At 39.7% G+C, this 57,671-nt stretch carries 32 protein-coding genes and 1 pseudogene (1 of these 33 running past the window's edge); 20 read left to right on the forward strand and 13 right to left on the reverse strand.

The annotated features are described in order from the left end of the window. The 3 genes from BV372_RS33415 to BV372_RS33425 all read left to right on the forward strand — a co-directional run. The coding region (locus BV372_RS33415; RefSeq protein ID WP_256973606.1) for a CHAT domain-containing tetratricopeptide repeat protein at positions 1-1,903 on the forward strand (1,903 nt) is incomplete at its 5' end. A 44-nt stretch (positions 1,904-1,947) separates the two neighbouring features. After that, complete coding sequence (locus BV372_RS35715) at positions 1,948-2,256, forward strand: hypothetical protein (RefSeq protein ID WP_143845472.1); 309 nt, start codon at positions 1,948-1,950, stop codon at positions 2,254-2,256. Between the two features lie 666 nt (positions 2,257-2,922). Next, on the forward strand, positions 2,923-3,477 hold the full coding sequence (locus tag BV372_RS33425; protein ID WP_218776808.1) for a hypothetical protein: 555 nt from the start codon (positions 2,923-2,925) through the stop codon (positions 3,475-3,477). A 39-nt stretch (positions 3,478-3,516) separates the two neighbouring features. Here the strand turns inward: BV372_RS33425 and BV372_RS33430 are convergent, their stop codons facing one another. The 6 genes from BV372_RS33430 to BV372_RS33450 all read right to left on the reverse strand — a co-directional run bounded on the left by BV372_RS33430 (position 3,517) and on the right by BV372_RS33450 (position 12,992). Beyond that, positions 3,517-4,035 carry a hypothetical protein gene (locus BV372_RS33430; protein ID WP_256973608.1) on the reverse strand — a complete coding sequence of 173 codons (519 nt, stop codon included), beginning with the start codon at positions 4,033-4,035 and terminating at the stop codon, positions 3,517-3,519. Positions 4,036-4,171: 136 nt separating this feature from the next. After that, entirely contained in the window at positions 4,172-4,327 is a 156-nt protein-coding gene (locus BV372_RS36945) for a hypothetical protein (RefSeq protein WP_179198326.1), read from the reverse strand. Between the two features lie 522 nt (positions 4,328-4,849). After that, entirely contained in the window at positions 4,850-6,961 is a 2,112-nt protein-coding gene (locus BV372_RS33435; RefSeq protein ID WP_086691609.1) for an acylase, read from the reverse strand. Between the two features lie 132 nt (positions 6,962-7,093). Next, the gene (locus tag BV372_RS33440) at positions 7,094-8,377 is read right to left on the reverse strand and encodes an MFS transporter (protein ID WP_256973610.1); all 1,284 of its coding nucleotides are present in this window, start codon (positions 8,375-8,377) and stop codon (positions 7,094-7,096) included. A 159-nt stretch (positions 8,378-8,536) separates the two neighbouring features. After that, a complete protein-coding gene (locus tag BV372_RS33445; protein ID WP_306299030.1) occupies positions 8,537-9,673 on the reverse strand; it encodes a PepSY domain-containing protein in 1,137 nt (378 codons plus the stop codon). 301 nt (positions 9,674-9,974) lie between these two features. Next, complete coding sequence (locus BV372_RS33450; protein WP_143845476.1) at positions 9,975-12,992, reverse strand: TonB-dependent siderophore receptor; 3,018 nt, start codon at positions 12,990-12,992, stop codon at positions 9,975-9,977. 561 nt (positions 12,993-13,553) lie between these two features. Here BV372_RS33450 and BV372_RS33460 point away from each other — a divergent pair. The 12 genes and pseudogenes from BV372_RS33460 to BV372_RS38100 form a co-directional block, all read left to right on the forward strand. Continuing rightward, positions 13,554-17,027 (forward strand): condensation domain-containing protein, encoded by a 3,474-nt coding sequence (locus tag BV372_RS33460; RefSeq protein WP_086691617.1) that lies wholly within the window; start codon positions 13,554-13,556, stop codon positions 17,025-17,027. A 59-nt stretch (positions 17,028-17,086) separates the two neighbouring features. Continuing rightward, positions 17,087-17,668 (forward strand): GNAT family N-acetyltransferase, encoded by a 582-nt coding sequence (locus BV372_RS33465; RefSeq protein ID WP_086691619.1) that lies wholly within the window; start codon positions 17,087-17,089, stop codon positions 17,666-17,668. A 127-nt stretch (positions 17,669-17,795) separates the two neighbouring features. Then, complete coding sequence (locus tag BV372_RS33470) at positions 17,796-18,842, forward strand: TauD/TfdA family dioxygenase (protein ID WP_086691621.1); 1,047 nt, start codon at positions 17,796-17,798, stop codon at positions 18,840-18,842. A gap of 21 nt (positions 18,843-18,863) precedes the next feature. Continuing rightward, positions 18,864-26,714, forward strand: coding sequence for an amino acid adenylation domain-containing protein (locus tag BV372_RS33475; RefSeq protein ID WP_086691624.1), 7,851 nt, complete (start codon positions 18,864-18,866; stop codon positions 26,712-26,714). Between the two features lie 31 nt (positions 26,715-26,745). Continuing rightward, the gene (locus tag BV372_RS33480; protein ID WP_086691626.1) at positions 26,746-27,771 is read left to right on the forward strand and encodes a TauD/TfdA family dioxygenase; all 1,026 of its coding nucleotides are present in this window, start codon (positions 26,746-26,748) and stop codon (positions 27,769-27,771) included. Between the two features lie 17 nt (positions 27,772-27,788). Beyond that, a complete protein-coding gene (locus BV372_RS33485) occupies positions 27,789-34,157 on the forward strand; it encodes a non-ribosomal peptide synthetase (RefSeq protein ID WP_086691628.1) in 6,369 nt (2,122 codons plus the stop codon). Beyond that, the gene (locus tag BV372_RS33490) at positions 34,154-38,944 is read left to right on the forward strand and encodes a non-ribosomal peptide synthetase (RefSeq protein WP_086691630.1); all 4,791 of its coding nucleotides are present in this window, start codon (positions 34,154-34,156) and stop codon (positions 38,942-38,944) included. Before BV372_RS33485 ends, BV372_RS33490 begins: the two co-directional genes overlap by 4 nt. A gap of 75 nt (positions 38,945-39,019) precedes the next feature. Further along, positions 39,020-43,357: a non-ribosomal peptide synthetase gene (locus BV372_RS33495; protein WP_179198327.1), complete on the forward strand. Its 4,338-nt coding sequence runs from the start codon at positions 39,020-39,022 to the stop codon at positions 43,355-43,357. Between the two features lie 473 nt (positions 43,358-43,830). Further along, a complete protein-coding gene (locus BV372_RS33500; RefSeq protein ID WP_086691634.1) occupies positions 43,831-45,288 on the forward strand; it encodes an aspartate aminotransferase family protein in 1,458 nt (485 codons plus the stop codon). A gap of 28 nt (positions 45,289-45,316) precedes the next feature. Continuing rightward, on the forward strand, positions 45,317-45,541 hold the full coding sequence (locus BV372_RS33505; protein WP_086691636.1) for an MbtH family protein: 225 nt from the start codon (positions 45,317-45,319) through the stop codon (positions 45,539-45,541). Between the two features lie 93 nt (positions 45,542-45,634). After that, positions 45,635-46,402 carry a thioesterase II family protein gene (locus BV372_RS33510; protein ID WP_086691638.1) on the forward strand — a complete coding sequence of 256 codons (768 nt, stop codon included), beginning with the start codon at positions 45,635-45,637 and terminating at the stop codon, positions 46,400-46,402. Positions 46,403-46,604: 202 nt separating this feature from the next. Further along, positions 46,605-46,784: pseudogene (locus tag BV372_RS38100) on the forward strand (hypothetical protein); the annotation flags it as partial. Positions 46,785-47,949: 1,165 nt separating this feature from the next. Here BV372_RS38100 and BV372_RS33520 read toward each other — a convergent pair. Continuing rightward, a complete protein-coding gene (locus BV372_RS33520; protein WP_086691640.1) occupies positions 47,950-48,678 on the reverse strand; it encodes a peptidylprolyl isomerase in 729 nt (242 codons plus the stop codon). 324 nt (positions 48,679-49,002) lie between these two features. On the opposite strand from BV372_RS33520, the gene BV372_RS38105 reads away from it, so the two are divergent. After that, complete coding sequence (locus tag BV372_RS38105) at positions 49,003-49,980, forward strand: aromatic ring-hydroxylating dioxygenase subunit alpha (RefSeq protein ID WP_086691642.1); 978 nt, start codon at positions 49,003-49,005, stop codon at positions 49,978-49,980. 251 nt (positions 49,981-50,231) lie between these two features. Here the strand turns inward: BV372_RS38105 and BV372_RS33530 are convergent, their stop codons facing one another. After that, complete coding sequence (locus BV372_RS33530; RefSeq protein ID WP_086691644.1) at positions 50,232-50,606, reverse strand: cytochrome c; 375 nt, start codon at positions 50,604-50,606, stop codon at positions 50,232-50,234. A 208-nt stretch (positions 50,607-50,814) separates the two neighbouring features. On the opposite strand from BV372_RS33530, the gene petG reads away from it, so the two are divergent. Continuing rightward, complete coding sequence (gene petG, locus BV372_RS33535; RefSeq protein ID WP_086691646.1) at positions 50,815-50,928, forward strand: cytochrome b6-f complex subunit V; 114 nt, start codon at positions 50,815-50,817, stop codon at positions 50,926-50,928. 86 nt (positions 50,929-51,014) lie between these two features. On the opposite strand, the gene rsmD is transcribed toward petG, so the two are convergent. Both rsmD and hisH read right to left on the reverse strand, forming a co-directional pair. Next, a complete protein-coding gene (gene rsmD, locus BV372_RS33540) occupies positions 51,015-51,560 on the reverse strand; it encodes a 16S rRNA (guanine(966)-N(2))-methyltransferase RsmD (protein WP_086691648.1) in 546 nt (181 codons plus the stop codon). Positions 51,561-51,697: 137 nt separating this feature from the next. Then, the gene (hisH, locus tag BV372_RS33545) at positions 51,698-52,333 is read right to left on the reverse strand and encodes an imidazole glycerol phosphate synthase subunit HisH (RefSeq protein ID WP_086691650.1); all 636 of its coding nucleotides are present in this window, start codon (positions 52,331-52,333) and stop codon (positions 51,698-51,700) included. A gap of 58 nt (positions 52,334-52,391) precedes the next feature. Here hisH and BV372_RS33550 point away from each other — a divergent pair, with 58 nt between their 5' ends. Beyond that, complete coding sequence (locus BV372_RS33550; protein ID WP_086691653.1) at positions 52,392-52,904, forward strand: peptidase C15; 513 nt, start codon at positions 52,392-52,394, stop codon at positions 52,902-52,904. A gap of 40 nt (positions 52,905-52,944) precedes the next feature. Continuing rightward, a complete protein-coding gene (locus BV372_RS33555) occupies positions 52,945-54,306 on the forward strand; it encodes a DUF3370 domain-containing protein (protein ID WP_086691655.1) in 1,362 nt (453 codons plus the stop codon). A gap of 167 nt (positions 54,307-54,473) precedes the next feature. On the opposite strand, the gene BV372_RS33560 is transcribed toward BV372_RS33555, so the two are convergent. Further along, entirely contained in the window at positions 54,474-55,067 is a 594-nt protein-coding gene (locus BV372_RS33560; RefSeq protein WP_086691657.1) for an SH3 domain-containing protein, read from the reverse strand. Between the two features lie 170 nt (positions 55,068-55,237). Beyond that, on the reverse strand, positions 55,238-56,563 hold the full coding sequence (locus tag BV372_RS33565) for a hypothetical protein (RefSeq protein ID WP_086691659.1): 1,326 nt from the start codon (positions 56,561-56,563) through the stop codon (positions 55,238-55,240). Positions 56,564-56,716: 153 nt separating this feature from the next. On the opposite strand from BV372_RS33565, the gene BV372_RS33570 reads away from it, so the two are divergent. Next, entirely contained in the window at positions 56,717-57,295 is a 579-nt protein-coding gene (locus BV372_RS33570; RefSeq protein WP_086691660.1) for a Uma2 family endonuclease, read from the forward strand. A 72-nt stretch (positions 57,296-57,367) separates the two neighbouring features. Here BV372_RS33570 and BV372_RS33575 read toward each other — a convergent pair whose 3' ends face one another. Further along, on the reverse strand, positions 57,368-57,671 hold the 3' portion of the coding sequence (locus BV372_RS33575; RefSeq protein ID WP_306299031.1) for a bifunctional 2-polyprenyl-6-hydroxyphenol methylase/3-demethylubiquinol 3-O-methyltransferase UbiG. Its footprint extends 215 nt past the window's final position; 304 of the gene's 519 nt are visible here — the last part of the coding sequence; its start codon lies off the right edge, out of view; the stop codon is at positions 57,368-57,370.

The following is a 57,671-nucleotide window of genomic DNA, read 5'->3' on the forward strand; positions in this document are numbered from 1 at the left end:
CTTGGAATATTACAATACTGCACTACCGCTGTATCGTGCAATAGGTAACAGGAGTGGGGAAGCTACTACTCTGGTTAGTTTTGGCGCAGTTTACTCTGCTTTAGGGGAAAAGCCCAAAGCCTTGGAATATTATAATACTGCACTACCACTGTATCGCGCGGTGGGCAACAGGAGTGGGGAAGCTACTACCCTTGGTCATATCGCCAGCCTAGAACGGAGTCGCGGTAACTTGCAAGCAGCCCGCACCAATATAGAAGCAGCTATTAAAATTATCGAAGAATTACGCACCAAAATTGACAGCCAAGAACTTCGCACTTCTTACTTTGCCACAGTTCAAGGTTATTACAAATTCTATATTGACTTGCTGATGGAACTGCACAAAAAAGACCCATCAAAAGCATATGATGCATTAGCCCTGCACATCAGCGAACGCTCCCGCGCCAGAACTCTCATAGAGTTATTAAACGAAGCAAATGCCAAAATTCTCAAAGGCGCAAACCCAGAACTCATAAAACAGGAACGCAGCTTACTACAGCAAATTGATGCTAGAGATACGCTACGACGAGATTTACAAACTTCATCAAATAAAAACGACCCCACCACCAAAGCAACCATCCAAAAACTAACAACTGAAATCAGCAATCTTCTTAGCCAATACCAGGAAGTACAAGCAAAAATCCGTACTACTAACCCGCAATATGCGACATTGACAAATCCCGATCCCGAAAACGACATTCTCAAATTACCGCAAATCCAACAACAACTCGATAAAGACACTCTGTTATTGCAATATTCTTTGGGTAAAGAACGCAGCTATTTGTGGGCTGTAACTCCCACATCCATGCAAACTTACACACTTGCAGGAGGCGAGGAGATAAAAAAAGCTGCTGAGAAATTCCATACAAGTTTACAGCAAGAAACAATCAGTGATTTAAGCATTAAAAACGCCAAACAACTTAGTAAACTTATCCTCGCACCCGTCGCTGACAAACTAGCTCTAAAGCGTTTGGTAATTGTTGCTGATGGTGGGCTGCAAACCATTCCTTTTGCGGCTTTGGCTGACTTAACCGCAAATAAATACCAACCACTGTTAATAAACCATGAAATTGTCAATTTACCCTCAGCTTCAACCATCGCTTTCCAACGCCAACAACTCACTAAGCGCCAACCCGCACCCAAAGCTTTGGCTATTCTCGCTGACCCGGTATACAGTGCTACCGACTCACGAGTGACAGGTAGACCAGCAAATTCCCAAATCGCCCCCAACCTCGAACTTGAGCGCTCTGCTCTCAATCGTTCCGCTAGAAGCCTCAAACGCGATGGTTGGGACAGGCTAAAAAACACAGCAATAGAAGCAAAAGAAATTTTAAAGCTAATACCTTCAACAAAAAGCCTGGAAGCCTTAAATTTTGATGCTAACTACAACTGGGCAACCAGCCGCGCCCTAACTCAATTCCGTATTCTGCATTTTGCCACTCACGGCTTTGTCAATCAAGACCAACCGGAGTTATCCGGGATTGTACTGTCATTAGTTGATAAAAAAGGCAACCCCATCAGTGGCTACTTGCGCTTGGGAGATTTGTTTAACCAAGATTACCCAGCAGAGTTAATCGTCTTGAGTGCCTGCGAAACTGGACTTGGTAAAAACATCAACGGTGAGGGTTTAGTTGGCTTAACACGCGGGTTGATGTATGCAGGTGCCGCGCGGGTTGCAGTTTCCCTGTGGCAAGTTAACGATGAAGGCACATCGGTACTGATGCAGGAATTTTACAAACAGATGTTGCAGCAAGGTAAAACCCCTGCTGAGGCATTGCGTGCAGCCCAAAGGAAGTTATGGGAAAGCTCAGATTGGCATAGTCCTTATTACTGGGCAGGTTTCACTGTGCAGGGGGAATGGCGGTAAAGAAGGCGGAGGGCAGAAGCGATCAGAGGGAGAAGTTTTTAGCGATGTCAACGACAAGCCGCTCCGCGTCTACGCATCGGCTTGTGATATTAATGCATCGGTCTGTTATGCCATTGCATCGGCTTGTGATATTAATGCATCGGTCTGCAATTGAATTGCATTGGTCTGTTATGCCATTGCGTCGGCTTGTTATATTAACGCATCGCCCTGCAATTGAATTGCATTGGTCTGTTATGCCATTGCATCGGCTTGTGATATTAATGCATCGGTTGCCTCATTTTGGCAGCGTAGCCACAAAATACGACATGGAGCCAGAGGAGATGGTTCGATCTGTGCGAGCGCGCCTGGCTTAGTTAATACATACATTGTGTGGAGCGATCGCCCTTTATTTTTGTGGCCAGCCTCCTTCGGAGAAGCTTTGCTAACGCTGATGACTTCACTCCCCAAATTGCACCAACCAAGCAAAATCCAAAATGGGATAGCAAAGTGTAAGCCCTATGAGGAAGAAGCTTGAATAAAGAAATTCTAGAGAGGACGTAAAGGACTTTTGTATTTTTTGAATATGTTTTGGTGCTAACTGGGTACTTTAAGACAAGCAGAGGTGTAGATGGTGATATCTGCATTTACTGATTACTCTTGCTATTTACAATTCAACATGAATAAAGATGAATGTTATTGAATACACAGCAAGTAGACTCGTCCTCTATGATCGCTCGGTACTTAAATATTGGCGTGTAGGTTGCCTTTACACATTAGGCGTCACAGCTTTTTTTGCTATTATTGCATCACCTTTGACTATGGTAATTCCATCACTTGCATGGAATTTCTTGACAGAAGAACTCATGGCAACTCTAACATGCACTCGTACTCAATCATCACAAAATATGTGTCAGCTTGTGTGATCGCGGCACATAGGACAACAGGTAATTAATATTCCCGTTAATGATTTGCAGAGTGCTACTGTTATCAGTAGAACATTTTTTGGTAGAAAAAAATTTCAACCTAAGGAAAGATCCTATTTGTATTATTATGTTTCACTTAATAATAAATGGGGTTCTATTCGTTTAACTCAACATGAGTTTAATAATGAAAAAGAGCAAAAAAATCACGCTGCTAAAATCAATCACTTCATTCACAATTCAAATGAGCAATATTTAAATCTACAGCAAAAATTCAAGCAAGAAAAATTGACATTTATGTCGATTTTCTTTTTGGTTATTGTTTCTATTTGCGGGTTGATAATCATCGCAGTTCCATTGACAATTATGTCTTTTGCTATGCTTTATGCACTACGGGGAACAACCTGTACTTTTGATAAAGTGGCAGGAATGATGATACTCAAACATGAGGCACTTAGAAACACTTTTGAGCCTATTGTAATTCAGTGCCCTATTGAGGAAATTACAGATATTCAAATTAAAGCATTCTACGGCAGAGGTAATACCTGGAAAATTGAGTTAATCTTGGAAAAGAGTCCACCCATTTCGTTGAATTGGATGGAAACTCCAGATAAGCAAGAAAAAATAGCTGCTGCTGATTGCATTCGGAAATTTCTCAACCTACAAAATTTCTAATTTTAGCGATCGCTCTTCTAAGGTTAATTGCTAGAAACTTCATTCAAGCTTGAGTTTGTCTGTTGTGAAATATACCTCTGTTTGAGTACCGAGAGTATCCCGATAATTACTACCCGTATTGACAATGACACTATATGGATTAATTGTTGGTAGTGGGGATGAATGTAAAACATAAATTTTATCATTGATGATTATCTTTCCTGAAGAAATTTGTTTCAGCTTTTTGATAGACTCAACATCAACATCGCCATTGCGATAACAGAGTCTTCCAAAAGCTAAACCTGTTGCTTGTGGAGGAACTGTGAGCAAATAAAAATAGTCGGGATGTAACCATTCCTGCCAACTATCATCGCCACCTTTGCCAATATATTGAATCGATGACTGAGGCACTTTTGACCAAGTTTGGGAAGAAAGTGCTTTTGGAAAAATAATTACTTTTAGTTCTTTTTTGCCACTAAGAGAAACTTTGATGATATACGTTCCATCACGGAACTTAACTCCAGAATTATCGTAATTTTTAACTGCGATTTGTGTAAGAGTTTTACTACTGTGACACAATTTAGTCCGCTTATTGCCTGGGAATTGAAAAGCTGCATAAACTATAATGCATATCAATATTAAACAAATAGGGATAAAACTAAACCGAAGTCGATGAATTTTCATGACTCTCAGGATAATAGCTTCTCAATCAGTCTTAACACCAGGAATTGTAATTGCCACTAACGTTACCGTCAAGGGTTTTTACTTGTCTTACTGGTTCTGTGAAACGGATTTGAGAGATGACTTGTCTTGCCACCTCTGGTAACTTTAAGCGGCAACACCACTCTTCAAACTCAAGGGTGTTAAGCATATTAATCTCGCCTACTAGAATGGACTTTTGGTAAGCTTTTATTTGAGTTTTGAATTTTCGGCAATATTACCATTTAATTACTTCGCTACTGAAACGATCGCACTCTTATAACTATTGGCAATTCCAAGCATCGGCGATAGCAAACTGCTGTGCAGACATCCGTGTGTAGCTCTATTTAAACTATGCTTTTGAACTAAAGGCAAAATTATGGTGAAAGCTTGCCGTTTGTCCTGAACACTTTGTAAATAAATATGCTTAAAATAACGGCACTGTATACGACCTGTTGTCGTTTTTATCTTTTAAAGTCCCAGTCTGCTGTTTCAAATATAAAGTTGCCGAAGCCAAATTAAAGGAAAAGCTTGCCATTACGGCAAACTTTTCCTTTAAGTCACATGTTCTACGGCCACTTTATCCTTTAAGTTACACTACTGCGCACAACTTATGGTTACAGTCACAGAACTTCAGTCTAATATCCGAGCAGGTTTTTCTTGCTGTTCCCTGTTCACTGCCCTTTGGGCATGGTCAAAAAGTTTTGCGTTCCTCCAAATGTGCTAATATCTCTGGACGAGTTCGCCAAACAGGACGCAGTTGCTTGCGACTAAACAATGGCAGTTGGTCGGTAATGTGGGGCGAACCAGGTTGAGAAGCGTTACCGTAGCTGAGCAAAGCCATTGCTCTGACTGGCTGAGAAAACTCAATGGCCGCAACATAACTATCCCCAGCAACAGCTTGAAAGCGTTCATTGCTAGAAGGAGCAAAATTCAAGACGCGGAATATTCCTTTATCCCCTTCACCACCATTGGCAAGTAAATCTAAGTTTCCGCTACGCACTCGAAAAACTTCACCCCAAGGAACATCTAGCTTTCCATAAGCTTTTTCGACTTTTGCCGCCGCTATTTGCAGCGCTTTTGCTGCACTTGCTGGATCTTTTAAACCATCGGGTGTAGTGCGTGGGGAGTTCTCATTCCAAGGAATACTAAAAATTTGGCTGTCATCGATTTCTTGACACCAAAAGGCAAACAAGACCGCACCGCGACTATCAGCATCAGCATTGCGATCCCAAGCAGCCAAAATATCAGCAGCACGACGAGTTAATTCATCCCCATATTTTTGAGCAGCGGGAATTAAGTCATCAAGGATGCGTTCTGCAAGTTCCATTTTCGTGGAATGTTTGTACTGAATCATTTCCGCAAAAGAAATTTTGGCATCTTCAGCTAGCATCCTTGCAGAACTTTGGGATCGGAAAGACATTTCTCCTCGTGGAGCCATATAAGCAGGGTAATCATCAGCTTTGATGACAGATGGAAAAGTAGTTGTCCAAGGTGGGTCATTGGCATTTTGCAACCAACCGCTAGGCGGGTCAATCACACGCGGTAAATCCTGGTATGGGTGCATTTTTGTCCACAAAGTTTTGGATGTGTCACCAGGAATTAAGCTTTGCCAATATTGAAAGTCTCCTTGTTGACGAATCGGCACTAGACCGTTGAATAGGTGCATGATGTGCCCTTCTCGGTCTGCATACATGACGGTAAACATTGGCAGTTGCAAGCGTTGCAACACCTTTTGAAATTGGCTGAAGTTTTGCGAACGAGCCATATCCCACCATTGTTGCAACACACCAGGACGGTCTGCACCAACAACCCGCAGCGCCACAGCGACTCCATTTTTTTCTTGAACTACTGCACCGTGTACGGAACTTTTGATTACTAATGGTTGTTCAACTAACGAGCCATTTTTTTGTTTGACGTTTAACAACAACTTTTCTGTTGTAAAAGGAAGGACTTTACCATCCAAAACATAACCACCATCAGCTAACTTCAACTGATAAATATCCCAACCATCATGAGTATTGACGGTATGAGTCCAACCCAAATGATCGTTAAAGGCGATCGCTAAAACTGGAATTCCTACTAAGGTTGCTCCATAAGCATTTATCCTTGGAGCCGTAACTTGTGCTTCGTACCAGGTAAATAAATCCGACCATAACAAGTGGGGGTTTGCTAGCAACATCGCTTTACCACTAGCAGAATGTTTGGGTGCGATCGCCCAACCATTAGAACCTGCTTTCGGTTGACTTTGAGTAGCATCTGCTACCTGTCCTGGATTGACGATAAACGTAAAATACAACACTCTTTGCAAGTGCGCCAACACATCCTCAGGCTTGACAGGTAATACTATTTTTACTTCATCATCAATCAAATCAGGATGTGCTTTGGCATAAGTATTTATCCCAGTAGCAAAGGCATCTATATAACTACGAAAATCTGGATTTTGTGCCTGATACCAAGAATTAGCCCGATTGGGCACTCCCATCGTCAGTACCCATTTATCAGATTCTAAATACTCTTCTCCCCAATATTCGGCGGCTTTTCCCCTAGCTTGACCATAAAGACGCAACAGCAAGTTAGCGTGACTTTGCATCTGTGCCCAACCAAAGGACTGGAAAGCGCCTTGAGGATCTTTACCGTATATATGCGGTATGCCGTAGGTATCCCATAATATTTCTGTAGTTATAGGTGCAGCCGCAAAACTGTTATTTGCCAAAACTACAACCAAAATGGCACTGAGGATAAAAGCTAAAAATCTCGATGATTTTCTTTTTAGTGTTTGCAGGTCAATTGGCCACAAATACATCCTAATATTTAACATGATCAATTGGGGATTGGGAGACAGAGGGGCATTAAGCTTAGTAACCTTGAAAAACTCCGGAAAGTGACAGAAGAGGGGTATTATATTACTGCACAAATCAACCATTATTTTTATGATTCAAGTAACATTATCATGGTCAGGTAAGATAGTTTCTATTTCACGTAGTATACGAATTGCATAGCCGCTTATACCTACTAGCAACAAGCTTAGTGAAGATATTACATACATGAGTGCCATACCTGCACCCTTTTCAGTGCCAAATATACTGCCAAACAAGGGTGCAAAATGACCCCCTGGCATCATAGCAGGCTCGAAAACATAATCTGCGAGCGCTCCCCCAACTAAGTTAGCTACTGCCGACGTAAGTAAAAGCATCATTGCCTGGGTAGCAAAAACACGTCCTTGCAATTGCGGTTGCACTTTAGCTAACCAGATAGCATCACTGTAACTACCAAGCAAGGGATAATTAAAGGATGAGCATAATTGGGCAGGAATCCAAATAACAGGTGTACGCCCCAGACCAAGTATGATTCTGCCCAATGCGGTACCTACCATACCGAATAGTACCCCCTTAATCCGACTTTTGTAGCTACCCCATATATTAATTAGCAAAACACCCAACACACCTCCAACTCCAACTGCTGCAAATAAACTACCTAAAACACTAACATCATTACCAGAGCGTTCTAGAATCATAGGTTTGTAAATAGAATCGCCGATATCATGGATAAACCAAAATATTGCAGTCAATATTAGTAAAGCCAGCAAACTAGGACGCGAGATGATATATTTAAAACCAAAACTAATATCCTGGATAATATGTGTAGGCTCTTTTTCATTTGATTGTGCGATCGCTGGTTGTGGAATATGTATTCTTAAAACTGTGGCGATCGCAAATAAAAAAGAAGCAATATCAATACTCAAAATACCACCAAGTCCAACTACTCCGTAAAGGACACCAGCTAGTGCAGGGGCAATAATCATTGCACCATTACCAGCCAAGAAACTTAAGCTACTAGCCCTGGTGTATTGATGTTTGGGTAGCATTGTAGATATTGATGCAGAGTAGGCAAGTTCTTGGAATTGTTCAAAAGTGCGTTTGACAGCAAAAGCTATATACAGATGCCATAATTGCAGATTATTAGATAAATAAAGTAATAAAACAGTAAAAGTCACTATACCGCCTACTGTATCCCCGGCTATCATCAGAAACTTGCGGTTAATTCTATCTACAGCTACACCAGCGATAGGACTAATCAAAATTTGTGGTATTTGTGCAAAGAAATGAAACAAAGCTAATGCTGTCGCTTGATGTGTTAGTTCCCACACCCATATAGAAAAAGCAAAGGCAGTCATACTACTGCCAATTAGAGAAATCATCTGACCAACGCAGATGATCATAAATTTATACATACTGTTGTAACCAATTTATACTGTTTGGTTCACTTAACTGCATATGGATAGTAAGTTGTAGAAATATCGAATTTTAAATCAAAAGTAAAGTTAAGAGACTGGTGATTTTTCCAAATTTTACAATGTCTTTGTATTAATTAGATAGCTCTAGTTTAAATCTGAATCAGGCATCATATCTTTTTGTCTAATTTTACGATAACGATACCAATACATAACAAAACCAGTAATACAAAGGATAGTAGGAGCAAGACCAACAAAAATGTAGAGAATACGACTTGAAATGCCCCAAAATATTCCATAGTGTAAATGCTCAAAAGCACCAAGTACACTTTCTCCCAATGGTAGCTTCCGACTATCAACTACACGCAATACTTCGCTGCTATATTGATCCAAATAAACTCCACTTTCGCCAGCACTTAGAGCTTCTTGAGGTAGACGTTTATGGACATAAACTGCGTCTTCAGGTTTGTCGGGAATTGTTATCGAGATTGATGTTGCATCAGGAATAACTTTCTGAGAAATTTCCATTAGCTGAGATAGCTTTAAAGGTGCTTGATTAGGAATAGGCTTGGAAGCCACTGCTGGTGGTTGGGGAGTAAAAGTAAGCGTGTAAATAATAGGATATGACCAATCAGAAAAATTCCAGCAGAAACCCGTAAAAGCAGTGAAGGCAAGAAAGATTGCGGTCACCATTCCTGCCACTTTATGAATATCAAAGTTGATTCGTTTGGGATGGGCATTCCACTTAATTTTAAATCCAGCGATTAGCTTACGCCAACCAGGCCATAATATTAATCCTGTGACGCACAGAATGAACAACAATAGCCCTGTGATGCCAACAATAATTTCGCCATTTCTACCTAGTAAAAGACCATAGTGGATTCTGAGAGCAACCCTTTCAAAACTATAATCAGCTTCATTCCAACCCATTACTGCACCAGTGTAGGGATGAATTAATATCTGAATTAATAAATTGTTTGCATCAAAAAGTTCAACTTCGTAAGGTAAAGAAGGAGTAGCAGGCAAGTTGATACCGTATAATTTGAGATCGGGACGATTAGCGATCGCAGATTTGCCTGTTTCTAGAACTGCATCAATAGAAACCATTTGTTCTTGGGGAACTATAGTCCCAATCTGCTGAATAATTAGAGACTGTCCGATCTCAGTCTTAAAAACCAAAAGGCTACCTGTTAAACAGACAAGAGCTATTAATAGTCCTACTCCTAAACCAATATAGCGATGCAGTATGAAGGCTGTATCACGTAATTTGTGCGATTTCATCATAGGTTGCCTCTTGGTTAATTAAGAACTATAGTTTTAAACTGCCCTCTTACTCTTTATTCATCTCTTTTTCATTACAAAAAGCTTTGATTATTTATTAACTCCATCCCTTGAGAATATGGCTTTTTTAGAATTACATATTTGCGGTATGATTTTGATAGTTTTGTGGGATGTGCATCTTGCTCCTTGTAAATTTTTGTAGGTAAGATGCCTACCCTACAAATATCATCCCTTAATTCATCAATGTGGCTTTTTAAATGTAGGCAATATCCTCTTAAAAAGAGAATATAGTCTATTGCCTATATCAAAATTCAAAAGAAACAGTCCCTAGGATAGTAAGCGGCGCACCTGGAGTGACAAAAAAACTTTGAGACTCAAAATATTTAGTATCGAAGAGATTCTTGATATTCACAGCAGCTCGCCAATTATTTTGCCGATAAAAAATACTGGCATCGGTTCTTACATAAGAAGGGATTTTGATAGTATTTGGGAGAGTCGCTTCTCTTTCATCAACATAGACAAGTCCGAGTCCCAATCCTAAACCTTGCAAATTCCCCTGCTGAAACTCATAGGTTGTCCATAAACTAGCGCTGTTGTATGGCACAGATTGTAACCTGTTATTAACTAATGCTTCATTATTGTCTTCGCTAACAAAAGCATCGGTATAAGCATAAGTAGCAATAATTTTCCATCCTGGTAAAATTTCACCTGTGATATCTAATTCCACACCACGGCTTTTTTGTTCACCAGTCTGAACACTGAAGTTAAAATCTTCTGGGTCAGTAGTTAGCACATTATTTTTGCTGATGTCGAAATATGCTAAAGTCGCTGAGAGCCGATTGTTAAAGAATTCCTGTTTGATGCCAACCTCAAATTGTTCTCCAGTTTCTGGCTTAAACGCCTCACCTGTACGGCTGCGTCCAAAAATTTGAGGGTTAAAATAATTTGTCCAACTTGCATAGAGTGAAGTTGAGCTAGTGGGTTGATAAACAATACCGACTCGTGGCGAAAAGTTTGAATCTGAGACGTCATTAAGCGACGTATTAGTTACTGGGTCTCTGTTGAAAGAATCTACCCAATCAAAGCGACCACCAGCTAATAACTTTAAATTAGGTGTTAGTTCTACAAGATTCTGGAAATATAGTGCTATATTTCTCCCACCATATTCACCAGCAAAAAAGGGTTCAAAAGTTCCTGGTTGAGCGCCATATACCGGATTAAAGATATCTATTCCAGCAATGGGAGCGGTGAAAAATTCGTAAGCAAATCTGTAGTTTGCTAATTCTACACCGAACAAAATATTATGCCGAATAGAACCTGTATTAAACTTACCGCTAATTTCGGTTTGCAGAGAAATGTTTTCTTGCTCTTCATCCGATCTTTCTGCTGTTCGTGGAAGTGTTCGACCGTCTTCTAACAAAAAAGGCTCAGAGTAATTAGCAGGGGGTGCTGATAGAGTACTTCCATTGGTACTGATGACATTAAAACCTTGTCGCAACTTCCAGTCATTATTAAATTCGTGCTCTAATTTGAAAGTAAATGAGTTGGTCTTAAAATCAGCATCATTTAAGCCAGGTTCTCCTAGAAAACGGCTGATGGGGAGATCAAAAAATTCCCTTCCAGGTGGAAACCCTCTTTCAAATGTGTAGTCAAACTTTTGATATTCGTACTCAAATGTCATATTGGTTCGTGGGCCAATATTCACGGAGACTACTGGAGATATAAAGAAGCTTTCGTTTTCCACAAAATCACGGAAGCTCCCAGAGTTTTCGTAGGCGACATTTAGCCGATACAGTACTGATTTATCGTCTGTTAAAGGCCCAGTCAAATCAATTGTTGGGCGATAAAAGTCATAACTTCCAATTGCCATACCTACCCTGTAAAAAGGGTCTGCTAGAGGCCTCTTTGTTATTGTATTGACGACACCACCAGGATTACTAGAACTTCCATAAAGTACTGATGCCGGGCCTTTAAGAAACTCAACTCGCTCAATATTAGCGACATCACGAGGACTAAGAAAGCCAAAATCTTTAAAACCGTTGCGGAGAGAGTCAAAACCTGTACCAAAGCCACGAATAAAGTAACCTTGAGAAGACACTCCGCCATAACCTGATTGCTGTTGTACGCCACTGACGTTATTAGCTAACTCATTCAAACGTACTACTTGACGGTCTTCTATAACTTCTTTTGGTATCACTTGAACAGATGCGGGAATATCTCGTAGCGGCGCATCTATTTTTGTTGCAGTGGATGACTCTTGTACGCGATATCCGTCTCGCTCACCTGTGACTGTTAACTCAATTGGCTCGTCAGAGGTGGTTGGCTGTTCTGGCTGGGTTGGTTCTGTTGGTGTTTGGGGTTGCGCGTCTGCTTGGGTAGAAGATGCAACTGAAGCTACACCAAAAATCAAACCTTGGTCACTATCAAATAGCTCTATTTTCGGAATACTGTCTACTCCTGTTACAGCGACTCTGATAGTATTGGCATCAGAGTTAGTCACTGAGACTTCACTAACTCCAGCAATGGGTTTCTCTTGGCGGAATGTATTGCCACTGGGTAAGCGCAGTTGAGCCGAGGTAATGTCGACGATATATGTGTTGCCTTCACTCTTTGGCAACACTTGTAATTTTTCGCCATCTGGAGTGGCCAAAATGATCTCTAAACCATTATTGGTAGAATTAAGTTGGACTCCTGTAACTTCTGCGACAGTTTGAGATGTTGATTCGGTTTGTGTTGGCTGCTGTGGTTGAGATGCAGAGATAATCGGTGTCACTGCAAAAATCAAACCTTCATCACCATCAAATAACTCTGTGTTGGGTAAACCTCCCTCACCTATGACAGTTACTCTGAGAGTATTGGTGTTAGCTTGAGTAACGCTGACAGATACAATGCCTGGTGCCGGATTATTTTGGGTAAAGTTACCACCATTGGGCAGTGCTAACACTGCATTGGGTATATCTGCTATGAAACTGTTGCCTTGATTATTATTGACTGGTTTGAGTGCTTCTGCATTGGCACTTTCTAAAATAACTTCGATGCCTTTATCTGTAGAATTTACTTTTACACCCGTAACTTTAGTAACCAAACTATCACTGTTTTGCACAAGTAATTGTGCTGCACTGGTAGAGTGAGATTTCTGGCTCTCAATAGCAGATGGTTCGGCTGTCTGTGTTCCTGCATGAGCTGGTTGCAACAAGCTGCTAATTACCGCTAATGCTAATCCCACCGAACGGATCTCACCCATTAACCCAGGCTTCATTCTTGTTACTCCTTGAACTGAACCTGTAATTAACAGGCTTTTAAGTAAAGGCTCTAGTTGCATTTTGATACTCATCCTCACACCAATTTAAAACGTCACGTCTGAACATTAATGACGCCATTATTTATCAATAATGCTTGACAATATCTATAAAAACTCTCAAGAGCTATCTGGAAATAATTTGCATTTAGCTCCTGTACTATTAGCAGACATTATCATAAAGCCTATGTGTGAGCAAGCATTTATCAAAACTTCTGAATTTATTAATCTTACTAGCTCTGGGCGAAAAGTCATTATTATTCAGCTTTTTTAGTGGATCGGTATAGTAACCTTAAAGTCAGAATTACCTGATTTGAGTTTTTGTCAACTATCTCCAGATAGTTTTTATAGAAAATTAATTTTAGACGAAAAGTTGATAATCCTTATTGACTAATATTTGCTTGCTATCTTGCGTAAGTTGTTTTAGTCTATTACAAGTAATTGAAAATAAATAGCAATAATGATGAGACTATTAAAATGAACGGTACGTCGATGGAACGCCGTTAACCTCTGTCATGCTTTTGGAAAAGGTCGCTACGGCTTGGAAACCCAGGATTATTTGTGCATCAGGATTTTGACAGTGCAATGACTCAATATGCCAATGATTTACAAGAAATGGTCTGTAAGTGTTCGACAGTGGTGGAGCTACTGCGTTACAGGTCTGTAGAGCAAGCAAACGCTGAGGCTTTTACTTTTCTGCACGATGGAGAAGCGCAAGCAGCGAGTCTTACCTATCAAGAATTAGATCGGCAAAGTAGAGCGATCGCATCCCAACTCCAAATTTTAGGTTTAACTGGAGAGCGTGCGTTACTACTTTATCCACCAGGGATCGATTACTTACCAGCCTTCTTTGGGTGTCTATATGCCGGGGTGGTAGCAGTCCCAGCATATCCGCCACGCAATGGGCGCAACACCCCCAGAATCTCGGCAATTTTACAAGATGCACAAACAGCAGTAATCCTGACAACAAAAGCAATGCTGGCTCAATTGAAGTCTTTGCTGGCCGAGAAATTTGATATAGATAATATTCACTGGCTAACTACCAACAACCTCACACCAGATATAGAAGAAGCTTGGCAAGAGCCTTTTATCAATACAGATACTCTGGCGTTTTTGCAATACACTTCTGGTTCTACTGGCACACCCAAAGGTGTCATGCTTACTCATGGCAACTTGCTACACAATGCTGAGGTGACGCGCCAGTATATGGAACATTCCTCTAGTAGTAAATTTGTAACTTGGCTGCCCGTCTATCATGATATGGGGCTGATTGGCGGCGTACTGCAACCTTTGTATGGCGGTTTTCCTTGTATTATGATGCCGCCAGCTGCTTTTCTCCAACGTCCTTACCGTTGGTTAGAAACTATTTCTCGTTATAAAGGAACTACCAGTGGCGCTCCCAACTTCGCTTATGAGCTTTGTATTGAAAAAATTACCCCTGAACAACGCTCTACTCTAGATTTAAGCAGTTGGAGTGTGGCTTTTAATGGGGCAGAACCAATTCGCCAGAAGACTTTAGAGAAATTTGCTCACACGTTTGCTGAATGCGGGTTTCGTCCAGAAGCTTTTTATCCTTGTTACGGCATGGCAGAGGCCACTTTAATGGTGTCTGGTAGCATCAAGTCTGCGTTAGTAACTAGTCTATCTATACAAAAAAGCGTTTTAGAGCGCAATCATGTAATTGATGCGGTTGCTAACGAAGATAACTCAATTACATTAGTTGGTTGTGGTCGAGTTGTACCACAACAGCAGATTGTCATTGCTAATCCAGAAACCTTAACCTGTTGCGATCGCGATGAAGTTGGAGAAATTTGGGTGACTGGCCCTAGTATTGGTCATGGTTACTGGAACCGTCCAGAGGAAACAGAGCAAACCTTTCACGCTTACCTGCAAGATACAAAAGAAGGGCCATTTTTACGAACTGGAGACTTGGGCTTTTTGCACAATGGCGAACTCTTTATTACTGGTCGAGCTAAAGATTTAATTATTATTAGAGGACGCAACCTTTACCCACAAGATATAGAACTGACAGCAGAACGCAGTCATCCCTCATTACGTATTGGTAGTAGTGCCGCTTTTGCAGTAGAAGTGGACAATGAAGAAAAGTTAGTAGTGGTGCAAGAGTTGGAGTTTCGCGCCAAACCAAATCCTGAGGAAGTTACTACTGCGATTCGTCAGGCTGTAGCTCAAGAACATGAGATACAAGTTTACGCAGTTATTTTAATCAAAGGTGGTACTATTCCCAAGACTTCCAGTGGTAAGATTCAACGCCACGCTTGTAAAGCAGAGTTCCTTACAGATGGTTTACAAGTAGTTAGTAAGAGTATTCTAGATAGTGGCGAGGATTTAGACACCACAACCCTAGCGCAAGATCATACTTCTCTGACCTCATACCTGCAAGAATTGATTGCTAAAGCGTTAAAAATCCCAGTTCAGAAATTACAAACCCAACAGCCTCTAACAACTTTGGGAATAGATTCCTTGATTGCTTTTGACCTCAAAAATACGATTGAGGTAAATTTTGGGGTGAGTGTATCTATCAATGACCTTTTACAAGATGCCAGTATTGATTCCCTAACCCAGCAAATTCTGGCACAGGCAGAAAATAGCACTCCAAAACAATTGGAACTGAAGCCAATTCCTCGTGAAGCACAATTACCCTTGTGTTTGGCACAAGAAAGGTTGTGGTTCTTAGATCAATTAGAGCCTGGGAACCCATTCTACAACGTACCTATCGCGGTAAATTTAACTGGCAAGTTAGATGTAGCCATCCTAGAACAAAGCCTGAACGAAGTTGTGCAGCGTCATGAAGCTTTACGGACAAGCTTTCTATCTATGGAAGGGCGGCCAGTCCAAGTAATTGAACCCAATTTGAAGTTGCCACTGTCAGTTGTAGAATTACCAGAAGCAAATCGAGAAATGGCATTGCGCTTTGCCACTGACTTAGCCCAGCAACCCTTCAATTTAACACAAGCACCATTGCTGCGATCGCAACTATTGCGTTTGGCACAGCAGGAGCATATATTGATTCTCTGTATGCACCACATCATTTCTGATGGTTGGTCTATTGGCATTTTGCTCCGAGAACTGGCAGAGATTTACGAAGCTTTTTCTAAAGGTTTGCCCTCCCCACTTCCTGAACTTGCCATTCAATACGCAGATTTTGCCTATTGGCAGAGACAATGGCTGCAAGGTCAAGTTTTTCATAACCAACTTAATTACTGGAAGCAGCAGTTAAGTGGCAACATATCCGTATTACAACTTCCCACTGACCGTCCACGACCAGCCATACAAACCTTTACTGGCAAAAAGCAATTCTTTACTTTTCCTAAAAAACTGAGTGCAGCAGTCAACGAATTTAACCAACGAGAAGGTGCTACTCAGTTTATGACCCTCATAGCAGTATTCAAATCGCTACTTTACTGCTATACAAAGCAACAAGATATTCTGGTGGGTTCGCCTATTATTGGTCGTACTAGAACCGAAACTCAAGACCTTATTGGATTTTTTATCAATACTCTGGTTTTACGTACTGACCTTAGTGGTAATCCTAGTTTTCGAGAGTTATTAGCACGGGTGCGCCAAGTGGCTTTAAAAGCTTTTGCTCATCCAGATGTACCTTTTGAAAAGCTAGTAGAAGAATTGCAGCCAGAGAGAAACTTAAGCTACAACCCACTGTTCCAAGTCATGTTCATCCTCCAAAATGCTCCGATACCAGCTATAGAACTTCCAGAACTGACTTTGCACCCCCAAGAAGTTGATAGTGGCACATCTAAGTTCGATTTGAAGTTTAGTATTTGGGAAAGTTCAGAAGGCTTTCAAGGTTCCTTGGAATATAAAACAGACTTGTTTAACACCACAACTATTGCACGAATTATCAATCATTTTGAAATACTTTTAGGTTGTGTTGTTGAACAGCCGGAAATGAGAGTTGGCGTATTAGAAGAAATCCTCTCACAAACCGATAAAGAAAAACAAATAATTAAAGAAAAAGAACTTGAACAGGCTTCTATGCAAAAGCTGAAATTTGCCAAACGAAAGACAATTAATGGAATATAAAAATTAATAAATTTTAGAAAAAATAGCGATCAAAGTTACAAAATAAATGGGAAGATCAAATGAAGACCTTCTTAGAGACGGAGCGCTTAATTCTGCGCCAATTTACAGAAGAAGATGCTGATAACTTATTTGAATTAGACAGCGATCCTGAAGTAGTCCGTTTTACAACGAATGCAGGTCAGCCTACTAATTACAAAGTTATTAAAACTCAAATTCTGCCATCATATTTTTCATACTATGAAAAATATAATAGTTACGGATGCTGGGCAGTGATTGAAAAGTCTACTCAAGCATTCATCGGCTGGTTTCTATTTAGACCTATAATACACGCATCTTACTTCAATCCGAAATTAGCGAATTCTAGTGATATTGAGCTAGGATATCGATTGCGAAAAGATGCTTGGGGAAAAGGTTATGCAACGGAGGTATCTAAAGCACTTATTACTAAAGGTTTCTCCGAGTTAGGAACGCAGCGTGTTTTAGCTGTTGCTTTAGCGGCTAATTCGGCTTCTATTCGAGTAATGGAAAAAATAGGCTTAAAACTGTATACAAGATTGATTTCTGAGTACAATAATCAAGATATTGTTATCTACGTTATCGATAAAGATTGCTTCAATATTGAAAAAAATATTGCTGCGTAGATAGTTAATTAAATTAAATTTGTGCTAGGTTTGTAACTGATTAAATTTAGATTTAATGAGCAATAATTTAGAGAAATAATATTATTTCTAATATTCATTGAAATTTTAGAGTTGCCAGAGATAAATAATGCAATCAACATCATCACAAACTAGTTTTAACCCAATAAAAGCTAAAAGACGGCAAGGTGTTAATCTCTCACAAGTAGAATTAATAAAAATAACGCCTTTGTTGCCTGATAATTCTTTGCCTTTGCTGTTACAGCCGACTATAGAAGGTATTAATTTAGTCAAATGGTCAGCAAGTAATCAGGAGTTAGTTGCCAACAATCTGTTGCAGCATGGAGGTATCCTGTTTCGCAATTTTGAGATTGAAAGTGTGCATGAATTTGAACAATTTATCCAGACAGTTTCTGGAGAGTTGCTAGAATATCGCGATCGCTCTTCACCTCGGAGCGCAATTCAAGGTAAAATATATACATCAACAGACTATCCAGCTAACCAAACAATTTTTCTCCATAGTGAAAATTCCTACGCAGCCTCTTGGCCGTTAAAAATTTTCTTTTACTGTGTTACACCAGCGCAGCAAGGTGGAGAAACACCCATTGCAGATACGCGCAAATTATTTAAACAGATTAACCCAAAAATCCGCGATCGCTTCATCGAAAAAGGAGTGATGTATGTCCGTAACTTTGGGGATGGTTTTGGTTTACCTTGGCAAACAGTTTTTCAAACTACCAATCCAGCCGAAGTAGAAATATTTTGCCGTAGTAATGGCATAGAGTTCGAGTGGAAAGAAGGGAACCGTCTGAGAACCCGCCAAGTACGACAGGCTGTTGCTATACATCCCAAGACTGGTGAATTAGTGTGGTTTAATCACGTAGCCTTCTTTCATGTCTCAACCTTAGAAGCAAACATCCGCGAAGCATTGTTAGCAGAGTTTTCAGAACAAGACCTGCCACATAATACTTATTACGGAGATGGTTCACCAATTGAACCTACCGTACTAGAAGAAATTCGCGCCGTTTACCAACAAGAAACCGTGATATTTCCTTGGCAAGCAGGAGATATTTTAATGCTGGACAATATGCTCACAGCACACGGAAGACAGCCATTTCTAGGACAGCGAAAAGTCGTAGTAGGAATGGCAGAACAATTCAGTAATCAAAATATTTAGTGCCAAGTACGGAGAATTAGAATGCTTGAGGAAATGCAGGGTTTTCGCCTCTCACCCCAGCAAAAACATCTGTGGCAATTACAAGAAACTGACAACTTCCCTTATCATTCACTGTGTGCGGTTTTGATAGAGGGAGATTTAGACATCAGCACCTTAAAACTAGCTTTAGAAAAAGTTGTCAATCGGCATGAAATACTCCGTACTAATTTTCATTGCTTGCCAGGGATGACAATCCCGTTTCAAGTAATAAAAAATAATGGTATTGCTTGGGGTGAGACCTACGACTTAAGCAGTTGTAGCCAACTAGAACAAGCAGAAATATTATCCAGCTTATTTGAGCAGCTAGGAAAACAACAATTTGATTTTGTTCAAGGCTCCTCACTTCGCCTATCTTTAATATCTTTATCGCCATCTAAATATGTTCTGCTCATCAGCTTACCAGCACTTTGTGCAGATGCGACAACACTAAAAATATTAGTACAAGAAATCAGTCTGTCTTATACAGCTTGCTTAGATAATGAAGAGTTAGAAAACGAACCATTACAATATGCAGATTTAGCTGAATGGCAAAATGAATTATTAGAAGGAGAAGATACAGAAGCGGGTAGAGATTATTGGTTGAAACAAGATATTTCCTCAATAACAGAATTAAAGCTGCCTGGCGAAGAAACTACATTTCAACAAATAGAATTTCTTCCGCAAACACAAACTTTTATAATTATTTCCGAACTGTTAGAAAAAATAGAAAAGTTTGTTCAGCAGCATCATACTTCTGTATCTGAGTTTTTATTAGCTTGTTGGCAGGTCTTACTGTGCCGTTTAACACAACAGCGAAACATAATTGTTGGCTTGGGTGTTGAAGGACGTAAATATCAAGATTTAAAAGCTGCTTTAGGCTTATTTACTCAATATTTACCAATAGATATTAAGTTACAAGCTGAATCTAGCATATTGGATATATTGCAACAAAATTATAACAATAAAAACAAAATTTATAAATATCAAGAATATTTTAACTGGGAACAAATAGCAGGGAATATTCCAACTGGTTTACGCTATTTTCCTGTATGTTTTGAGTTTGAAGAACAGGCAGAAAAGTATGTAGCATCTGATGTTTCGTTTTCTATTTATCAACAATATACTTGTATTAAGCGATTTAAAATTAAACTTGTCTGCCTTCACAGAAATCAAACAATAACCGCGGCATTTCATTATGACTCTAACTTATTTTGTCCAGAAGATATCCAACGTTTAGCTGAACAATTTCAGACATTATTAGCTAGTGCGATCGCCGAAGGCGGGGCTTCGCCCATCGCTAATGCAAATGCACCAATTAGTCAGCTAGATATTCTCAGCAATAACGAGAAACAATTAATTAACAAGGTAAATAAAACCAAGCAAGAATATCCTCAAAAGTGCATTCATCAACTGTTCGAGGAACAAGCTCAAAAAACGCCTAATAATATTGCCGTTGTCTTTGAAGACCAACAATTAACCTATCGAGAATTAAACCAACGCGCAAATCAACTAGCTCGGTACTTGCAAAAACAGGGAGTAGGAGCAGAGATACTGGTGGGCTTGTGCGTAGAGCGCTCCTTAGAAATGATTGTAGGACTTTTGGGTATTCTCAAAGCAGGTGCTGCATATATACCCTTAGATCCAGGATTGCCTACAGAAGTTTTGGCTGCACGTTTACAAGATTCTCAAGCCTCATTTCTTGTTAGTCATTCTTCAGTAGCACATAAATTTGAACCAATCACAACCATCTACTTAAATCAAGACTGGGAAGCGATCGCTTGTGAAAGTGATACCAATCCTAGCAGCAAGGTAACAATAGATAATCTAGCCTATGTGCTATTTACCTCCGGCTCTACAGGCAAAGCTAAGGGAGTTGCTGTTGAACATCAGCAATTATTCAATTACGTCAATGCCATCATCGAGAAGTTAAACTTAACAGAATGTACCAACTTTGCACTTATTTCCACCTTAGCTGCAGACTTGGGTAACACCGTTTTATTCCCTTCTGTCTGTACTGGCGGATGTCTTCATGTCATCTCCTACGAATGTGCAACTGACCCAACAGCATTCGCTGAATATTGCCGTAAGTATCCTATTGATTGCCTGAAGATAGTTCCTTCTCATATAAGCTCTCTTTTACTATCTTCTACACCAAAGTCGATTTTGCCGCGCCAGCGATTGGTTCTAGGTGGCGAAGCTGCTACTTGGCAGCTAATTGAGCAAATACAGAAGTATACTCCAGATTGTCAAATTTTTAATCATTATGGCCCTACAGAAGCCACTGTTGGTGTACTTACCCATTCAGTAGAAGATTGCAAAGAACTGTCGAGCAAAACCGTTCCTCTCGGTAAACCACTTGCTAACACACAGGTTTATGTGCTGGAAGAACAATTAAAACTAGCTCCTATAGGAGTCAAGGGTGAAGTTTACATTGGTGGTGCAGGGTTAGCTAGATGCTATCTGGATCAGCCCGAACTGACTGCTGTGAAATTTATTCCCAACCCATTCAGCGAAGAACCAGGAACAAGGCTGTACAAAACTGGTGATTTAGGACGTTATTTACCAGACAGCACAATTGAATTTCTTGGCCGCAGTGACTACCAAGTTAAAATACGAGGCTTCCGCATTGAACTAGCAGAAATCGAAGTGGTACTTTGCCAACATCCATTAGTGCGGGAATCTGTGGTTGTGGCGAGGGAAGAGGCATCTGGAGAAAAGCGATTAGTTGCTTATTTAGTGCCAAAAGATGAAAGTTTGTTGGAAAATGCCAAATTAAGCGATTGGCGCAGTTTTTTAACCGAAAAGTTGCCCGATTACATGGTGCCTTCCAGCTTTGTAATTTTGCCGACCCTACCTCTAACATCTAACGGTAAAGTCAATCGTCAAGAATTACCTGCGCCAGAAGAGGTACAACGCCAGATAAATGGAAAAATGCCTCGGACTCCTGTAGAAGAGGTAATAGCGGGAATTTGGTCACAAATTCTCAATCTTGAACAAGTTGGCATAGACGATAACTTCTTTGAACTAGGTGGACACTCATTATTAGCAACGCAAATTGCTTCTAAAATCCGAGAAGCCTTACAGGTAGATTTACCTCTGCGGAGTTTGTTTGAGTTGCCAACTGTGGCTGCACTAGCAGAACATATAGAAAAATTGCTCAAAGACAGCCAAGAACTGGAACTTCCACCCATTCAGAAAGTAGGAAGAGATAGACCATTACCACTTTCTTTCTCCCAAGCTAGGTTATGGTTTCTCGAACAGTGGCAACCAGGTAGTTCCTACTACAACTTCTCTATAGCCGTGCGATTGCAAGGGCTACTGAATATAGCAGCACTAGAGCAGAGCCTGAACGAAATTGTGCGCCGTCATGAAGCCTTACGAACAACCTTTACTGTTGTAGATGAGCAACCAGTTCAGAAAATTACGCCTACATGGAGTATAAGACTACCAGTTATAGATTTAAGAGAATTACCGCGAGACGCACGTATAGCAGAAACTCAACGGTTGGCTAAACTTGAGGCAAAACAGTCTTTTGACCTGACAAATGGGCCATTGTTAAACATCATCCTCTTACAGCAAGCGGAAGAGGAATATGTGTTGATTTTGACAATGCATCACATCATCTCTGATGCTTGGTCATCAGGTGTGATTGTACGCGAGTTAACTGCACTATACGATGCCTTCTGTACTGGCAAATCTTCCCCACTCCCAGAACTACCCATTCAGTACGCAGACTTTGCCGTTTGGCAAAGAGAATACTTGCAAAAAGAGAGATTGGCTTCCCAGATGGGCTACTGGAAGCAGCAACTGGGTGGTAATTTACCTGTATTACAACTACCTACCGACAGACCAAGACCAGCTATCCAAACTTCTAATGGTCAAAGACAGTCGTTTGAACTCTCCTCATCTTTAACCCAGGCACTCAAAACCTTGAGTCAGCAAGAAGGTGTAACGCTGTTTATGACCCTACTAGCAGCATTTCAAACTTTGCTCTATCGCTACACTGGGCAAGAAGATATCCTCGTCGGTTCACCCATTGCCAACCGGAATCGCAGCGAGATTGAAGGGTTGATTGGCTTTTTTGTCAATACCTTAGTGTTGCGAACTGACTTGTCTGGTAATCCCAGTTTCCGAGAATTACTCAAACGAGTCAGGGAAGTCACACTTGGGGCTTATACTCACCAAGATTTGCCTTTTGAGCAGTTGGTAGAAGAGTTACAACCAGAGCGTAACTTGAGCTATTCGCCAATATTTCAGGTAATGTTTGCCTTGCAAAATACTCCTATAGAAAAACTGAAGCTGCCAGGATTAACTATCAATTTAGAGGAAGTAGCTACTGAAACATCTACGTTTGATTTAACTCTACTTCTCAGGGAGACAAATAAAGGCTTGATGGGAGTATTTGAATATAATAGTGATTTGTTTGATACGGAAACAATTAGCAGAATACAGGGGCATTTTCAGAGATTATTGGAGGGAACTGTCGCTGGTTATAGCCAAAAAATATCAGATTTGCCTATATTAACAGTTGCAGAACAAAAACTTTTTAATGGCTTGAATCAGACAGGAGTAGCTTATACTTCTACTTGCATCCATCAGCTATTTGAGGCGCAAGTAGAACGAACTCCAGATGCTATAGCAGTAGTATTTGAGCAAGAGCAATTAACCTATCGAAAATTGAACCAGCGAGCCAATCAATTAGCCCATTATTTGCAAAAGCTGGGAGTAAGGCCAGAAGTACTGGTAGGGATTTGTGTCGAGCGTTCTTTAGAAATGGTGATTGGGATATTGGGGATTCTCAAAGCTGGTGGTGCTTACCTACCTCTTGACCCGGCTTATCCCCAAGAGCGTATTGCCTTCATGTTAGCTGATGCTAAAGTTTCCATTGCACTGACACAGCAAAAATTGGTAACAGAGTTACCACCAAATTCAGCCCAAATAGTTTGTCTGGATGATCCTAACTGGGAACTCATAGCCCAAGAATCTTCCGAAAATCTTCAGACCGAGGTTAGACCAGAAAATCTGGCTTATGTCATCTATACATCTGGTTCTACAGGTCAATCTAAAGGGGTGATGGTTCAACATAGCAGCCTTACAAATGCTTATTTAGGATGGGAAAAAGCTTATGAACTGCGAACATTTGCTACTTCCCATTTACAAATGGCTAGTTTCTCCTTTGATGTCTTTACTGGAGATTTAGTTCGCGCTCTTTGTTCAGGTGGTAAACTCGTACTTTGCCCCCGTGAGCTACTGCTGGAACCAGAAAAACTTTATGAGTTAATGCAGCAAGAAGAAGTCGATTGTGCAGAATTTGTACCAGCAGTATTAAGAAACTTGATTTTGTACTTAGAGCAGAACCAAAAACGCTTAGATTTTATGCGATTAATAATTTGTGGTTCTGATAGTTGGTACGTGCAGGAGTATGAAAAATTTCTTCAGTTTTGCGGCAGTTCAACCCGGCTAATTAATTCTTTTGGTATAACAGAATCAACTATTGATAGTACTTATTTTGAAACTCAGGCAATAGGTTTATCAGTTGAGCGACTAGTACCTATTGGTTCTGCTTTTGCTAACACACAAATTCACATACTTGATACTTATTTTCAGCCTGTACCTATTGGTGTCATCGGCGAAATTTACATAGGAGGTTCTGGTGTTGCTAGAGGTTATTTAAATCAGCCTGGTTTAACAGCTGAGAAATTTATTCCTAATTTATATAGTCAGAAGCCAGGAGACATCCTTTACAAAACAGGAGATTTAGGGCGTTATCTTCCTGATGGTAATATTGAATTAGTTGGTCGCATTGATAATCAAATCAAAATTAGAGGCTTCCGCATTGAACTGGGCGAGATTGAATCAGTATTAAACCAGCATCCAGATGTGCAAGCAACTGTAGTTGTAGTTAGAGAGGATAAACCAGGCGATCAACGCTTGGTAGCTTATGTAGTTCCTAACGCACAGAAGATACTGAATACTAGCGAAATCCGCAGTTTCTTACAAGAAAAACTGCCCAAGCATATGCTACCAACAGCATTTGTCTTTTTAGACAAACTGCCTTTAACTCCTAATGGCAAAGTTGACCGTCGTGCTTTACCTGCGCCTGGAAATATTAGAACAAACCTAGAACAATTTTTTGTCGCACCACGTAATTCAGTTGAGGAAGGCATAGCAGAAATCTGGCAGCAAGTTCTCGGTGTCGAACAAGTAGGTATAGACGATAATTTCTTTGAGTTAGGTGGACATTCATTATTAGCTACTCAAGTAATTTCTCGTTTGCGGAAAACCTTGGAGATAGATTTACCGCTACGCTATTTATTTGAGTACCCGACGGTGGCTGAACTAGCCAAAACTATCCAACAGACAACAAAAACTCAGTTAGGATTGAATATTCCTCCTATTCAACGCGTACACCGAGACGAGAATTTACCACTGTCGTTTGCTCAAGGAAGGCTATGGTTGCAAGAGCAACTTTACCCTGGTACTTTTACATACAATATATCGGCAGCTGTCCACTTTGCTGGATGCCTGAATGTGGCTGCATTAGAGCAGAGTTTAAATGAAATTGTGCAACGTCATGAAGCATTGCGTACTATTTTTTCTCTAGTAAATGGACAAGCATTTCAGGCGATCGCTCCAACTTTAACTATACAGTTGCCGATTATAGACTTGTGTCATGTACCAGCACCAGAACGTGGTGCAGAGGTGGAAAGACTTGCGATCGCAGAATCACACTACATCTTTGATTTAACTCAACTACCATTGTTGCGTTGTACTCTCCTACACCTGGGTGAGAACGAACATATTGTCTTGCTAACCATTCACCATATTGTTTCCGATGGTTGGTCAATGGGTGTGTTTATTCAAGAGTTAGCAACTCTCTACGCAACCTTCTGTGCAGGGGAAACATCACGATTACCAGAACTACCTATTCAATATGCAGATTTTGCTGTATGGCAACGTCAGTGGTTGCAGGGTGAGGTATTACAAACCCAACTCGACTACTGGCAGCAGCAATTACAGAACCTACCTATTTTAGAATTACCTACGGACTTTCCCCGACCACCAGAGCGAACTTTCCGAGGAGCAAAACAAACTCTGGTGTTAGATAACAGCCTATCCCAAGCTCTGAAACAATTGAGTACCGAAACTGGGGTAACGTTGTTTATGACTTTGTTAGCTAGTTTCCAAACTCTACTGCACTGGTACACAAATCAGGATGATATTGTGGTGGGTACTGATGTTGCCAACCGCAATCAAGCAGAGACAGAATCATTAATTGGATTTTTTGTCAATCAATTAGTATTACGTACTGATATGACAGGAAATCCCAGTTTTCGAGAGTTGCTAGAGAGAGTACGCGATCGCACTTTATCAGCCTACACACACCAAGATTTGCCCTTCGACAAATTAGTAGAAGCCCTCAATCCAGAACGGGATTTAAGCCGCGCACCTCTATTTCAGGTGAAATGTATTCTCCAAAATGCGCCCATGCCACCCTTAGAACTGCCTGGGTTAACACTCAGCCTGTTAGATATTGATAAAGGGGTTGCAGAGTTTGACTTACTTTTAATACTGACAGATACAGAGCAAGGATTGATTGCTGATTTGAAATACAGCACAGATTTGTTCAAAGCTGCTACTGTATCCCGATTGTTGAAAAATTGGGAAATTGTACTGAACACAGTCGTTAAACAGCCCAATATTTCACTTCAAGATATTAAAGCAATTCTAGAAGAAGCAAATCAGCAACATCGTCAAGCTCAAGCACAAGAATATCAAAATACTCTTGAGCGGAAATTTATGAAAGTCAAACGCAAATCAATTTCCGGGACAAATCCAGCCGCAGCAGAGTAAAAATCAGATCACATAAATTTTAGGATATAGTATGCAAAATTTAGGAAATATCAAACGCAAAGCTCTGAGTGTCTCAACAGAGAAATTAATTAAAACGGAATATTTACATTCTGGCACACCTTTTCCTCTAGTAATTAAACCTGCAATTAAAGGTGTAAACCTCGTTGACTGGGCATCACAAAACCGTAATTATGTAGAAAAAGAATTATTACAGCATGGTGCTATTCTTTTTCGTAATTTTAATGTCAAAAATCTAGTAGAATTTGAACAGGTAATAGTTGCAATTTGCGACGAAGCTCTAGAATATCGTTATCGAGCTTCACCGCGTACACAAGTTGGCGGTCGGATATATACTTCCACAGATTATCCAGCCGATCAAAGCATTTATCCTCATAACGAACACGCTTATTCTCCTAATTTTCCTTTGAAAATCTTGTTCTTTTGTCAAACACCGGCCGAACAAGGAGGGGAAACACCAATTGGTAGAACTCGCAATATTATGCAGCGTATTCAACCAGAAATTTTAGACCGCTTCATCCAAAAAAAAGTCATGTATATGCGAAACTTTGGGGATGGATTTGGTTTACCTTGGCAAACAGTATTTCAAACTGAAGACAAAGCTGGTGTAGAGGAGTACTGCCGTAATAATAATATGCAGTTTGAATGGAAAGAAGGCGACCGCCTGAGAACAAGACATATAGGTCCTGCGGTTGTTACTCATCCTCAAACTGGCGAAAAAGTATGGTTTAATCACGCTACCTTTTTTCATGTTTCGACCTTAAGTGAAAAAATTCGCACAGCATTAACATCGGGCTTTCAAGAAGAAGATCTCCCAACTAATACATATTATGGAGATGGCACTCCAATTGAAACTTCAGTTTTAGAACATTTGCGCGATGCTTATCAGCAAGAAATGATTAGCTTCTCCTGGGAAGAAGGTGATGTTTTATTACTAGATAATATGCTGGCTGTACATGGTCGTAATCCTTTTGCGGGACAGCGAAAAGTATTAGTGGGAATGGCAAAAGCAATTAACATCAAAAACGTTGAAATTTAAAGTTTGGGGTTTGATAAATGTTAACAGAAGTTATTGAAGGGTTTAGACTGTCGCCACAACAAGAGCATTTATGGTCATTACAAAAAGCTAGTGATAATTTAACTTATCGCGCTCAATGTGCTGTTACCATTGAAGGTAATCTTCAAATAAATGCCTTAACAACTGCTTTACAGCATATTGTTAATCGCCATGAAATTCTTCGTACTAATTTTCGTTATCTGCCTGGAATGTCTATTCCAGTTCAGGTAATTGATAGCCAAGAAATTGTATTAGGTGAAAGCTATAATCTAACTTTTTATAACCCTGAAGAACAAGAAATCAAAATTGCCGAAATTTTTCAAGAAATATCTCAGATTCCTTTTGATTTTGAACACGGGCAACTTTTACATACATCCCTGATAACTTTATCTTCTGAACGTTATCTATTGATATTGAGTTTGCCAGCAATGCTTGCTGACGCTGGGAGTCTCAAAAATTTGATAGCTGAACTCAACCGTACCTATTCAGCGTGTTTGTTAGGAAAAGATTTATCTGTTGAAGAATCTCTGCCTATACAATATGCCGATTTCGCAGAATGGCAGCATGAACTCTTAGAATCATCAGAAACAGAGATAGGTAGAGAATATTGGCAGAAACAAGACTTTTCTGCACGTTTTACTTGTAAAATTCCTGGGGATAATAATCAGTCTAATCAATTATCATTTGCGCCTAAATTTATTACCTCTAATATTTCTTCTGAATTAATAGAAGCTATTCAAGAAATTGCTTATCAACAAAAGATTTCTATTTCAACATTTTTACTATCTTGCTGGCTAGTTTTAATTTGGCATTTGACTAAGCAACCAAACATTATTATTGGTACAGCATTAGATGGTCGTAAATATTCGGAAATAAAAGAAGCTCTGGGTTTATTCACCAAATATTTACCAGTTCAAGGTAACTTGTCAAATAATCTCAGCTTTATTCAAGTTTTGCAGCAGCTTGATGCAGTAGTTAATCAATCTTCTCAATGGCAAGAATCTTTTAGCTGGGAAGAAATTATAGATACATCTAATAATCAAAATGAATTAATTTTCTGTCCTATTGCTTTTGATTTTGAGGAAGCAATAAATAAATATACTGAGAAAGATATTCCATTTTCTATTTATAAGCAATATATTTGCATAGAACGGTTTAAAGTTAAACTAACTTGTCGCCTTCAAGATAATTCTATAATTACAGATTTATATTATGATTCTCACCAGTTCAATATAGAAGACATTGAACGTTTAAGAGAACAGTTTCATCAGTTAGTAAAAAGCATAATTCACAATCCAGAAGCTGCGATTAGTGAGTTGAAAATTTTAAGCGATCGCGCCAAGCATCAACTACTTGTAGAATTTAATCAAACCCAAGCTGATTACTCTACAGATAAATGTATTCAGCAGTTAATTGAACAGCAAGCACAGCAGAATCCAAATAATATTGCTGTGGAATTTGGGAATGAGCAATTAACCTACAGCGAACTCAATAATCGTGCTAATCAACTAGCAAATTACTTAGTGCAAATTGGTATAACACCAGGAACTTTGGTAGGGATATGTGTAAATCGTTCCCTCAACATGATTATTGGGATTCTTGGTATTTTAAAAGCTGGCGGTGCTTATGTCTCTATAGATCCTAGCTATCCTCAAGAGCGAGTAGCTTGGATTTTAGAAAATAGCCAAACACCCGTTCTCTTAACTCAAGAACTATTAGTAGAAAAATTAGCTCCACAGCAAGCGTGTCTTATCTGCTTAGATACTGATTGGGAAGTAATTGCACACCAAAATCAAGATAATCTAACACTAGAAATCACACCTAGCAATTTAGCTTACATTATTTATACTTCTGGCTCCACAGGTAAACCTAAAGGAGTACAAATCACCCATCGAAATTTAGTTCACTCTACCTGCGATCGCATTAATTATTATCAAGAACCTGTCAGCCGCTTCTTATTACTTTCATCCTTCGCTTTTGATAGTTCAGTTGCAGGTATCTTTTGGACACTCTGCTGTGGAGGAACTTTAGTTTTACCCGAAGAAGGTTTGCAAAGAGAAGTAGCAAAGCTAGTTGAGTTAATTCACCAACATCACATCTCACATTTATTAAGTCTTCCTTCCCTATACGCGCTCATTTTACAACAAGCAAAACGCGAACAATTAGCTTCTCTCAAAACAATTATTGTTGCTGGTGAAACTTGCTCAAATGAACTGGTGAAGCGACACCAAGAATATCTCCCACAAGCTAATTTGTATAACGAATACGGGCCGACAGAAGGAACAGTATGGAGTACTGTCTATCATTGCCAGTCTCAAGAATTAACACGAGTTCCCATCGGTCGTCCTATTGCCAATACACAAATTTATATTTTAGATTCAAAGCTTCATCCTGTTCCTATAGGTGTTCCTGGCGAAATATATATTGGTGGTGACGGTTTAGCTTTGGGTTATCTAAATCAGCCAGAACTAACCGCCGAGAAATTTATTACTAACCCGTTTAGCAACGAACCAACAGCACGCCTGTACAAAACTGGAGATTTAGCCCAATATCTTGCAGACGGAAACATTGAGTTTCTAGGACGAATTGATCATCAGGTAAAAATTCGCGGTTACCGGATTGAATTGGGTGAAATAGAATTTGTCTTAAGTCAGCACCCAGAAGTTGAAGAGGCGATTGTCATAGCACGAGAAGATGAACCAGGTAATCAACGTTTAGTTGCTTATATTGTGCCGCAAGTTACGACAGTAACGAATAAAGATTTGCGCCAATTTTTGCAAGGACAGCTACCTGAATACATGATTCCATCAGCTTTTGCACTGCTGGAAGTATTTCCTTTATCACCCAACGGTAAAGTAGACAGACGAGCATTACCTGCACCAGAAGAAATTAACAGCCGCAGCGAAACTTTTGTCGCACCTCGCACTCCAATTGAAGAGATTATTGCTGGTATCTGGGCAGAATTTTTAACAGTTAAGCAAGTAGGAATTTACGATAACTTTTTTGAATTAGGTGGACATTCCATCTTGGCAACGCAAATAGTTTCGCGGATTCGGGAAAGTTTCCAAGTAGAATTAATGTTACGTAGCTTGTTTGAATCGCCAACAGTAGCCGGACTAGCTGCACAAATTGAAACCATCCTTCAAGACAAGCAAAATTTATTTGTACCACCTCTGCGTCCAAGAGAACGTAACCAAGAAATTCCCTTATCTTTTGCCCAGCAAAGGCTGTGGTTTTTATCTCAATTAGAACCTGATAGTCCAGCTTATAACGTTAATGGAGCAATTAAAATTCAAGGTGCTATCAATATAGAAGCATTACACTACAGTATTAATGAAATCGTCAAACGCCATGAGGTTTTAAGAACAAAATTAATTGCTGTAGATGGCAAAGCAGTACAGGCGAACGCTCCAGAATTGTTATTACCTCTGCCAATTATTAATCTGGATGAGCTATCAGAAAATGAGCGAGAAAATACAACACAACAATTAATTTTTGAAGAAACTCAGCGCCCCTTTGACTTAGCTGTAGAACCACTTTTGCGTATCAAACTTCTCAGCTTAAGTGAACAGGAATATATACTACTGTTTACAATGCACCACATTATCAGTGATGGCTGGTCTAAAGGTGTGCTAATTCGTGAGTTAGCGACAATTTATACTGAGTTTGTTGAGAATAAACCTTCTTCCTTACCAGAACTACCCATTCAATACGCTGATTTCGCCCTTTGGCAGCGAGAATGGTTGCAAGGTGAACAGTTGCAAACCCAGCTAGATTACTGGAAACAACAACTAGGAGGAGAGTTACCAGTATTAGCACTACCCACAGACCGTCCCAGACCTGCGGTACAAACTTTTGCAGGGAAAACCCTCTCATTTGTATTGCCAAACAGCTTAACTGAGGAATTAAAATTTCTGTCAAAGCAAGAGGGTGTCACTTTATTTATGACACTTTTGGCAGGGTTTAAAACTTTGCTGTATCGCTACACAGATCAAGCTGATATTTTAGTTGGTTCGCCTATTGCTAACCGTAACCGAAGTGAAATTGAAAATTTAATTGGTTTCTTTGTCAATACACTGGTATTGCGAACCGATTTATCTGGTAATCCCAGCTTCGGAGAATTACTCAAACGGGTCAGGGAAGCAACGTTGGGAGCTTATGCTCACCAGGATCTACCTTTTGAGAAGCTGGTGGAGGAATTACAACCAGAACGGAACTTAAGCCGCACGCCGTTATTCCAGGTAATGTTTGCCTTCCAAAATGCACCAACCGCAACTTTAGAACTGCCAGGTTTAAATATACAACCTCTGGAAGCTGAGAGTGAAACTGCAAAGTTTGATTTGACTCTAACTATCCAAAATACAGCGGAAAAACTTACAGGTACGATAGAGTACAACACCGACCTATTCGATGAAACTACTATTTCTCGCTTAGTCAAGCATTTTGAAACTTTACTGGCAGGTATTGTTGCAAATCCACAACAACAGGTTGGCAATTTGCCCTTGCTGACAACAACTGAGCAGCAACAGCTATTAGAGTGGAACAATACCGAAATCAATTTTGGTAATCAATTATGTTTGCATCAGCTATTTGAAGCACAGGTAGAAAAAACACCTGATGCTGTAGCAGTGGTATTTGAAAATCAGCACCTGACTTATCAAGAACTAAACCAGCAAGCCAATCAATTAGCGCATTATTTGCAAAATCTTGGGGTTGGGGCAAAAGTCTTAGTGGGGATTTGTGTAGAGCGTTCCTTAGAAATGGCGATCGCACTGTTGGGTATACTCAAAGCGGGTGGCGCTTATGTACCGCTAGACCCAGCATATCCCCAAGAACGATTGGCTGGGATGTTGGTAGATTCCCAACTATCAGTTGTACTCACACAAAAGCCGTTACTAGAAAATCTACCACCCCATCATGCTCAGGTAGTTTGCTTAGATGTTGAGTGGGAAAAAATTTCCCAACAGAGTGCTTGCAATCCTATCAACAAAGTCACTCCCGAAAACTTAGCCTATGTAATTTATACTTCTGGCTCAACTGGCAAACCCAAAGGTGTACAAATTTCTCATGGCGCTGTTGTCAACTTCTTAATGGCAATGCGCCAAACGCCAGGATTAACTGCACAAGATATATTACTATCAGTCACCACATTATCTTTTGATATTGCTGCTTTAGAAATATATCTGCCCTTAACTGTAGGCGCTCAAACAGTCATTGTTAGCCGTCAAGAAGCTGCTGATGGTATTCAATTGGCAAAACGGTTAACTGCTAGTAGTGCTACAGTTATGCAAGCTACCCCAGCGACTTGGCGGATGTTGCTGGCTGCTGGTTGGAGTGGTAATCAGCAATTAAAAATTCTGTGTGGTGGTGAAGCACTAGACTATGCCCTCGCGCAACAATTACAGCAACGGGCTAAAGAAGTATGGAACTTATATGGACCTACAGAAACCACCATTTGGTCAGCAGTACATCAGGTACAAAATAGCGTTGCGATTGGTCATCCCATTGCCAATACCCAATTTTATATTCTTGACTCATACAATCAATTAGTGCCTATTGGTGTAGCGGGTGAATTACATATTGGTGGTGCTGGTTTAGCTCGTGGTTATTTGCATCAGCCAGAACTGACAGTCCAAAAGTTTATATCCAATCCTTTCAATCCAGATTCATCTGCTCGCTTGTATAAAACTGGGGACTTGGTACGCTATCTACCCGACGGCACAATTGAATTTTTAGGACGAATTGACAATCAAGTAAAACTGCGAGGCTTCCGCATCGAATTAGGCGAGATTGAATCAGTATTAAATCAGCATCCAGATGTACAAGCAAATGTGGTTATAGTGCGGGAAGATAAACCAGGTGATCAACGCTTGGTAGCTTATATAGTTAACAAATCACAGCAAGAAATTAATACTTTTGAACTTCGCAGCTTGTTACAAGCAAAACTGCCTAGTTATATGTTACCAACGACGTTTGTCATCTTAGATAAACTGCCTTTAACCCCCAATTGTAAAGTAGACCGCAAAGTCTTACCTGCACCAGAGCAAACAACTGGACTGGAAGCAAGCTTTGTCCCACCCCGCACACCTACAGAACAGATAATAGTCGATATTTGGGCTGATATTTTAGGGCGGGAACAAGTGGGAATTTATGAAAACTTTTTTAATTTGGGAGGACATTCACTTTTAGCTACCCAAGTTATTTCTAGATTACGTGAAGTCTTCAAAATTGATTTACCTTTGCGGAGCTTGTTTGAAAATCCGACAATTAAAAATCTAGTTGAGCGCATAGAAGGAATCCTGGCAGTACAACAGTTGCAAGCTGCTTCTATACAACTGGTAGAAGACAGAGAGGAAATAGAATTATGAAAACGATTGAGCAATTTTTGTCTGACCTTTGCAGCCAGGATATCAAACTATGGGTTGAGAATGAACGCCTGCGTTGTAGTGCCCCAAAAGAAGCCCTCACACCAGATATCAAAGCGGAATTAGCAGCACGCAAAGCAGAAATTTTAGCTTTTATCAGCCAAGCTAATCAGGCTTTACAATCAACCTCAGAATCTATTCAACCTCTCTCTCGTCAGGGAAATATACCTCTGTCTTTTGCTCAGCAGCGACTTTGGTTTTTTACCCAATTAGAGCCAAATAGCAGTGCTTACAATATACCGATAGCAGTCAGACTGACAGGTAAATTAAACATAGCTGCACTGTCTAAAAGCATCAATGAAATTATTAGACGGCACGAAATATTAAGAACTACATTTACTGTAGTAGATGGGGAACCAATACAAGTAATTGGTAAAGGTGAGGATTTTACTTTTCCAGTTATAGATTTGCAGGCACTTTCGACAGAGCAAAAACAACAAAAAGTTTTCAACCTGGCTGCTTTAGAAGCACAAAAACCCTTTGACTTAGTACAAGATTCCCTAATACGAGCTAGTTTACTTCAACTATCAGCAACAGATTATGTGGTGTTATTGACTATGCACCACATTATTTCTGATGGTTGGTCTACTGGGATATTCATTAAAGAAATCACAACACTTTACACAGCCTTTTCTCAAGGTAAGCTTTCCCCGCTTCCAGAATTGCCGATTCAGTATGCAGACTTTGCTATTTGGCAAAGAAAATGGTTGCAAGGTGAAGTGCTGCCAACTCAACTCAATTACTGGAAACAGCAATTGGGTGATAATTTACCTATTTTAGAATTACCTACTGACCGCCCTCGACCCGCACTTCAATCTTACAACGGTGCAACACAGCCTTTCCAATTATCCAAATCTCTAACTGAGAAACTCAAATACCTGTCACAGCAGGAGGGTGCTACCTTATTTATGACTCTGCTGGCAGCATTTAAAGTGTTGTTGCACCGATATACTCAGCAGGAAGACGTGATAGTAGGTACTCCCATTGCTAACCGAAATCGAGCAGAAATCGAAGGGTTAATTGGCTTTTTTGCCAATACTTTAGTACTACGTACAAATCTTGCCAATAATCCCTCTTTTAGAGAACTGTTGCAGCAGGTACGGGAAGTAACTTTAGGTGCTTACGCTCACCAAGACTTACCCTTTGAAAGATTGGTAGAAGAACTACAGCCAGGGCGAAATTCGAGCCATAACCCCTTATTTCAGGTGATGTTCGTGCTGCAAAATACCACAACAGAACCTATCCAGTTACTAGAATTAACTCTAGAAGAATTAAGATTAGAAAAAAATACTGCCAAATTTGATTTAACTCTCTCGCTATCAGAAACAGAAACAGGATTATGGGGAGATTTAGAATATAACACAGATATATTTACTGCTGACAGAATTACCCGAATGTTGGGTCATTTTCAGGTATTGTTAGAGGGAATTATTGCTAATCCCCAGCAGCACCTGTCAGAATTGCCATTATTAACAGCAAATGAACAACATCAACTATTAGTAGAATGGAATAATACTGAAATTGATTATCCTCAAGACCAGTGCATTCATCAATTATTTGAAGCGCAGGTTGAAAAGACCCCTGATGCTGTGGCTGTGGTATTAGAGAATGAGCAGTTGACATATCGGGAACTGAACGAGAGAGCAAATCAACTCGCTCACTACTTGCAACAACTGGGAGTAGGGCCAGAAGTATTAGTGGGGATTTGTGTAGAGCCATCGCTCGAAATGGTAATCGGACTGTTGGGCATTCTCAAGGCTGGAGGAGCTTATCTACCGTTAGACCCCAATTATCCTACTCAACGGTTAGCTTTCATGCTCCAAGATGCCCAAGTCAAAATACTGCTTACTCAAGCACGCCTATTGGAAATATTACCTTCCCATCAAGCCAAAGTAATCTGTATTGATAAAGGCTGGGAAATTATAAGCAAGGAAAACCAAAATAATCTCAAAAATCAAGTTTCACCTACAAATAACGCCTATACTCTTTACACATCTGGATCAACAGGCAAACCAAAAGCAGTTGTCATTGAACATAGAAACACTATTGCTTTTCTGAATTGGGCAAGAGAAGTTTTTACCAGCCAAGAACTCACGGGTGTTTTAGCATCCACTTCTATCTGTTTTGATCTGTCGGTATTTGAATTATTCTTCCCTCTCAGTTGGGGTGGTAAAGTAATTCTAATAGACAATGTATTGCAATTGCCATCTTCACTGACTGCTAGAGAAGTAACTTTAATCAATACCGTCCCTTCAGCTATAGCTGAATTACTGAGAATTGATGGTATACCTGCTTCTGTACAGACTATTAACTTAGCAGGTGAATCTCTACCGCAAAAATTGGTACAGCAGTTATATCAAAAAACTTCCGCTCAAAATGTTTTTAATCTTTACGGACCTTCTGAAGATACAACTTATTCGACATTTTCTTTGGTGAAACCAGAAGATGGTATTGTTACCATTGGTCGCCCCATTGCCAATACCCAAACTTATATCTTAAATTCCCAATTACAGCCGGTTCCTGTAGGTATACCTGGTGAATTATACATTGATAGTGCTGGATTAGCTCGTTATTACCTCAACAGACCAGAACTGACAGCAGAGAAATTTATTCCCAACCCCTTTAGTAAAAAACCTGGATCGCGTCTATACAAAACTGGTGACTTAGTTCGGTACTTGATCGATGGCAACATTGAGTTTCTGGGACGCATTGATCATCAAGTGAAGATTCGCGGCTTCCGTATTGAGCTAGGGGAAATTGAAGCAGCAATTAATCAGCATCCAGAGGTAAGAGAAGCTGTAGTTATAGTCAAAGAAGACAGACAAGATAAGAAACGTCTTGTGGCTTATGTTGTTTCCCAGTCAACACATATTTCTGTCTTGGAACTACGTAACTTTTTAAAAGCCAAATTGCCAGATTACATGATACCAAGTGCCTTTGTAGTGTTAGAAAAATTTCCTCTTACACCCAATGGCAAAATCGACCGTCGCGCCTTACCTGCACCTGACCCAATACAGCAGTCAGAAGAAAATACTTCCTCAAGTTTCACTCCAGTTCAAGAACTGCTTGTTGGTATTTGGGCTGAGATTTTAGGTATCAAACAAGTAGGGATTCATGACAATTTCTTTGAATTAGGTGGTCACTCCCTCTTAGCTACTCGTGTTATTTCTCAAATTCGTAAAGCTTTCAAAGTAGACTTGCCCTTGCGTTGTTTATTTGAATCACCAACAGTAGCAGAATTAGCTAAAGAAATTGAGAAAACTATAACAGCAGATTTAAAAGTCAATTTACCGAGTATTAGTCAAATTTCCAGAGTAGGCAATATTCCCCTTTCATACGCTCAACAACGGTTATGGTATCTCGACCAAGTGCAACCAAATAACTCTGCATATAACATCTGTAATGCTATGCGTATTATTGGTTCATTGGATATTCCTGCTTTAGAACAAAGCCTGAATGAAATTCTTCGTCGCCACGAAATTCTACGCACTAATTTTATTTTAGAAAATGGGCAACCAATCCAAGTTATTGCCCCAGAGTTAAACTTAAAATTGCCTATTATAGACTTGAGCCAATTATTAGAGGCTGAAAGAGAGCAAACAGCCCAGAATTTAGTTAATCAAGAAGCAGAAAAGCCATTTAAATTACATATAGATACACTATTAATAGCTACACTTCTACGCCTAGGTGAAACAGAAAATGTGCTGCTTTTCACTATGCACCACATTATTTCTGATGGTTGGTCTATGGGAATATTAATTAAAGAATTAGTAGCTCTGTATGAAGCATTTTCTCTTGGTCAGGCATCCCCACTGCCAGAATTACTGATTCAATACGCCGATTTTGCCATTTGGCAACATCAATGGTTACAGGAAGAAGTTTTAGCAAAATTACTTACTTACTGGCAGCAACAACTCCAAAACTTACCAAATCTCAAATTACCGACAGATTATCCTCGACCTCTAACACCAACGTATCAAGGTTCAGCACAATCTTTTACACTCTCTCCCACATTATCTCAACAAATAAAAATCCTGAGTAATCAACAGGGTGTAACGCTTTTCATGACCTTGCACGCAGCTTTTGCAATCTTAATGCATTACTACAGCGAGCAAGATGACATTGTGATTGGTACAGATGTTGCTAACCGTAACCAAGGAGAAACTGAGGGCTTAGTTGGATTTTTTGTTAATCAACTAGTGTTACGGACAAAATTTGAGGGTAATCCCAGTTTTAGAGAATTGCTACAGAAGATTCGTACAGTTAACCTTGATGCTTACGCACATCAAGATTTACCATTTGACAAACTTGTAGAGGCTATTAACCCAGAGCGTAATTTACAAACTACACCATTATTTCAAGTAAAATTAATTCTCCAAAATACTCCCACGACTGCTTTAGATATTTCGGGTATAACTTTCCAAAACTTGGAAATGCAAACCAAAACAGCCACCTTTGACTTACTCTTTGATATCAGAGATACAGAGCATGGACTGATGGGATTATTGAAATATAGCACAGACTTGTTTGAAGCTCAAACTGTAGCACGGATGCTCAAACAGTTTGAAATAATTTTGAGCCAGATTGTGAATGAGCCGAATGTCAGAATCAATGAAATTAAAGAAATATTAGCGCAAGCAGACAAAGAAGACAGACTTACTCAAGAGATGAATTATAAAAACTCTTTACAGCAAAAGTTGAGCAATATTAGACGTAAGTCTGTTAACTAAAGTATTTTTGGTAATTTACAGCATTTGACTGAACGATTACTAGACGTTAGTACATATAAATCAAGAGGTATGGATATGCAAACAGCAATTATAGAAGGATTTCGCCTTTCACCACAGCAAGAGCATTTATGGTCGCTACAACAACTTGATCAGAAATCGGTATATCGCAGTGATTGTATCATTTCAATTACAGGCTATCTTGATGTAAACCGCTTGGAATTAGCTTTACAAGATGTTGTTAATCGTCATGAAATACTCCGCACCCGTTTTCGTTGTCTTCCAGGGATGACTATCCCAGTTCAGGAAATTACAAATAGCAAAGTAACTCTATCTCAAACATACAATCTGAGTGCTTTCACTGTGGCAGAGCAAGATAGTAAAATAAAGGCAATTATTCAAGAGTTGAGATTGCTAACTTTTGATTTAGAAAATGGTTTAAACTTACAGAGTGCTTTGATTAATCTCTCGTTAGAGAAGCACATTTTATATCTCAGGTTACCTGCAATTTGTGGTGATAGTTTTACTCTCCATAATTTAATGAGAGAAATTGTCAGTGCTTACTCAAGCAATCTGGACAGTGAATTATCTCAAGAACCCCTACAATACGCTGATTTCTCTGAATGGCAGAACCAAATTTTAGAATCAGAAGAAACTGAGATTGGCAGGAAATATTGGTTAAAGCAAAACTTATCTGTTGTTGATACTTTAAATCTGCCTTACGAAATTGATAAAGATCAGCAGCAGTTTGAACCCAAGGCTATCAACTCACTCATTAGTGGTGATTTGCTGCAAAAAATAGAAATTATAGCAAAAAAATATCATACTTCTAATTCTATATTTTTTCTTGCTTGTTGGCAGGTTTTACTGTGGCGGTTGCTTGAGAAATCAGAAATTATCATTGGTGTAGGTATAGATGGTAGAAAATACGATGAATTAAAAAATGCCTTAGGTTTGTTTGCTAAATATCTACCGTTATATTCTCATTTAGAACAAAATTTAAGTTTTAACCAAGCTTTAAAACAAGTACATGAATCTATAGAAGAAATCAATAAATGGCAAGAATGCTTTAGCTGGGAGCAAATTAATAATTCTGCTGCAAAATTATCTAATTTACCGTTTGGGTTTGATTTTGAACAGGAATCTACTGTTTGTTATGCAGGTGATGTAAAATTTTCTATTGAGCAGCAGTACACTTGCATTGAACGTTTTAAAATAAAGCTTACTTGTAAAAAGCTATCTGAGGCTTTAAACATAGAGTTTAATTATGACTCTAATTTATTTAATGCCGACAGTATTGAACTTATAGCAGAGAGTTTTACTACGTTAGTAACCAGTGTTATTAATAATCCAGAGGAGCTAATTAGTAAGCTCAATATTTTAAGCGATCGCACTCTGAACCAACTGCTATTTGAATTCAAACAAACTGAGGCTAATTACCCGAAAAATAAGTGCATTCATCAGTTATTTGCAGAACAAGTAGAACGCACCCCAGATAATATTGCGGTTGCATTTAACAGTCAACAACTTACATATACTGAACTGAATACCCGTGCAAATCAACTAGCTAATTACTTGCAACGCTTGGGGGTAAGTGCAGAAGTATTAGTAGGAATTTGTGTGGAACGTTCCTTAGAAATGCTCGTTGGTATCTTAGGTATTATCAAAGCTGGTGGTGCTTATGTTCCCCTCGATCCGCACTATCCCCAAGAGCGTTTAGCTTTCATGCTAGAAGATACCCAGGTATCTGTATTATTGGCTCAGCAGCATTTACTGGAAGGTTTACCTAACCACAATGCACAGACAATTTGCTTAGATACAGATTGGGAAACCATAGCACAAGAGAGTCAAGACAACCCCCTGCTTACAGCATCTCCTGAAAACTTAGCTTATGTAATCTATACTTCTGGTTCTACAGGTAAACCTAAAGGAGTTGCGATCGCACATCGTAACTTAGTTCATTCCACAACTGCACGCCTCTCTTACTATCAACAACCTATCACCAGCTTTTTATTACTTTCATCCTTTGCATTTGATAGTTCAGTTGCGGGTATTTTCTGGACATTGTGTTGCGGCGGAACTCTACACTTACCAAAAGAAGGTGTGCAACGGGAAGTACCTAAATTAGTAGAGTTAATTTCACAAAATCGTATTTCCCATTTATTAAGCCTTCCTTCTCTATATGCTCTCATTTTGCAACAAGCAAAACCAGAACAGTTAAATTCCCTATGTGCTGTCATAGTTGCAGGGGAAGCTTGTTCACTAGAATTAGTAGAAAATCACTCTCGGTTACAGCCACAAACCTCACTATTTAATGAGTACGGGCCGACGGAAGCAACAGTTTGGAGCAGTGTATACAATTGCCATTCTCCAGGAAATGGAACGCAAATATCCATTGGTCGCCCCATAGCCAATATACAAATATATATACTAGACTCTCACTTACATCCGGTTCCTGTTGGCGTTACTGGAGAAATTTATATTAGCGGTGAAGGTTTAGCCAGAGGCTATTTAAATCAGCCTGCAATTACATCAGAGAAATTCATTCCTCACCTCTTTAGCGAAAAAGCAGGAATGCGTCTGTATAAAACTGGGGATTTAGCGCGATATCTCAATGATGGCAATATTGAGTTTTTAGGACGCATTGACAACCAAGTAAAAATTCGCGGTTTTCGGATTGAATTAGGTGAGATTGAAACTGTCCTTAAACAACATCCCCAGGTGCAGGAAACAGTAGTTATTACGCGTGAAGATGTACCAGGAAACAAACGCTTAGTTGCTTATTTAGTTCCTCAGTCAAAATCAGCCACTACAATTAATGAACTACGTAACTGGCTAAAAGATAAACTACCAGACTTTATGCTTCCATCTGCTATAGTGCTTTTGAAAGAATTGCCTCTCAGCCCCAATGGTAAAGTTGATAGAAAAGCACTACCTGCACCAGAGGAAGTTAGAGCAGATTTAATCGGAGAATTTGTTCCTCCTCGCACCCCTGTAGAAAAAAAGCTCACTCAAATTTGGGCAGAAGTCTTAAAAGTTGATAAAGTTGGCATTTACGACAAATTCTTTGAATTGGGTGGGCATTCTTTATTAACAACTCAGCTACTTGCCAAAGTTAAAGAAGCTTTTAACTTGGATATATCTTTACGCAGTTTGTTAGAAAAACCCACTGTAGCAGGTTTAGCAGAAAATATTGATCAAGTTTGTCAAACAGAAGTTCAGTATTCAACCTTGGATCTTAAATCTGAAACCGCTTTAGACCAGGCAATTTATCCTCCTACTGTTGGGAAGTTTATCCCTGCACCCAAGGCAGCTTTACTAACTGGGGCAACAGGCTTTTTAGGAGCATTTTTACTAGCTGAACTTCTGCAACAAACCACAGCAGATATTTATTACTTAGTGCGTTCTGTAAATTTTGAAGATAACCATACAAAAATACAGACTATCCTCGAATCTTATGGGATTTGGAACGAACATTGGAGTTCTAGAATTATTCTCATTGTTGGTGATTTATCAAAACCACTTTTAGGTTTAGCAACTGAAAAATTTCAACAATTAGCATCTACGATTGATGTCATCTACCATAATGGTGCTTGGGTACATCATATTTATCCTTACTCAATCCTAAAATCTGCAAACGTACTGGGCACACGAGAAATCCTGAGATTAGCTAGTCAAGTTAAAACCAAACCAGTACATTTTATTTCTAGCTCTGGTGTTGTATCCTCAAAAGTTGAATCTGGAGTTAAATTAGTTCGTGAACAGGATAGCCTGAATGAAAACGAATTTCCTAGCAACGGATATTGTCAAACTAAATGGGTAGCTGAAAAATTAGTACAAACGGCGGCTGAAAGAGGAATTCCTATCTCTATTTATAGACCATCTCGCATAGCTGGACATAGCCAAACTGGTGTTTTTAATAGCAATGACTTTCTGTACAAATTGATTATCGGTTGTGTGCAATTAGGAAGCGCGCCAGATATAGACATTAGAGATAACATAGTTCCTGTAGATTATGTCAGCAAAGCCATAGTTCATTTATCCAAGCAGGAAGAATCTATTGGTAAAACCTTCCACTTGGTACATCCCCAAACTCTGCACACAAATGCACTGATTGACCATATTCGCTCGTTGGGTTATGCAATTGAGCAAGTTTCTTATGATCGGTGGCGGGAGAAATTACTCAATATTACTCAATGTTCATTAGAGCATCCTTTATATCCATTAGTGCCATTTTTCCCAGCAAGAGAAGCTCAAAAAGAAAAATCTAGTTCAGGATTTTTACAGCTTGATAATCAAAACGTTATCAACGGCTTAAGAAATACTTCTATTAATTGTCCTCCAATAGACGAGCAGTTACTAAGCACTTACTTTTCTTATCTAATGAAGCAAGGATTAATGAACACTAAATTTTGAATCTATCATTCCATCTCTCTCTTAAACTTTCATTCTTTGCGTCTCTACGTGAAAAATCATCTCATTAAATAATTCAAAAACTTATGACTTCCACAACTTTTTATGCCGGTTATTTTGACTATATTCTCGTTGATCGAGAAAACGTGGCAGCGTTTTGATAGCACTATTTTAGAGAAATGCTATACCAAAGAAGAAATTACATCTGCTTTGAAAACGGCAGGTTTTAGCGACATTAACAGTTATGATTCACATCATGACCTAAAAATATCCCAAATGCCTGGCAGTACATATTTTGTTTGCTATAAGCGTGTAAATAGTTGACAGGATAATCTTTGATGAAAAGTTGAGAAATACACAAAGCAAGCCTGCTTAGGCAGGCTCTAGCTTATCTTTTCCTGCTCCCAAGTATAAGGATAAAAAAGTAAATAAACCTCTTCTAGAGTTATAAATAATTTTATCATTAGGTAAAAGTCATGAATGCACAACAAGTTACATTACCTCAACATTATGATTATCTAACCAAGCTATTAGCTACAACATGGCTTACTAACCAGCAACAAAATTATTTGAGAGATTTTATCAATCTCTATAGCGATCGCACAAAAACATCAAAGCAAATTTCTCAAAACTCTCGTCCATTTTTAGCTGATGATAAAAACTTAGGAGATTTTAATTTACTCTTCAAAGAAATGTATTATCCCATTGTGGCTAATCGTTCTTGCGGTTCTAAAATATGGGATGTAGACGGGAATGAATATGTAGATGTAATGATGGGTTTAGGTATTAATCTTTTTGGTCATAACCCATCTTTTATTAAAGAAGCTTTAATCACTCAATTGGATAAAGGTATTCAAATTGGCCCCCAATCAGAACTTGTTGGTGAGGTAGCTGAGTTAGTTTACCAACTCACTGGAATGGAGAGAGTTTGTTTTAGCAATACAGGTACAGAAGCCGTCATGTCTGCCATCCGCATTGCTAGAGCAGTTACAGGACGTGAAAAAATCGTTATCTTTTCGGGTTCTTATCATGGTCATTTTGATGGCACTTTAATTAAAGCAAATAAGGCAGAGAATAATTACTCTGCAATACCATTAGCACCTGGAGTATTACCAAACTTTGTTAATGATGTTTTGGTGCTAGATTATGGCAATCCTAAGTCTTTAGAAATCATCAAAACTCATCAGCAAGAATTAGCAGCCATTTTGGTAGTTCCTGTACAAACCAGTAGACCAGCTTTACAACCAAAAGATTTCTTGCACCAACTACGAGAATTAACACAAGCAACTGATATTACTTTAATCTTTGATGAAATGGTTACTGGCTTTCGCATTCATCCTGGCGGCGCACAAGCATATTTTGGTGTACAAGCTGATATTGCTACCTATGGAAAAATCGTTGGCGGTGGAATACCAATTGGGGTGATTGCTGGTAAAAGTAAATATATGGATGCAATTGACGGGGGTATGTGGAATTATGGCGATGATTCCTACCCTAAAACACAAAAAACATTTTTTGCAGGTACTTTTTGTAAGCATCCCTTAGCGATGGCTGCTGCAAAAGCTGTCCTGAAATATCTGCAAAGTGAAGGACCATTACTACATCAAAAATTGAATGAACGTACAACAGAATTTATCACTGCTTTAAATAATTATTTTGTAGTAGAAGGGCTACCCCTACGGATGGCGAACTTTGGTTCACTTTTTGGTTCTGCATCCTTAGAACTTTCGGAGGAAAATTCTTCTGCTGCTTCCGTAGCTATGAGCTTATTAAAATATCATCTGCTTGATCAGGGAGTTCACCTTTTAGGTGTTAGTGGCTATTTATCTACAGCCCATACAGATGAAGATATTAACTACATTATTCAAGCTGTTAAGAATAGTGTAGAACAACTAAGGTCTGGAGGATTTTTACCTCCCCGTGCTTCTGTTTGAAATTTTAGTTTACTAATAGGAGATAAAAATGAGCCAAACAAATTCGGAAGATACAACCATCTATAAAGTTGTAGTTAACCATGAGGAACAATATTCAATTTGGCCTGTTGAGCGAGAAAATGCTCTTGGCTGGAGAGATGCAGGTAAAAGTGGACTCAAATCAGAATGCTTGGAATATATTAAGGAAGTGTGGACTGATATGAGACCTCTAAGTTTGAGGAAGAAAATGGAGGAATTATCTAGTAAAAATTAATACGTAAATTAGCCTGATATGTGCTATTTGTAGAGAGGTTCCTTCTCTACAATAATTTTATTTGTGAAAACTAAAGAGCAAATTTAACTTGTGATGAAGACAAAGATATCAAATCTCAACTCTTGGATAATTTCTCCTAAGCCTAATCCACAAGCAGATTTGCGTTTATTTTGCTTTCCTTATGCGGGTGGTAGTTCTTTGATCTTTCGCTCTTGGCCAGACTCATTACCGACATCTGTAGAAGTTTGTACAGTCGAACTTCCAGGTCGGGGGAGGCAAATGAAGTTACAGCCATATAATAAAATAGAACCGCTTGTAGATGCGATCGCCTCCGTTATCCACCCATATTTAGATATACCATTTGCTTTCTTTGGTCATAGCATGGGTGGCTTGGTAAGCTTTGAATTAGCGCGTCTACTCCGCAAAAAGTACGGGACTCTCCCAGTTCATCTGTTTATATCTGGTCGCCGCGCCCCGCAAATCCCTGATTTAGAGCCACCAATTCACAATCTCCCCGAACTTGCTTTTATCGAAGAACTGCGCCAACTCAAAGGTACACCACCAGCAGTATTGGAAAATGCAGAATTGATGCAGCTATTTCTGCCGATTTTACGGGCTGACTTTGCAGTTCTAGAAACTTATATTTATACTTCTGAACCACCTTTAGAGTGTCCCATTACTGTTTTTGGCGGATTACAAGATTCAGAAGTTGGTTGTGACGAACTGCAAGCATGGCAAGAACAGACAAAGGCTGATTTTAATTTACATATGTTTCCAGGCGATCACTTTTTTCTGCATTCTTCCCAATCTATTTTACTCGAAAAATTGGTTAAATATTTGCCACACAATTTACTAACATAACTTGTATTTTATAACTAAACTACTATCAACAAGCTGAATGTCTCACCAACTAAATAAAGACTCTATCATCAATTCAGAATCATTGCCTAATACTCCAATCTTAACAGTAAAAGAGTTAGGTAGAAAAATTAGAAATCAATTGTTATAGCGTAATTTAAGTTTTGAACTTCTACCAGGAGAACAAGTTGCTGTAGTTGGTGCTTCTGGTGCTGGTAAAAGCCAATTACTGCGAGCGATCGCTAGTCTCGATGCCATAGCAGAGATGGAAATCTCGTCTCCTCCTCCACCTCGAGCATTGAGTTCCTCTTCACTCAAATTGTCGAGATTGCCTTCATCCTCTTTCAGGAATTCGGAACCAGCAGGGTGCTGCTTGTTCAAGTGATTGAGTTTAATTTCCCGTTTCTTCTCAAACATTTTTGCCTCCTTACTTCTAGATAAATTTCTAGATGAGTCAGTAGGTCTGAATAGAAACTAGAATTTATTTCTCTAGCTTCCATACATTCTCAGACTAACATTATTAATTTGATAATTCAAGCTATTAGAACCTATTTTATGGACTTAATAAAAGTATTAGTTAAATATTTATGTCTAGAATTTTCCAGAATAAACAAAGTTTATTTATGTCATAATCATCTTAGGTAAGAGATGTTAGGAGTGAGTAGCTAAAATCTCTATTTCTTTATCTCTATTTGGATAGATATACTTGCAACCAGCATCTTTATTGGACATAAATAGTGTCATTAAATTCTATTTATGTCTTTTTATCAGTTAACAGATTGTTTATTGCTTTAAACAATTAATGTCGTCCTATCATAAACTGCTAACTTCAAGTAGGCTCAAGGTTAGCAAGGACAGGACGGTACGATTGTTGCGTAGTGCTTGGCGGGCGTGGCTGGAAGTTTGCGCTACCCTATCACCCCGTTTTCAAAAATCCTGAAAAAGGCAGTATTGAGGAAGCAGCCTGCGAAACTTGTAAAAAATATGTCTGGAATAAAAACGAAGCATCTGCGATCGCACTTCATTTATTTCAGATACTTACGATATAAGAAAGTCCGTGCAGCGTTACGAGATATACAATCTCAATTTAGCAAATAGCCTGCTTCTTATCAAACAGAATCGTTTGTTTCCTGAATAGTGGGTGATTGGCGATCGCTCAATCCTTGTTTATATATTAGCCCTCTTTCAAGAAATAAGGCAGAAGGCAGAGGGCAGAGGGCAGAAGGGAAGAGGATTTGACTTGTTTCTTCCATTCATAGCGGGTGGTGTGCCGCCAGTGCGCCTGCTCCGAAGAAACCGTATTTGCTTGGGGCTGAGGAGATACTATTGCCTTGATGCGATCGCCTAAAACTGTGCCCCCTGAAGTACTAGAGGTCTTCCCCAACCTTAGTGACAGCTACAGTAGGAACAATATGAACTTACTTGATTTTTTGTGCAAATGAAGTAAAGGCAACAGCACTGAAGACAGCAGAATAAAAGCAGTTTGGCATTTCTCAAAAGTCAAGGGTCAAGTACATTTCTTACTTGTCCCCCTGCGTTTCTGCCCCCTGCTAAACTAGCTGCGGAGTCATCATTTGCCTTTGCTGTTCCTGTATCCAACTTTCAAAGAGTTCATTTAAGAGGCGCACTTTCATAGGTTCATCTAGTTGTGCGGGGATAAATTTCTCCAATTGCACAATCACAAACCATTCAGCAATGCGAGTTGGCGGTAAAACTTGACCTGGTTGGGTGTTAGTAAGTAATTGCGCCATTGCTGGATGGAGTTGGCTAAGTTCAATGGGACCAACCAACCCACCTGTTTGTGCTTCTGGGCCTTTTGAATATTCCCGCGCTACTTCTGCAAATGACTGCTCTTTAGCCTGAATGCGAAAGTATAATTCTTGGGCTATTCCGATATCTTGGGTACGCAGCAGAGAGTAAATTACTTTATCCAGTTTGGCTTTAGACTGAAAAAAATAGGATTCCAGTTTTTTACCCCAAGTCACTTGCTTGAATTTTTCAACTTTCAGCTTGCGCACAGTCAGAGCTTCTAGTTGATTGACGCTAAGACCGAGATATTCCATCCATGCTTTGACATCGGCTTCTGATGCTAACTGCCTCTCAGCAAAAAACTGCTGTCTAGCATGGGCGACTTCTTCTGGAGTACAGTCTATTGATGCGATCGCCTCATCAATAATTAATTCCCGTCGCAACTGTGGCAGCATTTGGTAGCTCGCCAGCAAGGGTATTAGTTCATCAGCCGTGATTGTACGGTTACCAATTCTTAGTACTTCACTCATTAGCTGTTAATTATATAAAAATATATTATGGGCTGTTGGATTTTAGACTTTTTAGTTTTCGATGCTGATTCAGCAAACTGCATAGCACCTCTGCCATAGCAAACTCAGTAGTAAGTTTCATACCAACTTTGGTTAGATAGTACTGTTTTAGAGTTTTGAAACAACCTTTAGGTAAAGACTGTTAATCTAAAAGCCAAAATTGGTATCAGTTGCTGCCTCTGGTATAACCAACATAATTGTAATTTCAAAAATGTGCCGCTTATTATAAAGTTTCGTCGAAGATCATATCTATACTTTTAGATGACCTGATGAGTGTCGATAGTCATGGTGCAAGACCAGATTTTGCTGAATGATTGGCATGTAATAGCGCGATCGCAAGACCTGCAACCTGGAACAGTGCTACACAAGCGCTTATTAGGCTCAGATCTAGTGCTTTGGCATAATGGCGACAAAGTCTTAGCTTGGCAAGACCTTTGCCCTCATCGTGGTGCTCGTCTTTCTCTAGGATATGTCAATAAACAAACTCTTGTTTGTCCTTACCACGGCTTAGCCTTTAACAGCGAGGGGAAATGTATACTAGTTCCGGCTAATCCAGACCAATCGCCCCCCGCACAAGCTTGTGTTAAAACTTACCAAGTTCAAGAGCGTTACGATCTGCTCTGGGTTTGTTTAGGGGCACCAAAACAAGACATAGCTACGTTTTCTGAGTGGTACGATCCGGTCTATCGCAAGATTTTCTGTGGTCCCTACTACTATCACTCTAGCCCTCTGCGGGTGCTGGAAAATTTCATCGATCCGGCACACTTCCCAATTATGCATTCGGGATTATTTGCCCACGCCAGTCGTCCTGAGTTGACGCACTATGAATTAGAGTCTCTTAGTGATGGGATTAGTTTTAAATGTGGTTTGTGGGAATTAGATTTTAATTCGGGTAATCCTCAAGAAGCACCACTGATTTTCAACACTTACGATTACCGCATCTTCCGTCCGTTAGTAGCATACTTTAAACTCGGGCCAGGAGATCATCGTTTAAATATCTTCTATACAATTACGCCCGTCGATGAAGATGAATGCGTGGCTCAATATTGGTTAATGGTAAACAGCATTCGTGAAGTTCCAGTGGAAGCCTATCTAGATATTCAAAATCAAGTTGCTAGTCAAGATATTGCCATTGTCGAATCCCAGCAACCCCGACGCTTACCTTTGGATTTGCAAGCAGAAGTACATTTACCGAGCGATCGCTATTCTATTGCATACCGTAAGTGGCTCAAACAACAAGGCGTTACTTTCGGCACCATTTAGAACTTAGCGATCGCTGAAATTTTTTCAGTATAAATTCTTAAAACATCTGTATTTTTTAGGTTGATATTTTACCGTGTAATTAGACAGATTCACTGAATTTGCAGTCGCTAGAGTAATGACCTTATGCGGACTCTCGAAGCTTGTTCGTGCCTCGGGTTGCTGACAGGCAAGAATCTAATTTTGTCAACTATTTGGCAAAAGGTGACAGGTTCTCTAGCTATACACCTCCTATGCAATGGAGAAGTTTCCTCCTATAAAGACTCCAAATAGCTCAAAAGATCTGCCATCTCTTGGGCGCTTGGTTGGAACTTTGGCATTGGCGGCGTTTCTCCACTAATCACTTGGTGAATCAGCCCATACCGAGACTTGTGCTTTGAGACACCTTGCAAACTTGGGCCTACTCGCCCATCTGCTTGCCAACCATGACAACCAGCACAATTAATTTGAAAGATAGCGTTTCCTTGAACAGGATTTCCTGTGAGGGAGAGAACACTCTTGACATAGGGATCGGAAGCTTGAACCATTTGAACACCAAAAATGCCCAAAGGGATTGCTAGCAATATGGCGAGAGCCAGCAAAGCGATCCGCTGAATGAGAGTTTCAGGTTTGGTAATCTGGTTATCCAAAAGGTTTGTAGTAAAAGTTGAGGTGTGCTAAAAATTTTTCATTTCCTACACATAGCTTAAAAGTTCTTGATTCTGTCTGCAAGCATAGACGATGATTTTCTTGTCGCCACTCATTCTCTAAAACGCTGTAGGAAGCGGGATTCATCCCCAATTTGGTAAAATCAAAAACAGGAAACAATCTTTAATAATTGCAAAGAGGAGATTTACAGTGGTTGAACCCCTGCTCTCAGGTATTGTGCTTGGTTTAATTGTGGTTACTCTGTCTGGTCTGTTTTACGCTGCCTATAAGCAATATAAGCGCCCCAACCAACTGGGAGGTTAGTAACTAGGGATTAGGGGCTAGGAGCCAGAGACAAGGAACTAACAGTGATGATTCTCTCCTGTCCTCCTTCTCTTATCCCCTATTCCTCACTCAACAGCGTTGTAGAAAGTAAGAGCTATGCTACCGTAAGCTTTTTGGCGGCAAATTTCCCAATTGGGAATTACTGGAGGGGTCCAATCTTGGGAACTGTGTTCAGCGGCTATTTCGCCCTCAGAATCTAAAAGCTGATACTGAGCGATCGCTTCTAATACTGGCTGGTACAATCCACTAGCATAAGGTGGATCAAAATAAATTCTGTCAAATTGTTTGCCTGATAAGGTTTTTAACTGCTGGAGAACATTTCCCCGCAATACTTTCCATTCTTGGTCAGCATGAGCTACCCGCTGCCAATTTTCTTGAATAATGTTACAGGCGCGGCTCGATTGTTCAATGCCTACTACTAAGCTGGCTCCTCTACACAAAGCCTCTGCTCCCATTGAACCAGTACCAGCGCACAAATCTAGCCAGCGACAACCTGGAATTTTTCCCTGCCAAATATTAAAGACTGCCTGCCGTACCCGCGCACTCGTGGGTCTGGTGTCTTTACCAGGTATAGTTTTTAGCTGGCGATTGCCGTAAATTCTCAGAGTCATTGGTCACTAGTCATTAGTTATTAGTCACCGATTATTGGTCAAGGGTCGTTGTTATTAGTCATTAGTTTAGGGCAAATGACAAATGACAAAGGACAAATGACAAAGAACAAATGACAAATAAAGAAATTTAAATTGAATTATGCGGCAACTTTCTCCCGTACTTGAGCAACAAAATTAGACAAGATTTGCAATCCGATATTTGAGGATTTTTCGGGATGAAATTGAACCGCCATCAGGTTTTCGCGTGCGATCGCAGCTGTGACAGTTTGAGTACCGTGGGTAACAGTTGCAGCCCGAATTTGCGGATCGGTTGGTTCAACATAATAGGAATGCACAAAATACACCCAAGGTTGAGATGGTAGATGCTCCCACATAATACTTTTTGGCTGAGTTATTTCCAGCTGATTCCAACCCATGTGGGGAATAGTGATATCCGGTTCGGGAATAAACCTTTTCACTTTTCCGCTGATAATTCCCAGTCCTGGTTGCGTACCTTCTGCACTCGATTCAAACAGAATTTGCAATCCCAAGCAGATGCCTAAGAAAGGTTTACCAGATGCGATCGTGTCTTTTATAGGTTGTTCTAAACCACGCGATCGCAGGTGTTGCACAGCTGGATCAAAGGCTCCTACTCCGGGCAAAACTACTGCATCTGCTTTTTCTATTTCCTTGGAAGAATGAGTGATTTTAGGAGTTGCTCCAGCTTTTTCCAAGCCTTTACAAACTGAATGCAAATTTCCCATCTCGTAGTCTATGACCGCAATAACTGGCATTGACCTGCTCCTTGTAAATTTATTATGGAGGGTTATTCTATTTTAAATAATATTTCCTATGAAGAAAAGGTTTCTATTAACTTCTTTTGACACTTGGCTTAGCGATCAACAGTCAAATTCTTCTGATGATCTATTACTAGAAGTATCCAAACTTGACTCACTACCTCATCATTTGACTTTTTTGCGTCAATTACCTGTGGATGTGCAGCTTGCCAGTGATTCTGTAATTAAAAAAATCAACGAACTCCAACCAGATTGCATTATCTGTTGTGGCATGGCTGCCAGCCGTATGCAATTAACAGTGGAAGTATGTGCTAGTTGTGCAGAAAGTGTTTTACAAACAGAAGTGGATTTAGAGCAATTAGTTTTGGGAGCAAAGGCAATTGAGATTAGCCACGACTGCGGTAAATTTGTTTGTGAGGGTCTTTATTATTCAGTATTAGATTACCTGCGTCAATACCACCTAAAAGCGCATTGCATCTTTGTCCATGTTCCAGTTTTGAACCACGAAAATTTGGTAAGCATTGTTGCAGATTTCGTATTAATTATTAACAAACTGGCACTTTCATAAATTTGTCGGCGTCTGTAAGGTGGAGAAAAAATTTAAATTTATGTTGCCATTGTTACTAAGTTTGACCCTTGCCCAATCAACTCCTACACCACCACCTGAAGAAGTAGTGCAATCACAAATCGTGCGTCCCTTACCAGGACAGCTCGATAAAGTACCAGTATTTAATAGCAATAGCCCAGAATTAGTATTAAAAGAAGGGATTTTACTCTCTACTTTTCCCTCAGATGGCAAAAAAGTCCCAACGGCTCATTTAAATTTTCCATTTCGGGGCCGATTTGATATTTTTGCTCATCACATTGCTAAAGCTGAACCACCAGAAAATGTGCGCTCACTTTATATAGGGATAATTTTGCACAATCCTGGTTCTGCACCAGTAACAGTAAATGTGTTACAAGCAGCAAGTTACTTGAGTCAACCAGAAGCACCCTTTATTCAGTTACCATCTTTTACAGAAAATATCTTAGGTACAGTTTTTTCTGGTCCAGGCGATCGCATTACCAGTGATGTACTTAGAGGAAAACGACAAGAGATTTTTCCTGCCCAAATTGTCATTCCGCCAAGGCAAAGTCAGATGTTACTGAATCTGCCTATTCCTGTAAAGGGACTCACCCCACCCTTAAATGGTCGGTCTACTTTGATGCGGCTACGCAGTAGCGGCACAGTCTATGCAGCTAGTCTCGCCATGTTTGCACAGACAAATCCTGATGGTAGTGAACGTGCGCCGACTTTAGATGAGTGGCAAAATTTACTCAATAATAGTGATGTAGCTGAACCACGAGATAAAATCCCCACCCCCCTAGAGGAAACTGGCAAACCCCGTATTTATGGACGTGTCGCAGGGGTAGCTAGTGGTTCTCAGTGGAGAGCCTTCTTGGTTGATAATCCGCAAGCTAGATATTTAACAATTCCTCAGCCTGGACAAGCCTTTTCTTACGCTCTAAGTACCGTACATGGTGGTAGCTTAGGAACTGGTCAAATTCAAAGCGCTAATATGTTGATGCGCTATCCTGACACCGCATACCGCGCTCATGGCAACTATGGAATTCAATACAGCCTCAAATTGCCACTATATAACAATACCCAAAGTCCGCAAACTGTTAGCGTAGCAATTCAAACGCCACTCAAAGAAGATCAGTTGGTAAAACCAGGGTTACGCTTTTTAAATACACCAACCAATCAAGTATTCTTCCGAGGTACAGTGCGAGTTCGTTATAACGATGACCAAGGTAAACCGCAAACCCAGTTTATACACTTGATGCAAAAGAGAGGTCAACTTGGGGAACCCTTGACTTTACTAAATATGCCAGCAGGCGATCGCAGATTGGTAGAAGTTGATTTAATCTATCCGCCAGATGCTACGCCGCCACAAGTATTAACAGTTACAACCCAGGCGAAAAGCTAGTAATGAAGGCAGAAGGGAACCCCTATCAACTTCGTACACCACCATGCATGAAACAGAAAGGGGAAAAGGTGAGACAGCACTCTTGGTAGCGTTTCCAACGCTCTTCGGGTGATAAGGAGAATAATTCATTACTCTTAACTTCTGCCTACTGCCTCCTGCCCTCTGCCTTATTTCGGTCGATACTCAGTACCGTCAGCACGAAAACCTTTCTGCTGTAAAATCACCTTATTTTCATGAATAATTGTCAGTTCAGTGTCAGCACCAGGAATGAATCTGACTTGATAAGTATATCCATCCTTGGAAGCAATATAGGTTGTCCAGAGTTGATTAGTTTCATTTTTAGGTAATTTTGCTGCCGGGGTACGGTTTGTCACTTCAGTTTTGTTATCGTATACATTTATATATGCCTGTCCCTTACCATAAACTCTCACTGTCTTGGTATCAGTCACAAAATACACTAGCGTATCTGTTTCAGAAGGATTTTTATCAGGCGCAGGCTGGCTAGCAACCACTGAAATTACATCTTCGCGTACCCAGCCGACATCTTTCGCTTGTGTACCAAATTGCACTTTGTACCAAGTACGAGTGTCTCCTGAAGGCTTTTGTTTGTCTATAATTTTGACGCGATCGCCTGATTTCCCTTGGCGTATAACATTACCGTCCTTAACTACAGGAGCCGAACGAATATTCACCACGTTCGTACTAGTAGAATTAGTCTTCAAAACGCCGTTACTGGGGAGAATTTGGTTTGAATTTGTCATATTGTGATGCAGCCAAATTTGATTTTTTTGACAATGGACGCCTCAAATGATACATCTGGGTTTCCAGATTGGCAAAAAATCTACTTGAATTTCTTAATAATGCCAGCAGATTCGATCTGCTACAGATTAACAGTTAACGCAAACTTAGTTTGCGCTAATGTCTGCTAGCCTTATTTAAATCCCTTGGCTGGCTTTTTTTGTCCCTTACTTTGAGGTTTAGATTTGTGAACTTCTGCGACAGCTGCTTGAAATAAGTTGTGCAGATGTAGAGGAACACTAGCAATTTCTGGTAAATCTGGCTCTAGAGGTTTGTGAAATTCTTGTAAAAGTGCATCTAAGTCGCTTTTTAGCTGAAAATCTGAGCGTTGCAGAACTGTTTGCAAAACATTTTCTAATGTAGTGGGATACTCTTGAGCTAACCTAGACCATATAAAAGCATTAATACTTTTGTCTTCTAAATAATAGCGAATTAGTTTTTGAGCACCTTCTATATTTTGCCAATCTTCTGTTGCTAAAATTGTTTTTACTTTACTATAAGTGGGTAAAAACATTTGTCCCCAACGAGGATGAGAAATGGCTGTTACCTGTTCTGCTTTCCTAAGTTCGGCAGGTAAATCAACCTTGGGCATTACCATTTTACTGCTGCCATTGTTTTTCAATATTTGCGAGGCTACATTTGCGTCAGCACCCATTTCTTCTACTGCTGCTTTGATTTCCTCTTCTCCAATGCCGGCTTCTTGTGCCATTTCAGCTATAGGTTTAGAAGTATCTATGCCTGTGGCTGCCAAGTATTTTTCAGTGATTATTTCCTGAAATTCAGCTATTTTTTTATTCAGTTGATATCCTGGTAATGTGATTTCATCTGTGCCAAAAAATTCCACAAACTGCTGATGGTATTGGATAACAGAGTTCCACGCTTCTTCTAGTAAATCGGGAGCATCGCTGTAAAGATTATTTTTATAAGTTTCTTTAAAATTACCAATGGCTACAGCAAGTTTTGGTTTACCCAATTTACCCATAATTGTATAGTTACTAAAAAATGTCCAGTAACTATCGGTAACGGGAGAAATGCGAGTTAGTAAGATTTCGCCTTCTTTTAAACGAGAGATTTCTTGTAATGTTTTGGTATTATTTGGCTTAACGATGTAATATTTATCTGTCAACCAATTCCTTAACTCAAAGCCATCAGGTAGGATTTTAGTGATGGCAAATAAGCCCATAAAACTACGATGCCAACTGCCAATTAAATTGCGATCGCTCTGTGGTAAATCAGAATGGCTATCTATAAATAATTCTAATGGTGAGTGCTCGCCTACTTTCCCTTCTGTAATAAAGCTATCAATAACTAAGTCTTGCTGTGTGCTATTACCATTACCAGTACGTAACTTTCCGGCTGCATAGGTTTCTAGCGCTTTTGCTAAATCGCCTTCTGCGTCCAAAACAAAATCTACCAAGGCTTGTTTAAGTGCGTGCGATCGCTCTAATATTGCATCCACAAGTTTATGTCTCTAACCAACAGAGGTAAATTATAGCTTTTAAGACTATTAGCGCATCTAGCAATAGCTAGATTTATTGAGATGCAAACTTAGCAAATTTAGCCCTCAGCTTCTTTTAAACTAGATACAAGGCATCACACAAGGTCATTGCACATGGTTGCAACTCCAAATTCTAGCTATATTTCCCCAGAAGACTATCTCAAAGGAGAAGAAACCAGTCCCATCAAGCACGAATATAGACAGGGTCAGGTTTACGCAATGGCAGGAGCAAGCAATACCCATGTAATTATTACTGGTAATCTATTTGCTATGCTGAGAAATCATTTGCGCAGAAGTAGATGTCAGGCTTACATATCAGACACCAAAGCACATATTGAATCAATTAGTATTTATTACTACCCTGATGTCATAGTAAGTTGCGATCAACGAGATAGAGGGTTTGACAACTTTCTGCGTTATCCTTGCTTAATTATAGAAGTGCTATCACCTACAACAGAAGCTTTTGATCGCGGTGATAAATTTGCTGACTACCGACAGATGGAGTCACTTCAGGAATATGTACTTGTCAGTCAAACCAAGATGAACGTAGAGAGTTTTCGCCGCAATCCAGAAGGGCAATGGGTACTTTATCCCTATGGTCCAGGAGATAATATACATCTGGTAAGTGTAGATTTTAAGTGTGCGATCGCAGATGTATATGAAGATGTCAGTTTTGAATTGTCTCCATCTTAGGGAGCGATCGCATCCACCAGCAATACACCTCATCTACATGAACTTCAAGGTAATGCTTGATATTAGCTAACTTTATTCAGTAGCAGGATGACGCCTTTGATATTCAATCAGCAGTTGCTTCACATCAAGCTGCTCAGATTCTAAAAACACAAAACGTTGTGTTTGATGTAATCCCAACTTTTCAAATTCTGCTAGTTCAGAGTTTGACAACGGCCAAGGAGGCCCAGAGGGTTCGGCTTCTGTCTCTCGAAAACGATTAATTACTAACAGTTTCCCACCTGGAGCCACCACTGAAGTGATTGTGGAGATTACAGAGGAACGCACACTCAAGGGTAAAGCTTGGATATTGCGACATTCAAAAACCAAGTCAAAGGCA

Origin of the sequence: Nostoc sp. T09 (genome assembly GCF_002154695.1) — a bacterium.
Lineage (GTDB): Bacteria > Cyanobacteriota > Cyanobacteriia > Cyanobacteriales > Nostocaceae > Aulosira.

Coding starts and splice junctions, on each gene's coding strand:
- BV372_RS33485 (WP_086691628.1), top strand. CDS start 27,789: ATGTTAACAGAAGTTATTGAAGGGTTTAGACTGTCGCCACAACAAGAG.
- BV372_RS33465 (WP_086691619.1), top strand. CDS start 17,087: ATGAAGACCTTCTTAGAGACGGAGCGCTTAATTCTGCGCCAATTTACA.
- BV372_RS33435 (WP_086691609.1), bottom strand. CDS start 6,961: ATGTATTTGTGGCCAATTGACCTGCAAACACTAAAAAGAAAATCATCG.
- BV372_RS33480 (WP_086691626.1), top strand. CDS start 26,746: ATGCAAAATTTAGGAAATATCAAACGCAAAGCTCTGAGTGTCTCAACA.
- BV372_RS38105 (WP_086691642.1), top strand. CDS start 49,003: ATGGTGCAAGACCAGATTTTGCTGAATGATTGGCATGTAATAGCGCGA.
- BV372_RS33495 (WP_179198327.1), top strand. CDS start 39,020: ATGCAAACAGCAATTATAGAAGGATTTCGCCTTTCACCACAGCAAGAG.
- BV372_RS33500 (WP_086691634.1), top strand. CDS start 43,831: ATGAATGCACAACAAGTTACATTACCTCAACATTATGATTATCTAACC.
- BV372_RS33490 (WP_086691630.1), top strand. CDS start 34,154: ATGAAAACGATTGAGCAATTTTTGTCTGACCTTTGCAGCCAGGATATC.
- BV372_RS33470 (WP_086691621.1), top strand. CDS start 17,796: ATGCAATCAACATCATCACAAACTAGTTTTAACCCAATAAAAGCTAAA.
- BV372_RS33555 (WP_086691655.1), top strand. CDS start 52,945: ATGTTGCCATTGTTACTAAGTTTGACCCTTGCCCAATCAACTCCTACA.
- BV372_RS33570 (WP_086691660.1), top strand. CDS start 56,717: ATGGTTGCAACTCCAAATTCTAGCTATATTTCCCCAGAAGACTATCTC.
- BV372_RS33450 (WP_143845476.1), bottom strand. CDS start 12,992: ATGCAACTAGAGCCTTTACTTAAAAGCCTGTTAATTACAGGTTCAGTT.
- BV372_RS36945 (WP_179198326.1), bottom strand. CDS start 4,327: ATGCTTAACACCCTTGAGTTTGAAGAGTGGTGTTGCCGCTTAAAGTTA.
- BV372_RS33460 (WP_086691617.1), top strand. CDS start 13,554: ATGACTCAATATGCCAATGATTTACAAGAAATGGTCTGTAAGTGTTCG.
- BV372_RS33445 (WP_306299030.1), bottom strand. CDS start 9,673: ATGATGAAATCGCACAAATTACGTGATACAGCCTTCATACTGCATCGC.
- BV372_RS33560 (WP_086691657.1), bottom strand. CDS start 55,067: ATGACAAATTCAAACCAAATTCTCCCCAGTAACGGCGTTTTGAAGACT.
- BV372_RS35715 (WP_143845472.1), top strand. CDS start 1,948: ATGTCAACGACAAGCCGCTCCGCGTCTACGCATCGGCTTGTGATATTA.
- rsmD (WP_086691648.1), bottom strand. CDS start 51,560: ATGACTCTGAGAATTTACGGCAATCGCCAGCTAAAAACTATACCTGGT.
- BV372_RS33520 (WP_086691640.1), bottom strand. CDS start 48,678: ATGAGTGAAGTACTAAGAATTGGTAACCGTACAATCACGGCTGATGAA.
- BV372_RS33550 (WP_086691653.1), top strand. CDS start 52,392: ATGAAGAAAAGGTTTCTATTAACTTCTTTTGACACTTGGCTTAGCGAT.
- BV372_RS33505 (WP_086691636.1), top strand. CDS start 45,317: ATGAGCCAAACAAATTCGGAAGATACAACCATCTATAAAGTTGTAGTT.
- BV372_RS33475 (WP_086691624.1), top strand. CDS start 18,864: ATGCTTGAGGAAATGCAGGGTTTTCGCCTCTCACCCCAGCAAAAACAT.
- BV372_RS33440 (WP_256973610.1), bottom strand. CDS start 8,377: ATGATCATCTGCGTTGGTCAGATGATTTCTCTAATTGGCAGTAGTATG.
- hisH (WP_086691650.1), bottom strand. CDS start 52,333: ATGCCAGTTATTGCGGTCATAGACTACGAGATGGGAAATTTGCATTCA.
- BV372_RS33510 (WP_086691638.1), top strand. CDS start 45,635: ATGAAGACAAAGATATCAAATCTCAACTCTTGGATAATTTCTCCTAAG.